Origin of the sequence: Aeromonas sp. 603404 (assembly GCF_049171775.1) — a bacterium.
GTDB classification, from domain to species: Bacteria; Pseudomonadota; Gammaproteobacteria; order Enterobacterales; family Aeromonadaceae; genus Aeromonas; species Aeromonas veronii_A.
On record NZ_JAAKPE010000009.1, the window covers coordinates 1 to 55976 of the forward strand.

56 protein-coding genes and 2 tRNA genes (1 of these 58 running past the window's edge) are annotated in these 55976 nt (G+C 58.5%); 21 read left to right on the forward strand and 37 right to left on the reverse strand.

The features are described from left to right. From G5306_RS12860 to ruvA, 15 genes are all read right to left on the reverse strand, one after another. Positions 1-72, reverse strand: a tRNA-Val gene (locus G5306_RS12860). A 31-nt stretch (positions 73-103) separates the two neighbouring features. Then, a tRNA-Lys gene (locus G5306_RS12865) sits at positions 104-179 on the reverse strand. Between the two features lie 174 nt (positions 180-353). Next, positions 354-1154 (reverse strand): tol-pal system protein YbgF, encoded by an 801-nt coding sequence (ybgF, locus tag G5306_RS12870; protein WP_421276322.1) that lies wholly within the window; start codon positions 1152-1154, stop codon positions 354-356. A 158-nt stretch (positions 1155-1312) separates the two neighbouring features. After that, on the reverse strand, positions 1313-1837 hold the full coding sequence (gene pal, locus G5306_RS12875) for a peptidoglycan-associated lipoprotein Pal (protein WP_005313284.1): 525 nt from the start codon (positions 1835-1837) through the stop codon (positions 1313-1315). A gap of 49 nt (positions 1838-1886) precedes the next feature. Then, positions 1887-3212: a Tol-Pal system beta propeller repeat protein TolB gene (gene tolB, locus G5306_RS12880; RefSeq protein ID WP_216952059.1), complete on the reverse strand. Its 1326-nt coding sequence runs from the start codon at positions 3210-3212 to the stop codon at positions 1887-1889. A gap of 95 nt (positions 3213-3307) precedes the next feature. Then, on the reverse strand, positions 3308-4438 hold the full coding sequence (tolA, locus tag G5306_RS12885; protein WP_216979490.1) for a cell envelope integrity protein TolA: 1131 nt from the start codon (positions 4436-4438) through the stop codon (positions 3308-3310). A gap of 5 nt (positions 4439-4443) precedes the next feature. Then, positions 4444-4890 (reverse strand): protein TolR, encoded by a 447-nt coding sequence (gene tolR, locus G5306_RS12890; RefSeq protein ID WP_005335733.1) that lies wholly within the window; start codon positions 4888-4890, stop codon positions 4444-4446. Then, positions 4890-5567 carry a protein TolQ gene (gene tolQ / locus G5306_RS12895; protein ID WP_216954450.1) on the reverse strand — a complete coding sequence of 226 codons (678 nt, stop codon included), beginning with the start codon at positions 5565-5567 and terminating at the stop codon, positions 4890-4892. Before tolQ ends, tolR begins: the two co-directional genes overlap by 1 nt. A 1-nt stretch (position 5568) precedes the next feature. After that, on the reverse strand, positions 5569-5976 hold the full coding sequence (gene ybgC, locus G5306_RS12900) for a tol-pal system-associated acyl-CoA thioesterase (protein ID WP_005343212.1): 408 nt from the start codon (positions 5974-5976) through the stop codon (positions 5569-5571). Positions 5977-6081: 105 nt separating this feature from the next. Continuing rightward, on the reverse strand, positions 6082-6393 hold the full coding sequence (locus G5306_RS12905; protein WP_041202810.1) for a cyd operon YbgE family protein: 312 nt from the start codon (positions 6391-6393) through the stop codon (positions 6082-6084). Further along, on the reverse strand, positions 6380-6496 hold the full coding sequence (cydX, locus tag G5306_RS12910) for a cytochrome bd-I oxidase subunit CydX (RefSeq protein ID WP_005304933.1): 117 nt from the start codon (positions 6494-6496) through the stop codon (positions 6380-6382). Before cydX ends, G5306_RS12905 begins: the two co-directional genes overlap by 14 nt. A 14-nt stretch (positions 6497-6510) precedes the next feature. Beyond that, positions 6511-7647 carry a cytochrome d ubiquinol oxidase subunit II gene (cydB, locus tag G5306_RS12915; RefSeq protein ID WP_005335741.1) on the reverse strand — a complete coding sequence of 379 codons (1137 nt, stop codon included), beginning with the start codon at positions 7645-7647 and terminating at the stop codon, positions 6511-6513. 11 nt (positions 7648-7658) lie between these two features. Further along, the gene (locus G5306_RS12920; protein ID WP_005335743.1) at positions 7659-9215 is read right to left on the reverse strand and encodes a cytochrome ubiquinol oxidase subunit I; all 1557 of its coding nucleotides are present in this window, start codon (positions 9213-9215) and stop codon (positions 7659-7661) included. Between the two features lie 936 nt (positions 9216-10151). Continuing rightward, positions 10152-11162: a Holliday junction branch migration DNA helicase RuvB gene (gene ruvB, locus G5306_RS12925; RefSeq protein WP_005335744.1), complete on the reverse strand. Its 1011-nt coding sequence runs from the start codon at positions 11160-11162 to the stop codon at positions 10152-10154. 8 nt (positions 11163-11170) lie between these two features. Further along, on the reverse strand, positions 11171-11785 hold the full coding sequence (gene ruvA, locus G5306_RS12930; protein ID WP_421312956.1) for a Holliday junction branch migration protein RuvA: 615 nt from the start codon (positions 11783-11785) through the stop codon (positions 11171-11173). 261 nt (positions 11786-12046) lie between these two features. On the opposite strand from ruvA, the gene G5306_RS12935 reads away from it, so the two are divergent. Continuing rightward, positions 12047-14056, forward strand: coding sequence for a methyl-accepting chemotaxis protein (locus G5306_RS12935; protein WP_421312957.1), 2010 nt, complete (start codon positions 12047-12049; stop codon positions 14054-14056). 82 nt (positions 14057-14138) lie between these two features. Here the strand turns inward: G5306_RS12935 and lysE are convergent, their stop codons facing one another. Both lysE and G5306_RS12945 read right to left on the reverse strand, forming a co-directional pair. Beyond that, positions 14139-14750: an L-lysine exporter gene (lysE, locus tag G5306_RS12940; RefSeq protein ID WP_421209378.1), complete on the reverse strand. Its 612-nt coding sequence runs from the start codon at positions 14748-14750 to the stop codon at positions 14139-14141. Positions 14751-14944: 194 nt separating this feature from the next. Further along, positions 14945-15727, reverse strand: a complete 783-nt coding sequence (locus G5306_RS12945) for a LuxR family transcriptional regulator (protein ID WP_216952064.1) — start codon at positions 15725-15727, stop codon at positions 14945-14947. Between the two features lie 62 nt (positions 15728-15789). On the opposite strand from G5306_RS12945, the gene G5306_RS12950 reads away from it, so the two are divergent. The 6 genes from G5306_RS12950 to G5306_RS12975 all read left to right on the forward strand — a co-directional run bounded on the left by G5306_RS12950 (position 15790) and on the right by G5306_RS12975 (position 23300). Next, positions 15790-16440, forward strand: coding sequence for an acyl-homoserine-lactone synthase (locus tag G5306_RS12950; protein ID WP_266135413.1), 651 nt, complete (start codon positions 15790-15792; stop codon positions 16438-16440). Positions 16441-16639: 199 nt separating this feature from the next. Then, positions 16640-17539 carry a LysR family transcriptional regulator ArgP gene (locus G5306_RS12955; protein WP_266135412.1) on the forward strand — a complete coding sequence of 300 codons (900 nt, stop codon included), beginning with the start codon at positions 16640-16642 and terminating at the stop codon, positions 17537-17539. Between the two features lie 86 nt (positions 17540-17625). Then, complete coding sequence (locus G5306_RS12960) at positions 17626-19641, forward strand: exoribonuclease II (RefSeq protein WP_421312958.1); 2016 nt, start codon at positions 17626-17628, stop codon at positions 19639-19641. Positions 19642-19894: 253 nt separating this feature from the next. Next, positions 19895-21535 (forward strand): GGDEF domain-containing protein, encoded by a 1641-nt coding sequence (locus G5306_RS12965; RefSeq protein WP_421312959.1) that lies wholly within the window; start codon positions 19895-19897, stop codon positions 21533-21535. Between the two features lie 4 nt (positions 21536-21539). Beyond that, positions 21540-22643 carry an EAL and HDOD domain-containing protein gene (locus G5306_RS12970; protein WP_216952069.1) on the forward strand — a complete coding sequence of 368 codons (1104 nt, stop codon included), beginning with the start codon at positions 21540-21542 and terminating at the stop codon, positions 22641-22643. Positions 22644-22709: 66 nt separating this feature from the next. Then, positions 22710-23300, forward strand: coding sequence for an HAD family hydrolase (locus tag G5306_RS12975; RefSeq protein ID WP_201998107.1), 591 nt, complete (start codon positions 22710-22712; stop codon positions 23298-23300). A gap of 132 nt (positions 23301-23432) precedes the next feature. On the opposite strand, the gene hfq is transcribed toward G5306_RS12975, so the two are convergent. Then, on the reverse strand, positions 23433-23792 hold the full coding sequence (hfq, locus tag G5306_RS12980) for an RNA chaperone Hfq (RefSeq protein WP_005335772.1): 360 nt from the start codon (positions 23790-23792) through the stop codon (positions 23433-23435). Between the two features lie 176 nt (positions 23793-23968). On the opposite strand from hfq, the gene G5306_RS12985 reads away from it, so the two are divergent. From G5306_RS12985 to G5306_RS12995, 3 genes are read left to right on the forward strand one after another with little or no spacing between them, the layout of a single operon-like run. Beyond that, positions 23969-25240: a paraquat-inducible protein A gene (locus tag G5306_RS12985; protein WP_106844099.1), complete on the forward strand. Its 1272-nt coding sequence runs from the start codon at positions 23969-23971 to the stop codon at positions 25238-25240. Continuing rightward, positions 25233-26882 carry an intermembrane transport protein PqiB gene (gene pqiB / locus G5306_RS12990; protein ID WP_005335774.1) on the forward strand — a complete coding sequence of 550 codons (1650 nt, stop codon included), beginning with the start codon at positions 25233-25235 and terminating at the stop codon, positions 26880-26882. Before G5306_RS12985 ends, pqiB begins: the two co-directional genes overlap by 8 nt. Beyond that, the gene (locus G5306_RS12995) at positions 26879-27445 is read left to right on the forward strand and encodes a PqiC family protein (protein WP_042052434.1); all 567 of its coding nucleotides are present in this window, start codon (positions 26879-26881) and stop codon (positions 27443-27445) included. Before pqiB ends, G5306_RS12995 begins: the two co-directional genes overlap by 4 nt. Before the next feature lie 79 nt (positions 27446-27524). Here the strand turns inward: G5306_RS12995 and rlmD are convergent, their stop codons facing one another. Further along, complete coding sequence (gene rlmD, locus G5306_RS13000; protein ID WP_421312960.1) at positions 27525-28877, reverse strand: 23S rRNA (uracil(1939)-C(5))-methyltransferase RlmD; 1353 nt, start codon at positions 28875-28877, stop codon at positions 27525-27527. Between the two features lie 274 nt (positions 28878-29151). Here rlmD and G5306_RS13005 point away from each other — a divergent pair, with 274 nt between their 5' ends. Next, complete coding sequence (locus G5306_RS13005) at positions 29152-30876, forward strand: proline--tRNA ligase (RefSeq protein WP_075116001.1); 1725 nt, start codon at positions 29152-29154, stop codon at positions 30874-30876. A 90-nt stretch (positions 30877-30966) separates the two neighbouring features. Here the strand turns inward: G5306_RS13005 and G5306_RS13010 are convergent, their stop codons facing one another. The 3 genes from G5306_RS13010 to G5306_RS13020 form a co-directional block, all read right to left on the reverse strand. Further along, a complete protein-coding gene (locus tag G5306_RS13010) occupies positions 30967-31647 on the reverse strand; it encodes an SDR family oxidoreductase (protein ID WP_042052437.1) in 681 nt (226 codons plus the stop codon). Between the two features lie 31 nt (positions 31648-31678). Then, positions 31679-32311, reverse strand: a complete 633-nt coding sequence (locus G5306_RS13015) for a TIGR04219 family outer membrane beta-barrel protein (protein WP_058059690.1) — start codon at positions 32309-32311, stop codon at positions 31679-31681. Between the two features lie 95 nt (positions 32312-32406). Then, positions 32407-32856, reverse strand: coding sequence for a copper chaperone PCu(A)C (locus tag G5306_RS13020; RefSeq protein ID WP_058059691.1), 450 nt, complete (start codon positions 32854-32856; stop codon positions 32407-32409). A gap of 90 nt (positions 32857-32946) precedes the next feature. Here G5306_RS13020 and G5306_RS13025 point away from each other — a divergent pair, with 90 nt between their 5' ends. Further along, positions 32947-33696: an enoyl-CoA hydratase-related protein gene (locus G5306_RS13025; RefSeq protein WP_058059692.1), complete on the forward strand. Its 750-nt coding sequence runs from the start codon at positions 32947-32949 to the stop codon at positions 33694-33696. Between the two features lie 18 nt (positions 33697-33714). On the opposite strand, the gene G5306_RS13030 is transcribed toward G5306_RS13025, so the two are convergent. Further along, positions 33715-34143, reverse strand: coding sequence for a DUF2753 family protein (locus G5306_RS13030; protein WP_005335785.1), 429 nt, complete (start codon positions 34141-34143; stop codon positions 33715-33717). 288 nt (positions 34144-34431) lie between these two features. Between G5306_RS13030 and G5306_RS13035 the strand changes: the two genes are divergently transcribed. Beyond that, on the forward strand, positions 34432-35091 hold the full coding sequence (locus G5306_RS13035) for a CatB-related O-acetyltransferase (protein ID WP_421312961.1): 660 nt from the start codon (positions 34432-34434) through the stop codon (positions 35089-35091). Positions 35092-35185: 94 nt separating this feature from the next. Here the strand turns inward: G5306_RS13035 and G5306_RS13040 are convergent, their stop codons facing one another. Continuing rightward, positions 35186-35893: a ParB-like protein gene (locus G5306_RS13040; protein ID WP_421312962.1), complete on the reverse strand. Its 708-nt coding sequence runs from the start codon at positions 35891-35893 to the stop codon at positions 35186-35188. 184 nt (positions 35894-36077) lie between these two features. Between G5306_RS13040 and G5306_RS13045 the strand changes: the two genes are divergently transcribed. Together G5306_RS13045 and G5306_RS13050 are read left to right on the forward strand one after the other, a co-directional pair. Continuing rightward, entirely contained in the window at positions 36078-37682 is a 1605-nt protein-coding gene (locus G5306_RS13045) for a peptide ABC transporter substrate-binding protein (RefSeq protein WP_421312963.1), read from the forward strand. Positions 37683-37800: 118 nt separating this feature from the next. Then, positions 37801-38115, forward strand: a complete 315-nt coding sequence (locus G5306_RS13050; protein WP_421206183.1) for a hypothetical protein — start codon at positions 37801-37803, stop codon at positions 38113-38115. Between the two features lie 69 nt (positions 38116-38184). On the opposite strand, the gene dusA is transcribed toward G5306_RS13050, so the two are convergent. Then, positions 38185-39171 (reverse strand): tRNA dihydrouridine(20/20a) synthase DusA, encoded by a 987-nt coding sequence (gene dusA, locus G5306_RS13055; protein WP_088868451.1) that lies wholly within the window; start codon positions 39169-39171, stop codon positions 38185-38187. A 137-nt stretch (positions 39172-39308) separates the two neighbouring features. Here dusA and zur point away from each other — a divergent pair, with 137 nt between their 5' ends. From zur to G5306_RS13070, 3 genes are read left to right on the forward strand one after another with little or no spacing between them, the layout of a single operon-like run. After that, the gene (gene zur / locus G5306_RS13060; protein WP_160882369.1) at positions 39309-39767 is read left to right on the forward strand and encodes a zinc uptake transcriptional repressor Zur; all 459 of its coding nucleotides are present in this window, start codon (positions 39309-39311) and stop codon (positions 39765-39767) included. Continuing rightward, positions 39757-40218, forward strand: a complete 462-nt coding sequence (locus tag G5306_RS13065; RefSeq protein ID WP_005343179.1) for a chemotaxis protein CheX — start codon at positions 39757-39759, stop codon at positions 40216-40218. The genes zur and G5306_RS13065 overlap by 11 nt, the downstream gene beginning before the upstream one ends. A 4-nt stretch (positions 40219-40222) precedes the next feature. Then, entirely contained in the window at positions 40223-40453 is a 231-nt protein-coding gene (locus G5306_RS13070; protein WP_160882368.1) for a hypothetical protein, read from the forward strand. Between the two features lie 73 nt (positions 40454-40526). On the opposite strand, the gene brnQ (G5306_RS13075) is transcribed toward G5306_RS13070, so the two are convergent. From brnQ (G5306_RS13075) to G5306_RS13085, 3 genes are all read right to left on the reverse strand, one after another. Continuing rightward, a complete protein-coding gene (brnQ, locus tag G5306_RS13075) occupies positions 40527-41804 on the reverse strand; it encodes a branched-chain amino acid transport system II carrier protein (protein WP_421312989.1) in 1278 nt (425 codons plus the stop codon). 429 nt (positions 41805-42233) lie between these two features. Next, positions 42234-43538 carry a branched-chain amino acid transport system II carrier protein gene (brnQ, locus tag G5306_RS13080; protein WP_421255235.1) on the reverse strand — a complete coding sequence of 435 codons (1305 nt, stop codon included), beginning with the start codon at positions 43536-43538 and terminating at the stop codon, positions 42234-42236. Positions 43539-43729: 191 nt separating this feature from the next. Further along, on the reverse strand, positions 43730-44440 hold the full coding sequence (locus G5306_RS13085) for a tRNA1(Val) (adenine(37)-N6)-methyltransferase (RefSeq protein WP_421312964.1): 711 nt from the start codon (positions 44438-44440) through the stop codon (positions 43730-43732). Positions 44441-44559: 119 nt separating this feature from the next. Between G5306_RS13085 and srmB the strand changes: the two genes are divergently transcribed. Then, the gene (gene srmB, locus G5306_RS13090) at positions 44560-45783 is read left to right on the forward strand and encodes an ATP-dependent RNA helicase SrmB (RefSeq protein WP_005335816.1); all 1224 of its coding nucleotides are present in this window, start codon (positions 44560-44562) and stop codon (positions 45781-45783) included. Positions 45784-45855: 72 nt separating this feature from the next. On the opposite strand, the gene G5306_RS13095 is transcribed toward srmB, so the two are convergent. Genes G5306_RS13095 through rnr form a run of 4 tightly spaced genes read right to left on the reverse strand, consistent with a single transcriptional unit; the run spans position 45856 to position 50088 of the window. Then, entirely contained in the window at positions 45856-46311 is a 456-nt protein-coding gene (locus G5306_RS13095) for a GNAT family N-acetyltransferase (RefSeq protein WP_421312965.1), read from the reverse strand. 56 nt (positions 46312-46367) lie between these two features. Next, positions 46368-46940: a Crp/Fnr family transcriptional regulator gene (locus tag G5306_RS13100; RefSeq protein WP_158110515.1), complete on the reverse strand. Its 573-nt coding sequence runs from the start codon at positions 46938-46940 to the stop codon at positions 46368-46370. A gap of 2 nt (positions 46941-46942) precedes the next feature. Beyond that, complete coding sequence (gene rlmB, locus G5306_RS13105) at positions 46943-47692, reverse strand: 23S rRNA (guanosine(2251)-2'-O)-methyltransferase RlmB (protein WP_005354834.1); 750 nt, start codon at positions 47690-47692, stop codon at positions 46943-46945. Next, positions 47689-50088 carry a ribonuclease R gene (gene rnr, locus G5306_RS13110; RefSeq protein ID WP_421312966.1) on the reverse strand — a complete coding sequence of 800 codons (2400 nt, stop codon included), beginning with the start codon at positions 50086-50088 and terminating at the stop codon, positions 47689-47691. Before rnr ends, rlmB begins: the two co-directional genes overlap by 4 nt. A gap of 134 nt (positions 50089-50222) precedes the next feature. Here rnr and G5306_RS13115 point away from each other — a divergent pair, with 134 nt between their 5' ends. Further along, on the forward strand, positions 50223-51245 hold the full coding sequence (locus G5306_RS13115) for a GGDEF domain-containing protein (RefSeq protein ID WP_019445736.1): 1023 nt from the start codon (positions 50223-50225) through the stop codon (positions 51243-51245). Between the two features lie 130 nt (positions 51246-51375). Here G5306_RS13115 and ompA read toward each other — a convergent pair whose 3' ends face one another. Further along, a complete protein-coding gene (gene ompA / locus G5306_RS13120) occupies positions 51376-52413 on the reverse strand; it encodes a porin OmpA (protein WP_244775855.1) in 1038 nt (345 codons plus the stop codon). A gap of 265 nt (positions 52414-52678) precedes the next feature. Then, positions 52679-53716, reverse strand: a complete 1038-nt coding sequence (locus G5306_RS13125) for an SGNH/GDSL hydrolase family protein (RefSeq protein WP_005363031.1) — start codon at positions 53714-53716, stop codon at positions 52679-52681. A 254-nt stretch (positions 53717-53970) separates the two neighbouring features. On the opposite strand from G5306_RS13125, the gene G5306_RS13130 reads away from it, so the two are divergent. Beyond that, entirely contained in the window at positions 53971-54357 is a 387-nt protein-coding gene (locus G5306_RS13130) for a YgiW/YdeI family stress tolerance OB fold protein (protein WP_005335826.1), read from the forward strand. A gap of 85 nt (positions 54358-54442) precedes the next feature. On the opposite strand, the gene mltC is transcribed toward G5306_RS13130, so the two are convergent. From mltC to mutY, 3 genes are all read right to left on the reverse strand, one after another. Then, positions 54443-55546 (reverse strand): membrane-bound lytic murein transglycosylase MltC, encoded by a 1104-nt coding sequence (gene mltC / locus G5306_RS13135; protein WP_042052484.1) that lies wholly within the window; start codon positions 55544-55546, stop codon positions 54443-54445. Positions 55547-55663: 117 nt separating this feature from the next. Then, positions 55664-55936: an oxidative damage protection protein gene (locus tag G5306_RS13140; protein ID WP_005335828.1), complete on the reverse strand. Its 273-nt coding sequence runs from the start codon at positions 55934-55936 to the stop codon at positions 55664-55666. Positions 55937-55944: 8 nt separating this feature from the next. Continuing rightward, positions 55945-55976 carry the 3' end of an A/G-specific adenine glycosylase gene (gene mutY, locus G5306_RS13145; protein ID WP_128815431.1) on the reverse strand. 1021 nt of this gene lie beyond the right edge of the window, so 32 of the gene's 1053 nt are visible here — the last part of the coding sequence; its start codon lies off the right edge, out of view; the stop codon is at positions 55945-55947.

Consider the following 55976-nt stretch of genomic DNA (forward strand, 5'->3'; position numbering starts at 1 on the left):
GGTCGTTACTGGGATCGAACCAGTGACCCCCTCCTTGTAAGGGAGGTGCTCTCCCAGCTGAGCTAAACGACCTGGGAATTCTGTCTCCACCTGGTGGAGAAAATGGTGGGTCGTGCTGGATTCGAACCAGCGACCAATTGATTAAAAGTCAACTGCTCTACCGACTGAGCTAACGACCCTCACCACGACCAGTTCCGACTGCATTACTGCTTCGGCTCTGACGGCGGCCTATATTACGGATTTAAATTTCCGGTGCAACAGAAAATTCGTAATTTAAATCCGTTTGCTCACTGTACGTACAAATGCAGGCTGTTTTTACAGTAGCGTTACGAAAACAGTGACATACAGCAATGTTACAGCTTGGCCAGACTCTGTTTGGCCAACTGGGCTGGCGAGGTGTTGGGATAGCCCTTGATCACCTGCTCATAGAAGGATTTGGCTTCCGCCTTCTTGCCATCCAGTTGCGCCAGCATACCCAGCTTCAGCAGCGCATCGGCTCGCTTGGGGGATTTGCTGTATTTGTTGGCCACGGTCGAAAACTGGGCCGAGGCTCCGGCTCTGTCACCCTTGTTGAACAGCAGCTGGCCGAGCCAGTAGTGTGCATTGGGAACATAGCCCGAATTGGGGTACTGCTTGATGAAGCCCTGGAAAGCCGGAATGGCTTTGTCGTAGTTCTTCTCTTTGAGCACCATGTTGACCGCTGCGTCGTAGGCCTGATTCTCATCCTGATTGGTTGAGTAATTGGCGGCAGCAGCCGGTGTGGCAGCTGCAGGGGCCGAGGCGGCCGGGGCAGCTTGCTGGCTGCTGGCAACCTTGTCGAGCTCCTGGTAGAGCTGACGCTGGCGCTCTTGCGACTGTTCCATCTGGTAGGTCTGCTGCTCCAGCTGACCACGCAGCTCGGAGACCTCCCCTTGCAGGGAGTCGACCTGTTGCTGCAATTCAGCTTGCAGTCGCAGACGGGCATTGAGGGTGCGCTCCAGCAGGGCAACCCGATCTTCCAGGCTACCGGTGGGCACGATGGCGCCGTTGTTGCCACTAAGGACAACCCCACCACCCGAATCACCGCCCAGATCGCTGACCGGTGCCGCAGCTTGCGCATTCAGAGCAACCAATACGGCCAGCGCAACGACAGCTTGCTTGTACACAGATTTCATTCGGATCAAACCTTAGCGTTTAGTACAGATAAAACGGCCAGCGCCATCGTCGCTCGCATATACAGATTTCATTCGGATCAAACCTTGGCGTTTAGTGCAAATAAAACGGCCATCGAAATGGCCGCTTGCATATAAACGAACTTCGTTCGGTTTAAACCTTAGTAAACCAGAACCGCGCGGCGGTTTTTGGCAAAGGCATCCTCGGTGTGGGACAGATCCAGCGGCTTCTCTTCGCCATAGCTGACGATGGAGAGCTGCTCGGCCTGCACACCCAGGGTTTGCAGATACTTGGCAACAGCCTTGGCACGACGTTCGCCCAGGGCGATGTTGTACTCCGGAGTACCGCGCTCATCGGCATGACCTTCGATCAGGACTTTCACGCTCGGGCGCTCGCGCAGGTAGCTGGCGTGGGCATCCAGCAGATCAGCGTACTGACCCTGGATATCGTAACCGTCGAACGGGAAGTAGATCACGTTGTCACGCTGCAGTGCTTCGAACTTCTGACGCATCTGCTCTTCCGGGGACAACATGCCGTTGGCGCCGCCGGTTTGTACACCGCCCATGCCGTCGGTCATACCTGATTCGGCGCCAGCGGCGTCGGAATCAGAAGAAGAACTACAAGCGGCCAGGGTGAACAGTGGCAGTGCGATGGCCAAACCCTTGAGCAGTTTATTGAGTTGCATGCTATTTCCTTAAACCTTTATAACAAAACAAAAAACAATTGGATTTTTATCAATTCAAGAAGGGCGACCAAGCTGGTGCACGAATTTCACCGCTACTGGTCGGAAGCACAGCCTTGAAGCGACCATCAGTCGACACCAACGCGAGACTCTTACGACCCTGATAGATGGTGGCATAAATGATCATGCTGCCATTGGGAGCCACACTTGGCGACTCATCCAGAGCACTCTGGGTAAGGACCAACAGGGCATTGTTTTCCATGTCCTGACGGGCAATACGATACTGTCCCTGAACACGGGTCACCATCACCATGATTTTGCCATCAGGAGTGATGGATGCACCCTGGTTGGATTCACCTTCCCAAGTCATCCGGCGAGTCATACCAGTCGCCAAATTTACGCTATAAATCTGGGGTTTGCCACCACGTTCAGAGGTGAACAACAAATTTTGCCCGTCCGGCATCCAGGAGGGCTCGGTGTCGATCACGCGGCTGGTAGTGACGCGGGTAAGCTGCTTGCTAGCCACATCAACCACATAGAGGTTGGGTGAACCATCTTTGGAGAGAACGATAGCCAGACGACGACCATCAGGAGACCACTCAGGGGCCCCGTTAATGCCACGGAAACTGGTGATCAGGCTGCGCTGCTGGGTGTAGATATCCTGCACATAGATTTCGGACTTCTGGTTCTCGAAGCTCACGTAGGCCAGCTTGCTGCCATCCGGTGACCAGGAGGGAGACATCAACGGCTCGCGAGAGCGCAGCAGAGTCTTCTCGTTGTAACCGTCGTAGTCAGAAATGCGCAGCTGGTACGGGAACTGGGTACCCTGCTGTACGGAGACGTAAGCCAGACGGGTCAGGAAGGCACCGCGCTCGCCAGTCAGACGCTCATAGACGATGTCGGAAATACGGTGGGCAAACTGGCGCATCTGGGCACCCGGGATGGTCGCCATACGGCTATCCAGGATGTAACCGTTCGCCTCGCCGCCTTGTGCCTTGGCCAGCTGACCCTTCAGCACATCGACCAGCTCGAAGTTGACCTTGTAGGTGCCGTCACCCACCGCCGAGATGGAACCGACGACTACGGCCTCAACCCCTTGAGCGGCCCAGGGTGCGAAGTTGATCTCGCTGCTGCTGCTCGGAGTCTGCGGCATCTGGCCACGGGCCAGCGGCTTGAATTTGCCACTGCGCATCAGGTCGTTGGAGACCACTTCCGCGATGTCCTGCGGCAACTGCCCGTTGCCTTCCCACTTGAAGGGGGCGACGGCGATGGGGCGTGCGCTATCAATACCGCCGGTGATGACGATGTCCAGGGCCGCCTGGGCACTCTGGCCCAGCAACAAACAGCCAACCAAAGCAAAAAATACTTTTCTGATCATGGCTTAAATACTCGGTTCCAATAAAGATGAGAGGTTAAATTCCTTTCTCGGCGAGAGGTTGCCAACCGGAGGCAAGCAACCTCGTTTTATCACGCTTAGATACTCGGTTCTAACTTCAGGTTAAATTCCTTCAACATCTCGAATGCCGCAGGATCCTTGGGCACTGGCAGTTGATTGGCTTTCAAGACAGCCGCCTTACCCGAACGACAGACCGCCGGGTCACCCTGGCCGTTATCTACCGATATGACAAAGCCACTGCTCGCAAGACGTACGCCGATAGTACATGTTTTGCCCCGCATGGTGGGATCCAAAATCATATACCGCTCAACAGTGGCCTTGATGAGCGCCGCATACTTGTCGACCTCACCTTGTGCCGCTGCAGAGGCAGCCTGGCTGCGGGCATTGGCTTCAGCCGCCAGCTGCTGCTGCATCATGGCTTCCATCTCTTTTTGCAGTCTGGCCTCCTCGGCCGCTTTGCGTTTGCGTTCTGCCGCGATCTTGGCCTGCTTCTCGGCTTCAGCCTTGGCTTTCTTCTCTGCGTCAGCTTTTGCCTTTTTGGCTGCCTCTTCCTTGGCCTTCTTCTCAGCCTCGGCTTTGGCTTTTTTCTCAGCCTCTGCCTTGGCTTTCTTCTCTGCCTCAGCCTTGGCCTTCTTGTCAGCTTCCGCTTTCTTGGCTTTGGCCTCCTCGGCTTTAGCCTTCTCTTCCGCCTGTTTTTTCTCGAGCTCTTTCTTTTTCTTCAGCGCCAGTGCCTTGGCCTCTTCAGCAGCCTTGCGCTCGGCTTCCGCCTTCTTGGCCTTCTGCTCTTCCAGCTTGCGGGCCTCCTCGGCTTTCTGCGCCTTCTCTTCCGCCCGCTTCTGCTCGGCAACTTTTTTCTGCTTCTCAGCCTCGGCCTTGCGGGTCGCCTCTTCTGCTTCTTTCCGCTTGGCCTCGGCAATACGCAGCCGTTCCTGCTGCTGGGCTAGTTCGCGTTTGGCAAGATCCGTATCTTCCTTATCCTTCTCTTTCTCTACCTTCTGCGGCTTGGGCTGAGCTTTCTGCTGCTGGATCTGCTTGGCCTGCTCGTTGAGGAAGTTCTCATCAAGCATGACGGCATTGACGATCTGCCCCTTCGATTCGGGTCGTTTCGGTTTGCTGAAATCGAGCCCGACAAACAGGATGATGCCGATGATCAGGTGCAGCAGAAACGACGCGATGAGATAACCGGAAATACCACGCTTCACATCCATCTCCGTTAGTTCACCGGATCTGTCATCAGGCCAACCTGAGGCACACCCGCATTCTTGAGGGCCACCATCAACAGGATCACCTCTTCGTAGCGCACGGCCTTGTCACCCGCGACCACCACGGGGGCATTCTGGTTGATCGCCAGATAGCCCATGGCTTTTTCGGTGATGTATTGCTGCATCGCCTCTGGCGTGCCACTTGGCACCGGCTCGTCATCGGCTTCGCCAGCCTTGATGACATACTCGCCTTCGGTATTGACGCTGACGATGAAGGGCGGCTTGGCATCTTCCGGCAACTGCTCGGACTCAGCCTGCGGCAGATCCACCTTGACCCCTTGCGTGATCACCGGCGTGACCGCCATAAAGATGATAAGCAGCACCAGCATGACGTCGATATAGGGAACCACGTTGATCTCGGCCACCTTCTTGCGCCGGATCCGCTGATAGGTTTGCATTACTGATCACCCTGCTGCTGAGCAATTTGACGGTTCAGAATGGTGGTGAACTCGTCCATGAAGTTGGCGTAGGCATTCTCCAGCCGCTCGACCTTGTTGGAGAAGCGGTTGTAGAAGATTACCGCCGGGATAGCGGCAAACAGACCCATGGCGGTCGCAATCAGCGCTTCCGCGATACCCGGTGCCACCATCTGCAGGGTGGCCTGCTGCACCTGACCCAGGGCGATAAAGGCGTTCATGATCCCCCATACGGTACCGAACAGACCGATGTAGGGGCTGATGGAGCCGATGGTCGCCAGCACCGGCAGGTTGGATTCCAGATCATCCACCGCACGGGAGAGGGAGACGCGCATGGCACGGTAGGTACCATCCATCACCGCATCCTGACCACGGGCCCCGGCCTTGAGCAGGCGGGCATACTCCTTGAAGCCGGAGTAGAAGATATCTTCCATGCCTTCGATATCATCGCGGCGGGAAGAGGACTCCTGATAGAGGCGATTGAGATCGACCCCTGACCAGAAGCGATCTTCAAACTGTTCCGATGCGAGATTGGCCGCCTTGATCGCCTTGGAACGCTGGATAATCAGCGCCCAGGAGACAATAGACATGCTCATCAGGGTGATCATGACCAGTTTTACCAACAGGCTGGCTTGCCAAAACAGGCCAATAAACGAAATTTCAGCGTGCACTTAACAGCACTCCCTTGATTTTTTCAGGTATAGCTACAGGTTTCATTTGCGGATGACTTACACAGGCTATCTGTACCAAAGCCTGGGTGACGAGTCGTCCATCAGCCGCCAGGATCTGCTGCGAAAAACGCAGGGATGCGCGTTTCACTTCAATCACTTGCGTTAATACATTCAATAGTTCATTAAAACGGGCCGCCGAGCGGAAATCGATCTCAGTTCGGCTCACCACGAAGGCATATCCCTCCTGCAGCCAGACGTCCTGTTCGACCCCTTTGGCACGAAGAAACTCGGTGCGAGCACGTTCCATAAACTTGAGATAATTGGCGTTGTAGACGATGCCCCCGGCATCGGTGTCTTCGTAGTAGACACGTACCGGAAACTCAAAGACTTCCCCCATAACAATCTGTGATCCATTCGACAGTCAGATGGGGGGCTATCATAGCGCAGGGCTGAATAGGAAAGAAGCAGGGGGAGACAGGGAAATCCTGCCTCCCCCCGTTTTTTATGAAAGGAAATATGAATGTGTCAGCCAGAGGCCATACAACAAACTGGGCCAGGCGAGCCAGGGGTTGAACAGCACACGTCCGGGCAGGCTTTTCAGATGAAAGCCAAGCCCGTTAAGTACGCCACAACAGACGGCCCACATCAGCCAGGGAGCAAGCCAGAGACCATGCTCGCTGGTGTTGGCCGCGATCAGATTGGGGGCCTGTAAAATAGCGACGGCCAACAAGGCCGCCGCGAGTAACATCAACCCCTGCCACGGCTGCCGCTCCAGTGGAGCGGCCAGCCTGGCGAGTCGATCACTTGTTTTCATCGATCTGACGATCCATGTTCTCGGTGTGTTCCAGCCACAGCGCATTGATAATGCCAAATGCACAGGCCAGCAACAGCCCCAGGATCCAGGTGAAATACCACATTGTCAGCGCACCTCTTAATAGAGAGATTGTTGGTTATCTTCGATGTGCTTGTTGGTTACCCGGCCAAACATCTTGATGTAAGTCCAGATGGTGTAACCCAGCACAATCGGTACGAAGATCGCTGCAGCCACAGTCATCACCTGCAAGGTGTTGAAAGAGGCGGTAGCATCCCACATGGTCAGGCTCAGTGACGGCTCAAGGCTTGAGGGCATCACGAACGGGAACATGGAGAAACCGGCAGTGAGGATGACCCCGGCAATCGCCAGCGAGGAGCTGGTAAACGCCAGCCAGCCGATGTTCATGCGGGCAAACAGCGCAGTCAGCAGGCTCATGGCCAGACCCAGTACAGGGGCAGCCACCATCCACGGATAGAGGGTGTAGTTGTTCATCCAGGCACCAGCCTGCAGGACAACTTCCTTGTTCATCGGGTTGGATACTGCGTCAGTCGCGGCAGCCTTGACGATGACATACCCTTCCATACCGCTTACCCACCAACCCGCGGCAGCAAACAGCACCAGGGTCAGCAGTGAGCAGATCATGGCGGCAGTACGGGAACGTGCCAGCACTTCCCCGTCGGTCTTCATCATCAACCAGGTTGCGCCCTGGGTGAGCAGCATGAACAGGCTCACCAGACCAGCCAGAATGCCGAACGGGTTAAGCAGGCCGAAGAAGTTGCCGTGATAGGTCAACATCATGAACTGGTTAAACTCGAACGGAACGCCTTGCAGCAGGTTGCCAAAGGCCACACCAAAGACGATGGGCGGTACGGCGCTACCGGCGAACAAGGCCCAGTCCCAGTTGCTGCGCCATTTTGCATCAGCACGCAGCGAGCGGTACTTGAAACCGACCGGACGCAGGAACAGCGCCATCAAGGTCAGGATCATGGCGATGTAGAAGCCGGAGAAGGTCGCGGCATACACCATCGGCCAGGCGGCGAACAAGGCGCCACCGGCAGTGACCAGCCAAACCTGGTTACCTTCCCAGTGCGGCCCCATGGTGTTGAGCATCACGCGGCGCTCGACATCTTTCTTGCCGACGAACGGGAGCAGTGCGCCTACCCCCATGTCGAAGCCGTCAGTGATGGCAAAACCGATCAGCAGTACGCCGACCAGAGCCCACCAGATGACACGCAGAGTTTCGTAATCAAACATGGTCGCTCTCCTTATGCCTTGATCTGTTCAAAGTGATACTTGCCAGTCTTCAGGCTGCTGGGGCCAAGACGGGCATACTTGAACATCAGGTACATCTCGATAACCAGAAGTACGGTATAGAACAGGCAGATACCGATCAGAGAGAACCAGATCTCGGCTGCAGGCAAATTGGATGCAGAGAGGGAAGTCGGCAACACCTCTGCAATGGTCCACGGTTGGCGACCATATTCAGCCACAAACCAGCCTGCTTCGATGGCGATCCACGGCAGCGGGATACCCCACAGCAGACCCTTGAGCAGCCACTTGCGCTTGCCGATCTGGTGGCGGGCACTGTCATAGAAGGCCATACCAATCAGCACCAGCATCAGCATGCCGACGGCAACCATGATACGGAAGGCGAAGAACAGCGGCAGAACCTGCGGGATGGAGTCATCCACTGCGGCCTTGATCTGCTCGTCGGTAGCATCGGTCACGTTGCTGGTGTAGCGCTTGAGCAGCAGACCGTAGCCCAGATCCTGCTTCACTTCGTCGAAGCGAGCGCGGGTCTCGTCAGACTTGTCACCGGATTGCAGCTTGGTCAGCAGGTCGTAAGCGGTCATACCGTTACGAACGCGCAGTTCGTGCTCGCTCTTCAGATCCTTCAGACCGGTTACCTGACCGTCCAGAGAACGGGTCGCGATAATGCCCAGCGCATAGGGGATCTTGATGGCGTAGTCGGTGCGCATCTCTTCCTGATTCGGAATACCGAACAGGGTAAAGGCGGCCGGAGCAGGTTCAGTTTCCCACTCAGCTTCGATAGCGGCCAGTTTCACCTTCTGCACTTCACCGGTCTCGTAACCGGATTCGTCACCGAGGATCAGCACGGACACGATGGAAGCCATACCGAACGCAGCGGCAATGGCGAAGGAGCGACGGGCAAACGCCACATCACGATTCTTCAGCAGGTAGTAGGAGGATATACCCAGCACAAACATGGCGCCACAGGTATAACCAGCCGCCACAGTGTGAACGAACTTGACCTGAGCAACCGGGTTGAGCACCACGTCAGCGAAGCTCATCATCTCCATCCGCATGGATTCGAAGTTGAACTCGGCACCGACCGGGTTCTGCATCCAGCCGTTGGCGACCAGGATCCAGAGGGCGGAGAGGTTGGTACCCAGCGCCATCAACCAGGTGGCAGCCAGATGCTGATGCTTGCTCAGACGATCCCAACCAAAGAAGAACATACCGACGAAGGTGGACTCCAGGAAGAAGGCCATCAGCCCTTCGATGGCCAACGGAGCCCCGAAGATATCGCCGACATAATGGGAGTAATACGCCCAGTTCGTCCCGAACTGGAACTCCATGGCCAGGCCTGTGGTGACCCCCAGGGCAAAGTTGATACCAAACAACTTACCCCAGAATTTGGTCATGTCCCGGTAGATGGTGTTGTTGGTCATCACATAGACGGATTCCATGATCGCCAGGAGAAAGGCCATTCCCAGCGTCAGGGGTACAAACAAAAAGTGATAAAGGGCCGTCGCAGCGAACTGGAACCGCGATAGGTCTACCACATGCTCAGCAATCATGATGTTTCCTCACCGATTATTGGCACGGCTATTTTAAGTTTTAAGGACAAAGCTTCCGTTGGGGGTTATCGAATGGGCCCCGTTGAGACGCATCACAACAAAACACTTTCAGTAACCACCAATATTAACAACAAGGCAACGCGAAAACACAAACAAAGCTAATGTTTAACAATTAAAAAACAATCAGCTTCAATTTATTCTCGCTCATTATGACCGGGTTTTTATATCACCTTTATTTGATTGAAATCAATGTAAAAGGACCCGTCATACATGGCTTTCAAAGCCATGTTTAATCTATTTCACGATTATTGAAGCGAGCCAGATCACAAAAGATGGCAATGCGTAAAATATTGATTTAAATCAATTTAAGAATTTAACATCCGGCCACCCCATTTAATTTGAAAAGTGTCGATGACGCGCCTTTTTCCATGTTATCCAGGTCAGGCGAACTGATTCGAAAACTCAATTTAAAACTACAAACAATGCATACTCATGCGAACCAATTTCATCAATCACTACATTAGATAAACTAATTTGAAGGTTGCAATTTTTCTTGTTTGCCCGGGCCGATACGAGCTCCTACAATGCGCCTCGCAGTGAGGGCATACCCTTGGATACAGGCCGGTTAATCCGGGTTCACGGTACGTATTCGACCATCAATTTGAACCTGTCTATTGGAATCGAAGATGAAAAAGTTTGTTGCTAAAACCATCCGTTACTACAAGCTTTCCTTTGTTCAGCTCTATCAACTGAACCGACTCTGAGAGCTCGCGACGGCTCACCTGTTTATTTTCCGGTCTGTGTCCAGACGCACTCACTGTCTGTGAACATCCATCCTGAATTGTCTTTGCCCACCGCATCAGCCGTGGGCTTTTTTTTTTGCCCGAATAACAAAAAACCGCCTTTGACGGCGGTTTTTTGTTCAAACGACTGTTTTTACTTCTCATCTGGTCGCTGAAGACCGAAATGAGCGTAGGCTCGTGTGGTCGCAATCCGTCCTCTGGGTGTACGTTGCAGATACCCTTGCTGGATCAGATAAGGCTCAAGCACATCTTCGATAGTATCTTTCTCTTCCCCGATCGCGGCGGCCAGATTATCGAGACCTACCGGGCCCCCCATAAACTTGTCTATCACAGCCAACAATAACTTGCGGTCCATGAAGTCAAAACCTTCGTTATCGACATCCAGCATGTCCATGGCGCGGGCTGCGATGGGGCCATCGATCCGGCCATCGGATTTGACCTGGGCGAAGTCACGCACTCGTCTTAACAAACGGTTAGCAATCCGCGGCGTACCACGAGAGCGACGAGCGACCTCAATGGCACCATCTTCCGTCATATCTAGCCCCAGACAACGGGCACTGCGGGAGACGATATCGGTCAGATCCTTGACGTTGTAGAACTCCAACCGCTGGACGATACCGAAGCGATCCCGCAGCGGGCTGGTGAGTGAACCAGCCCGGGTGGTGGCGCCAATCAGGGTAAAGGGAGGCAGATCCAGCTTGATGGAACGAGCCGCTGGCCCCTCCCCGATCATGATGTCGAGCTGGTAATCCTCCATCGCCGGATAGAGCACCTCCTCCACCACCGGGCTGAGGCGATGGATCTCGTCGATGAACAGCACATCGTTCGGTTCGAGGTTGGTGAGCAGCGCCGCCAGATCCCCCGCTTTCTCCAGCACCGGGCCGGAGGTGGTCTTGATATTGACCCCCATCTCGTTGGCGACGATGTTGGCGAGGGTGGTCTTGCCCAGACCCGGCGGACCGAAGATCAGCAGGTGATCGAGCGCTTCTCCCCGCTGACGGGCCGCTTCGATAAAGATCTCCATCTGTTCGCAGACGGTATCCTGACCGGTGTAGTCAGCCAGCTTCTTGGGGCGGATAGCCCGGTCAATAATGTCATCCTCACGGGCAGCACTGGCCGAAATGAGGCGGTCTGCTTCAATCATCAACTACCTCATACCAGGCTACGCAGGGATTCACGGATGATATCTTCCACCGACATCCCCTCTTTGGCGATCTTGCTGACAATCTGGCTCGCCTGCTGCGGCTTGTAACCGAGGGCCACCAGCGCACTGGCCGCCTCTTCGGTCACATCCGGTGCCCGCAATTCTGGCTCACTGGCTGGCAGGGTGACCATGGCCGGGGAGAAGAGGTCGTGACTGACCCAGCCCTTGAGGCGATCCTTCATCTCCACCACCAGACGCTCGGCGGTCTTCTTGCCGACCCCCGGCAGTTTGACCAGAGAGCTAATCTCTTCGCGCTCGACGCAGATGACAAACTGGCTGGCAGTCATGCCGGAGAGAATGGCCAGCGCCAGCTTGGGGCCGACCCCGTTGGTCTTGATCAGCTCGCGAAACAACGCACGCTCCTGCTTGTGGTTGAAACCGTAGAGTAGTTGGGCATCTTCCCGCACCACGAAGTGAGTGTGGATGGTCGCCTCCTTGCCGATCTCCGGCAAATCATAGAAGCAGCTCATCGGCATATGAACCTCGTAACCAACCCCGCCTACTTCCAGCAAGACCTCGGGGGGCTGCTTCTCAATGACAATGCCTCTCAAGCGACCAATCACGGCTCTCTCCTCACCAATACAGCTATTCGCAAATTGGCTCATAGCATAAAGAATAACTGGATAAGTATCCAGCATAGGGCAGCAACCCCCTGGTATCCGGAGAAGCTTTTTCGCAAATTGGCCACCATGCTTGATCTGGTTCAGCCTGCGTGTACGGGATGTTTCTGCACCGTACCGGACTCCGACTGGGCATGAGCCACTACACTAAATCCGTTCGGAACCGAAATTGATGCCAATGCAGATACCAAGGAAGGCCATCATATGAAAATTGTTTCCACCGCCAATCTGGGTCTTGCCATCTTGCTCGGCTGCACGCTGGGGATGGGGGTCGTGGGCTGGTATGGCAGCCAGCGGCTGGCCGGCCTGCTCACCTATGTGTTGGGAAGCGCCTGGCAGACCGCCGATGGCGCCATGGAAGGCTCCATCGAACTGGGCAATCAACAGTTACAGATTCAGAAGATGCAAAACGGCACCCCGCTCAATCGCACCGAGCTTGATGCCGCCAAGGCGGCGACCGATGATGCGCTGGCCCGGGTCAGCCAGGGTCAGCTCATTGATGGCGCAGTCCTGGCCACCATGGAGCAGCAGAAGCTGGCCTATCAACAACAACAAGAGAAGCTGTTGACGCTCTATCACGCCTATACCGAGGTTGATGAGGCGCTGCATCACAACGCCGAGCTGATGGCACGACTCTCGACCCAGCTGGAGGTGATTGGCGATGGGGCGGTAGAGGTGCTGACCCAGGCCCCCGACCAGACCATCAGCTGGAACAGTGGCCTCTCCACCCGCTGGGAAGCGGCCGACGGGGGAATGGAGTCCAATATCGGCTTTTTGCGCCAGCTCTATGCGCTGGAGAAGATGCGCAGACAAGGGGTAACGGAGGCGATCAAGGTCGAGCTGAAAGAGGCGACCGATTTCTATCACGAAGCGATCGACAGCATGCTCGGTACCGGGCTGTTCGATATCGAGGGAACCGGCGAATTTGCCGGCAAGCCGCTGGCGACACAGTATCGCGCCCTGTTGGCCCGACATCAGCAGCTGATGGGGCAGTGGATCGAGGCGCTCGGCAGCTATCAGGCCCAGCAGGCTCTCTATGAGGCCAGTGCCGACCAGCTACAGCAACAACTGGTTGCCATCGAGGCGAGCGGTGATGCCACCGTCGAGGATCAGGTAGTCCAGCTCAACGGCATCATCAGCCAAACCCGCACCCTGCTGCTGAGCGGCCTGTTGCTTAGCCTGATCATGGTCACCCTCTGCGGCTTCTGGCTGACCCGCAAGCTGGTCACCCCGCTGCTGCAAGTGGACAAACGGATGCAGGATATCGCCGCCGGCGAGGGGGATCTCAACGCCCGCATTAACCTGCAGCGGGATGACGAGATAGGCTCGCTGGCCAACAGCGTGGATCGCTTCATCGAGAAATTGCAGAAGATGATCAGCTCCACCATGGACAACAACCGGCACATCAGCGAACACGTTCACACCTCGGTCAACCGGGTGGAGGCGATCAGCCAGAGCAGCCGCCAGACAGCCGAACATGCGCTGGCCCTGCACCACGACAGTGAACAGATGGTGCAAGTCGCCACCGGTATCTCCGACAACTGCAGCATGGCGGCCCACAATGCCAACGAGGTGCGCCAGCTAACCACCGAAAGTAGCCAATATGTCGCCTCTGCCAGTGCGGGCATGCAGCGGGTGGTGCAGGAGGTGGGCGAGTGCGCCATCGCCATCAACGCCCTCAAGGAGCAGGCGGGCCAGATCGGCCAGATCATCTCCACCATCAGCGGAATCTCGGAGCAGACCAACCTGCTGGCCCTCAATGCGGCTATCGAAGCAGCCCGCGCGGGGGAGATGGGACGTGGCTTTGCTGTGGTCGCGGACGAGGTGCGCACCCTGGCCAATCGCACGGCAACATCAAGCGCCGAGATCAGCCAGGTGATCAGCAGCATCCAGCAGCAGACCGAGAGCGCCTACCTGATGATGCAGCGCAACCTCAAGACGGTGGAGTCCGGCATGCAGGACTCCGAGAACACCAAGCAGATCCTGTTCAAGGTGGAAGGCGCCATCGACCAGCTGGCCGACATGGTGCAGCAGGTGGCCGTAGCCACAGGTCAACTGTCACACACCCTGAGCCACTCCTCTGACAAGGTCTCCGGCATCAGTCTGCAAGCCAGAACCGGCGAACAGGAGGCGCAGGAGTGCCTGCAGCTCGCCTCCTCGCTCCATCAAGCCAGCCTGCTGCAACAGCGCCTGCTCTCCCAGTTCCGAGTCTGACCCCCTCCAATAGCGAAGATGCCACTCCCTGCGAGTGGCATCTTTTTGTTACCGGTCGCTCATTCCTGCCGCCTTAACTTCCTCAACTTCCTATGGCCAGTTGAATAGCCAGACTCAGCATGATGATGCCGACCAGCAGATCGATCCCCCGCTGCACCCCTCCTCGCGCTAGCCAGGGCGCCAATGCGGCCGCTCCCAGCGCAAGCGAGTAAAACCACACCAGCGAGGCCAGCATGGCCCCCGCAGCAAAGGCCGGACGCAGGGACTCGCTCACCTGACTGCCAAGGGAGCCGAGCAGCATCAGGGTATCGAGATAGACATGGGGATTGAGCAGGGTGACCCCTAGCGTCATGGCCAGTACGCTTCTGGCTCTCATCCGTTGCGAAGAGTCGGCCAGTCCGCCCTCCTGTCCATGCCAGGCGCTGCGCAGGGAGCGAACCCCAAACCAGCCGAGAAACAGCACGCCGCCCCAGGTAAGCAGCATCATGCCAATCGGGCTGGCAGCCAGCAGATTGGCTCCGCCAAATACCCCTATAGCGATCAGAATGAGGTCGCAGAAACTGCAGAGTGTGGCGCTCAGCAGATGGTGATTGCGATGGATGCCTCTGCTCAGCACAAAGGCATTCTGGGCGCCGATGGGGATGATCATGGCAAGACCTATGGTGAAGCCTTGCAGGGTCGTGGTCAGCAGCATGGAAAGTTCCGTTCGAAGTGATGAATGAACGGCACTATAGCGAGCCCTGTTCCCTCTTAGAAATTCATTGATTTACTGGTTCATTCATTTTGCTAATGATGAAGCTTTTCTATTCAATCCCTTGTCAATTACCGGATCTGACAATTGTGACCCTCATACAGCAGCAGGAGAATCTGTGGCATGTGAGACTCGGACTACTGCAACACTCGGGGAAAATTGGTGACCACCACCTGCTCCAGATTGGGCAACAGCAAGCCGGTCCCCACCCCCTTGGCAATGGCCTGGTAGCGGTTCATGGAGCCGGTTTTGCGGGTGACCTGATTGAGGTGGTAATTGACCGTGCGCTCCGTGATGCCGAGGATGCAGGCTATCTCGCAGGAGGTCTTTCCTTCGCTGGCCCAAAACAGACACTCGGTTTCGCGCTCGGTCAGGGGCTCTTTGCCCGCACTGTCCATCATGCTGAAACGCACCACCCGGATTGCGGCATCGAAGATGTAGTTCGACATCCATGAGAGGATCGGCGACGACTCCAGCAGCAGATCGCTCGAGGCCCGCTCGGACGTGATAAAGGAGAGGATCCCGTTCTCCCCGGCGGCACCGTGCAAGGGGAAGGAGATGCCGTTGCGCAGCCCGAACTCGGCTGCCAGCCCCATCACATCCATGCTTCCCTCTTGCAGAAAGCTTGCTCGCTCATCGAGGCGATTCCAGTAGATGGGCAGAGTCTGCTTGCGCGCCAGCTGGATCACCGGATCACATGCCAGCATGTTGTTTTCGGTGTAGGCCTGCACCCAGGAGTCAGGGCAGTGATTGAACAGCACCACCTTGGGTCTTTGCATCGACATCGGCAGGATCAGCGCGAAGCGGTAGTAGTCGTAGCCCATACCGAGCGTGAAGTGACCGATCAGCTCGGCCAGACGGTTGCCATCCGTCACCGAAGTGAAATGTTCGAGATACTCAAGCAGTTGGTCTCTTTTCATATGAAAGCCCCCTTGGCCAGACATGTGATTATAACGGCGAATAGCAAGACAGAGGGCCCATAATGTTGGTTTTCAAAGGAAAATTGAGAGAGCATCCACGAAATGAGGTAGAGGAGGAACTCTATCGCTTTCGAAATCGCGTCTTTTCCGACCGGCTCGGCTGGGATGTAGAGTCCCATCGGGGACTCGAGCGTGACAGCTTTGATACGCCAGACACCCATTGGGTGCTGATCGAGGATAAACAAGGGCTGTGCGGCTGTATTCGCCTGCTCAACTGTGCCGATGCCTATATGCTGCCCACCATCTTCCCCACCGCCCTTGCCGGTGAAAGTGCACCACGCACCCCCGATGTCTGGGAACTGACCCGTCTAGCCATCGATGCCAGCCGTGCTCCGCGGATGGTCAATGGCGTCAGCGAGCTCACCTGCGTTATCTTTCGCGAAGTCTATGCCTTCGCCCATGCTCACGGGATCCGGGAGCTGGTCGCTGTCGTCAGCCTGCCGGTAGAGCGCATCTTTCGTCGTCTCGGACTGCCCATCGAGCGGCTCGGTCACCGCCAGACGGTGGATCTGGGGGCCGTGCGCGGGGTGGGGATCCGCTTCCATCTGGATGAACGTTTCGCCCGTGCCGTTGGCCAACCTCTGCTGGGCCACTATCAAACCAGCCACATTCTACTGCAGCAACCATCAAGGGCGCTGACAGCGCAGTCATAAAAAATCCCGGGAAAACAGACCCGGGATAAACAGATCGCTATGAGCCCGCAGGCTAACCCACGGATCAGCGGGCAGTATCCTCCCTCAACAACCTGATCACTACTGTCAGAAATCACAGCATAACGTCCCTGTCACCACTCATTGTTGTCCCCTGCCGAGTGACGTAGAGTCAGCCCAGAAGCAACGCAAGGGAGGGAAGATGAAAGAGCTGGACTACAAACTGCTGCGGGCGTTGGATGCGGTACTGCAGGAACAGAACTTCGAGCGGGCGGCCAAGTCGCTCCATATCACCCAGTCGGCCATCTCCCAGCGGATCAAGCAGCTGGAGCAGCAGTTTGCCGAGCCGCTGCTCATCCGCAGCCAGCCGCTGCAAGCGACCCCGCTCGGCCAGAAGCTGCTGGCACACTATCGTCAGGTCCACCAGCTAGAGCTGGAACTGGCTGGTGAGCTGGCTCCCGCCACACCACAAGCACCCATCCGGATCAGTATCGCCGTCAATGCCGACAGCCTGGCCACTTGGTTTCTGCCCTCGATTACTCCCTTGCTTGAGCAGCATCCCATCGAACTCAACCTGCTGGTGGATGACGAGTGCCGCACCCTCGACAAGGTGCGCGAGGGGCAGGCCTTCGGCGCGGTCAGCCTGAGCCCCCAACCGCTGGCGGGTTGCTGTGTCGACGAGCTCGGTGAGATGAACTATCTGCTCACCGCCAGCCCGGCCTTCGTGGCTCGCCATTTTCCTCGCGGTCTGACCCGGGAAGCACTGGCCAAGGCACCGGCAGTAGCGTTCGATCAGCGAGATGACATGCATGTAAGCTTTATGAGGGAGCAGTTCGGGCTGGAGCCTGGCGGCTACCCCTGCCATACGGTTCATTCGTCGGAGGCCTTTGTCGCCATGGCCGAACAGGGAGTGGCCTACTGTCTTATCCCGGAATTACAGATCAGGAGACAACTGGAGAGTGGCTCACTGGTCAACCTCAGCCCAGAGCGCATCCTGACGGAGCGACTCTACTGGCACCGTTGGGTACTGGAAAAAGGGGTACACAAACAGCTCTCTTTACGGCTCATCGACTATGCCCGCAGCTCTCTGAAACCACGCTAATCAGGCCATTCACCTTGGCTTTGCAGGGCTAAAAACGTATAGTGCTGGGCGTTTCTTCATCAGGTCTCCACTCAGGTTCCCCATTTATGTTCCAAGACAATCCGCTGCTGGCCCAGCTCAAGCAACAAATCCGCGAAAACATCCCGAAGAAAGAGGGTGTGATCCGTGCCTCCGATCGGGGCTTCGGCTTTCTGGAGGTGGATGAGAAGACCAGCTATTTCGTGCCGCCTCCTTACATGAAGAAGGTGATGCACGGTGACCGGGTGAGCGCCCTGATCCGCACCGAAAAAGAGAAGGAAGTGGCCGAGCCGGATGCCCTGCTGGAGCAGTCCATCACCCGCTTCGTGGCCCGGGTCAAGATGTTCCGCGACCGTCTCAACGTGGTGGCTGACCACCCGCTGATCAAGGATGCCATCAAGGCCCGCGTCAAGAAGGGTCTGGATGAGAAAGAGTTCAAGGAAGGGGACTGGGTGGTCGCGATCCTCAAGCGCCATGCGCTGGTCGACGGCAACTTCTCCGCCGAGATCACCCAGAAGATTGCCGCCCAGGAAGATCACAATGTGCCCTGGTGGGTGGTGCTGGCGCGCCACAACCTGGCCCAGGTCGAGCCGGCTGACTTGCCGGAGTGGAAGGTGATCGAAGAAGAGGAGCTGCCCCGTCGCGATCTGACCGCAGTCCCCTTCTTCACCATCGACGGTGCCAAGACCAAGGATATGGACGATGCGCTGGCCATCACCAAGCTGGACAACGGCTGGGAGCTGCTGGTTGCCATCGCTGACCCGACCGCCTATGTGGCCGAAGGGAGCGAGCTGGACAAAGAGGCCGCTCAGCGCGCCTTCACCGTCTACATGCCAGGCCGCAACGTGCCGATGATCCCGCGCACCCTCTCCGACGAGCTCTGCTCCCTGAAAGAGGGCGCAGAGCGCAACACCCTGTGTGCCCGTCTGCTCATCGCCGAAGATGGTCTGCTACTGGAGGAGACTGAGTTCTTCGCCGCCCGCATCTGCTCCCACGCCCGTCTCAACTATGACGACGTCTCCGACTGGGCGGAGCACGGCAAAGAGCTGGCCATCGACGCAGGTGTGCTGGCCCAGCTGCCGCTGATGAAGGCGATGACCGAAGCGCGCATCAAGTGGCGCACCGAGCATGCGCTGGTATTCCCGGATCGTCCCGACTACGACTTCGAGCTGGGCGAGAATGGCGAAGTGCTGGCTATCCACGTCGAGCCGCGCCGCATCGCCAACCGCATGGTAGAAGAGTCGATGATCGCCGCCAACATCTGCGCCGGTCGCGTGCTGGGCAAGAGCGTCGGTTACGGCATCTTCAACGTTCACACCGGCTTTGACGAAGAGTCCCTCGACGGCGCCATCGACCTGCTGAAGAGTGCCGAAGCCCCGTTCGAGCGCGACGAGATCGCCAGCCTCTCCGGCTTCTGCGCCCTGCGCCGCTGGATCGACAACCTCGACACCCGCTGGCTGGATGGCAAGATCCGCCGCTTCCAGAGCTATGCGCTGATGTCCTCCGAACCGGGCGCCCACTACGGTCTGGGGCTGGATGCCTACGCCACTTGGACGTCACCTATTCGAAAATACGGCGATATGGTCAACCATCGTCTGCTCAAAGCGGTCATCGCGGGCAAAACCCCGGGTGAGCGCCCGAGCACCGAGCTCACCGAGCATCTGACCGCCTGCCGCCGCCTGCACCGCATGGTGGAGCGTGACATCGGCGACTGGCTCTATGTTCGCTACCTGAAAGCCGCCGCTGGCACCGATCAGGTATTCAACGCCGAGATCATCGACGTGATGCGTGCCGGTCTCAAGCTGCGTCTGCAGGAGAATGGCGCCGTGGTCTTCATGCCTGCCCGTCATATCCTCGACAACAAGGATCGCCTGGAGTGCAACTGGGACAACGGCCGCGTCTATCTGGACAAGACTGAGGTGGTCTACGAGCTCGGCCAGATCATCGAGGTCAAGCTGACCGAAGCGGTGGAAGAGACCCGCTCCCTTATCGCCAAACCGGCTGTGGATCTGGTGCCGGGCCCGGCACCGGAAGCCCCGGTCGCCGAGAGCACACCTGCGGACGTAGCCCCCAAGGCTGAGTAAGCCGCACAGAGTCATCTAATCTGCCCGAGAGCCCGCCATTGCGCGGGCTCTTTTTTTCCCCGCATCTGCCATACACGCTGCCACAAGTGGTGCCACTACGCACAGTTTTCGCTACAGTTGGCAGTAAAAGCAGTGAATGTTTCCACGCATAACGTGGAATGCAACCAATATGTGCGACACCTCTCCTTTCTGACATATTAATCAAAGAGAAATATGTTTATACTCGCTTGGGTACAATCCAAGGGATATTGGTATGCAGGAATGGGACCCGGAACACTTCACCAACTTCGCTCAGTTATGCGAAGTGAGCCTCGCCACCATCCGTGAAAAAACCGATGCCGAACGCCTCTACCTCTGGCTGAAAGCCCCCGAACCGCAGCTCTACAGCTTTCAGCTCGATAAGGGGCTGACTACGCTTGATCTCGCCCATCTCGGTCAACTGACCCTGCCCCACCATCTGCTCGACAAGGCGATGGGCAAGGGGCAACTGGTGATCGAGCAGATCTACCAGCCGCCGGACTCTGGTGAGAATATCGAACCAGCCCAGCAACGGCTACGCGCCTGCTTCCCCCTCAAACGCCATATGAGCCTGGAAGGGGTCATCTATCTGGAGACCCACCGCCGTATCGACCGCCTCTCTGCACGCCAGCGTCAGGGGATCCAGCTGCAGATCCACTATCTGACCGCCGAATTGAGCAACCACCTGCTATCCAGCCAGGTCAATCAGGAGCGGGATCAGCGGCTCCATACCCAGACCGATCTGGTGCAGAGTCAGGCGCTGCAGGGCTCTTTTCTCACCATGTTGCAGGCGTTGCACATGGTCAGCGTCACCCTCTCCCGCAGCCGCAGCGAGAACGATCTGCTGTGGGACGCCGTGCTTCTGGCCCGCAAGGAACTGCAGTTCGATCGGGTCGCCATCTTCCTGATCGAACCCGATGGCAAGACCATGCGCGGCACCTGGGGCACCAGCGAAGAGGGAGAGCTGGTAGACGAACATGACTTTGTCAGCCCCATTCCGGAGCACCCCACGGTGCAGGAGGCGCTCAGGCGCAAGGACTACGTACTGGTGCTGGAAGATACCCCCCTCTACTACGAGAAACAGCAGGTAGGTCGTGGCTGGAACGCCATGGTCTCGCTGTGGGATGGCACCACTCCCATCGGCTGGATCGCCGCCGACAACCTGCTCTGTCACCGACCACTCAAGGCTTATCAGAGCGAGATTTTCAAACAGTACGCCGCCATCCTGTCACAGTTACTGATCCGCCAGCGCACCCAGGAGCAGTTGGAAACCCTCAACCGCCAGCTGGAGGAGCTGGTTGCCGAACGCACGATACAACTGGCCGAAACCAATCGGGCGCTGGAGGAGGCCAATCACCGCCTCTCCCTGCTCTCGCTGGAAGATCCTCTGACTGGTATCGCCAATCGGCGCCAGTGGGACATCACCATGCAACGGGAATGGGAGTGGGCACGGCGCACCAAAAATCCGCTGGCGGTATTGATGATCGATGTCGACGACTTCAAGGCCTATAACGATCACTTCGGTCATACCAAGGGGGATGAGTGCCTGCAGCAGGTAGCCCGAGTACTGCGGGAGGCCGAGCGACGCTCTACCAATCTGGTGGCTCGTTATGGCGGAGAAGAGTTCGTCATCCTGCTCTGCGCCCCCCAACCCGGTGAAGCCGAACAACTGGCCGAGAGGATCCATGATGGCCTAACCCGATTAAAACTGCCCCATCCCGCCTCGCGGGTTGCTGATTTCATTACGGTTAGCATAGGCTTTAGCTATCTGGTTCCCTCCCTGAACGAGGCATGGCAGAGTCTGACCGAACAGGCCGATCAGGCGCTCTACCACGCCAAGTCTCAAGGACGGGCGCGCACTCTGGCCTATCGGTGATCCCATGCTGTTGCGTCGTTATCCCATCTTTAATCGCCGCCTGGCCCTGGTGGCCTACGGCATCGATTATCTGCTCGGCTCACCGGACGAGTGGCCCTCGCTGGCACAACATTGCCGCCTGCTGGCACAAGGGCGCCAATATCTGGTGCCCTTCACTCACGAACAGCTCGATGAACAGCGCCCCCTGCTGTTTGATCAGGATGCGATCCCGCTGGTCGAAGCCTCCAGCGAACGGCTACCAGCTTCCTTTCCGGTGCTGGAACAGTGGCGAGACAGTCGACGCCGGCTTGCCGTACACGGGGTCAGCCGTGAGCCACGCTGGCTCGGTGCCAGCCGTCTGCTGGTATTCTGGATGGGCGAAGAGGGGATCTGCCAGCCCACCGAACACAAGCGGATGGCCCTCGATATCGAAACCTGGGAAGACTTTCTCCCGCTGCGAGAGGCCGGAGTCGACTTCTTTGCCGGTGGTTTTCTCGCCCGCCCCGAGCTGGTCAATCAGCGTGCCACCCAGCCCGACATGGCACTTGTGCAGCAGATCCTCCAGCTCATCTGCCACGAGGAGTTCTCCTTTGCCCAGGTGGCCCGCCTGCTGGAGCAGGATGCCTTGCTCCCGGGCCAGCTACTCACCTATGTCAACGCCCCCGGCTTCGATCATGCCGCCCCCATCACCTCGGTTTCCCGCGCCCTCTCCTATCTGGGAGAGCAGGAGATCCGCAAGTTTGTGCTGATCAACGGCCTAGCTAGGGTAAGCCAGCATATGCCGGAGGCCTCTACCCGGATGGCCATCGCTCGCGGTCGCTTCTGTGAACTTATCGCCCTCACCGCCCTAGACAAACGCGAAGCAAGCTGGGCTTTTCTGGTAGGGCTGGTACTCGATGGTTCCCTGCTATCGGAGTCGCTGAAGGCCCACCTGCCCAACAACGTAAAACGAGCCATCGAGCGGCACGAAGGGCCGTTGTTCCACCTGTTCCAGCTGGTCAGGACCTACGAACAGGGCAACTGGGCCCTGCTGGAGCAGCTGGCACCGAAATACCAGCTCGACCCGACCAGACTCACCCCCGTCTATTTTCAGGCGCAAATGTGGGGGCAAGCGTTTCTCACCTGCTAGGTGATGGCGAGGCGGGGAGCCACTGGCTAGAATGGGCTCCCTTTTTTCAGAGACAGACCCCGCACCATGACTCTTTCCGGATTCCAAGGCCTGGTCTTTGACCTTGATGGCACCCTGGTCGACTCCATGCCGCTGCACCTCGCCGCCTGGGAGCACACCGCCCGCGAGTTTGGCTTTCACTTCGATGCCGACTGGTTCTATGAGCTGGGTGGCATGCCGAGCCGCAAGATCGCCCTGCTGGTCGCACAGGAGCAGCAGATCCCCCTCGATCCGCTCGAAGTCACCCGCTGCAAGACCGCCCACTATGTGGCCAACCTGCACAAGGCGACCGTGTTTCCGGCCATGCAGGCGCTGGTCGAGCGCTATCATGGCGTCATCCCGATGGGGATCGGCACCGGCTCGCCTCGTGTCAACGCCGAAGCGGTGCTGCGCAACACCGGGCTGGATCGCTACTTCTCAGTGGTAGTCACCGCAGACGATGTGGAGCTGCACAAGCCCAATCCGGACACCTTCCTGCTGGTCGCCAGCAAGTTGGGGGTCGCGCCATCAGGCTGTCTGGTGTTTGAAGATACCGGTATCGGGGTACAGGCCGGAGAGGCGGCGGGTATGCAGACCTGCATGGTCAAAGAGGGTCAACCGGTCGGCATAACCGCGTAGTGCGTAAAAAAATATCGCCCTGCAAGGGGCGATAACCGGAACCGGCTCTCATACGGGACATGAATGAAAATGAGAGCAGGTTCCGTCAGCCGCTGACGCAGGGCGCGTCAACGGGGAGTGCGGGGCAGACGATTACTCGTTGTTGCCGCCGCCCTGATTGTCGTCATAACGACCCGGCGCACCATGGGGGCGCGGCGCCATGGAGACACGCGGCTTGCGAGCACGCTGGATGTTCACCTGCGGACGGCCGGTGTGCATGGCGATGGTGGAGATCTTGGCCTTGTAGACCAGCTGCTGGTTGCCGTGTGCATCGGTCAGCAGCACGCTGTACTGGTCAAACCCGCTGATGGTGCCTTCGAGCTTGATGCCGCTCACCAGAAAGATAGCGACCTGACTGCGGTTCTTGCGCAACCAGTTGAGGGCAGAATCTTGCCCGTTCCCGAGGGAGAAGGCTTGCTCAATCGTGGAGTAGCTTGGGGATTCAGTTGTCATAAATTATTGTCCCGCGGAAAAAAAGTGGCGTTTGATTGTGCTAAATGGGCACTGGCTTGTCAAAGTCATTCTCACTCCCGCCAGCAATAGCGGCCTCCGGGGGCTGGTCGCTGACCAGCACAACTGCGATAATCGCCAGCTCTGGCTCCACCATGGGCCTTATCTGGGGTTTTATCTTGCATCCGGTTTCACACCAACACCACACCACCTATGTCCATGATGCCACTGCCTGCGAAGAGTGTGACCTGCTGATACCGGCCACACCGCTCGAGGTGGGACAGGCCAGCTGCTGCCCCCGTTGCGGACACACCCTGAGTCGCCACCTGCCACAGCAGGAGTTGCGGCCGATCTCCTACGGGTTCGCGGCACTCATCATGTTCGTGCTCGCCAATGCCTTTACCTTTATGTCCTTCTCGGCCAAAGGGGTGGGCCAGGAGATGACCTTTTTGCAGAGCATCACCACCCTGGTGGATGAGGGCTATCTGTTTCTCGGCGCGGTACTGAGCCTGACCCTGATCGGCCTGCCGCTGGTCTATATGGGCTCCATCATGCTGGTGCTGTGGCGGATCGATAAAGATCTGCACAGCAATGCCCTGCGCTCCCTCGGCCGTCTGCTCTGCCGGATCAAACCCTGGCTGATGGTGGATGTCTTTCTGGTGGGGGTGCTCATCTCGCTGGTCAAGCTGATGGGAATGGCCGACATCAAGATGGGGCTGTCATTCTGGGCTTTCGTCGGCTACACCGTACTGCTTATCAAGATGATCTCCTCACTGGATCAGATGTGGCTGTGGCAGCGGCTGTTCGGCCCGACCGAGGCACGGGAGATCGACCCGGAAGCGGGCGCGCTGGAATCAGGTCTGGTGGGCTGCCATATCTGTGGCGCTCTGAGCGAGGTGGGCAGCCACAGCTGCTCCCGCTGCGGCGGCAAGCTGCATGCGCGCAAGCCAGGCGGCCTGAACCGCACCTGGGCGCTGCTGTTTACCTCCGCCATTCTCTACATTCCGGCCAACGTCTATCCCATCATGGATACGGTGTTTCTCGGTGATGACAGCCCCTCCACCATCCTCGGCGGTGTGGTGCTGCTCTGGGCCATGGGCTCCTACCCCATAGCGGCGGTGATCTTTTTCGCCAGCGTGGTGGTGCCGCTGGTGAAAATACTGGCGCTATTCTGGCTTTGCTATATGGTGCAGCGCGGCAATGTCACCTCCCCCCTCGGCAAGCTCAAACTCTATCGCATGACCGAATTTGTCGGACGCTGGTCGATGATCGACGTCTTCGTGGTGGCCATTCTGGCGGGCCTGATCCGGCTCGACAATCTGATGACCATCTATCCCGGCCCTGCGGCCGTCGCATTTGCAGGTGTGGTGCTGATCACCATGGTCGCCGCCATGAGTTTCGACTCCCGCCTGATCTGGGATTTACAACAAGGAGAACGCGAACGTGAGTGAGCGTAAAAAAAGGTGGAAACCGGGCTCTGACTTTCTGAGCTCTGCCGCCGCAATCTGGATGGTGCCCCTGCTGGCACTGTTCATCGGTCTCTGGATGCTGTTCCAGCACTGGTACTCCCAGGGCCCCAGTTTCACCCTGACAGTCGCCACTGCCGAGGGCATAGTCGCTGGCAAGACGGTGATCCGCTCCCGCGAAGTGGACGTCGGCCGCATCGAGGCCGTCGAGCTGAGCGATGACTACAGCCATGCCGTGCTGAAAGGACGGCTGACCAATGCCGCCTCCGGCATGTTGCGCGGTGACAGCCAGTTCTGGGTGGTCAAGCCCAGAGTGGGCCGTGAAGGGGTATCGGGTCTGAGCACCCTGCTCTCCGGCGCCTATATCGAGCTCGCCCCCGGCAAGAAAGGTCGGGCGCGGGACGAGTACGCCATGCTCGACAAACCGCCGCTCGCCTCCCTCGATGCCAAGGGGCTGCGTCTCACCCTCAGCAGTCGCGACACTCGCGCGCTGGGAGAAGGCTCCCCCATCAACTATCAGGGCTTCACCATAGGTCAGGTGGAAGAGGCGAAGTTCCTGCCGGAAAAGAGCGAGATGCAGTATCAAATCTTCATCCACGCTCCTTATGACATTCTGGTGAGCAGCAACTCCCGCTTCTGGATGACCCCGGGCTTCGAGGTCTCCATGAGCAGCGAGGGGATGAAGGTGAAGATGGATTCGCTGGAGAGCCTGATCGATGGCGGCATCACCATGGGTCTGCCACCCGGCTGGGCGCCTGGCGAACCGGTCAAACAGATGGAAGGGTTCACCCTGTTCCAGGATGAGGCGAGCGTGCTGGCCGGTAGTCTGGATCAGTTCATCGACTACGTCTTCCTGTTCGATGACAACGTGGGTGGCCTGCACCCGGGCGCGGCGGTGCAGTATCGCGGCATTCGGGTCGGTACCGTCATCTCCGCCCCCTACCTCATCGAGGACAAGGGCGTGCAAATCTTCAAGAGCCGCCAGATCCCGGTGCTGGCTCGCATCGAGGTGCAGCGCCTCTCCCACCGCTATGCCAAGGCGGAGAAAGATCAATGGCGCGCCCTGTTCGGCAAGCAGTTCAAGGAGGGGTTGCGTGCCAGCCTCAAGACCTCGAGCCTGCTGACCGGCGGCAAGATCATCGATCTCAACTTCTATCCGGACGCGCCACGTTTCGAGCAGGCCAAGCTGGCCGGTTATCAGGTCTTCCCCACCGTGCAGGGCGGGCTGGATCAGATCGAGCGCAAGGTGAACCTCATCCTAGACAAGTTTGTCGACATGGACATGGCGACCACCCTGACCAAGGTTAACGGGTCACTCACCACCCTGGATGGCACCCTGAAGAACATCAGTGCAGTCAGCGCCAACCTGAACAAGCTCACTGCCAAGGATTCCACCCAGCAGCTGCCGGCCTCGCTCAACGAGAGCCTCAAGCAGTTGCAGGAGACCTTGCAGGCCTATGATGCCCAGTCGCAGACCAATCAGGACCTGCGTCAGTCGGTGCAGACCCTCAATCAGTTGATGCGCGAACTGCAGCCGCTGGTGCACTCCCTCAACGAGCAGCCCAGCTCGCTGATCTTCGATCGCGCGCATCCATCGGACCCTGAGCCCAAGCGAGGCAAACAATGAAAAAAGAGATCCTGACGCTGGCCCTGTTGGGCCTGCTGGCGGGCTGCAGCAGCCAGCCAAGCCTGCACTACTACTCGCTCGATGCCGACAACCAGCAACCCGTGACGGCCCCGGCCCAACCGCAGCACCAGCTGGTGCTGCGCCCGGTGGCGCTGGCCAGCCAGCTCGACCGGATCAGTCTGGTCTATCAGCTGGAAGGGCAAGAGCTCCACTTCACCGAGTACCATCGCTGGGCCGGTGCGCTGGACGATCAGCTCAACCAGCTCACCCTCAATGGCCTCTCCACCCGCCTGCCGGGCTGGGTGGTACGGCAGGATGGCGCCCGCAAGGGGCCGGTGCTGACCATTCTGGTGGAGCGCTTTCAGGGCCGTCATGACGGCAGCGCCGTGCTGAGCGGCCGCTGGCGCCTGCTGGCGGAAGATGGCACCGTGCTGCGCGATGCTCCCTTCCGTCAGGAGCGGGTGCTGCCGGCCGATGGCTACAACGCACTGGTGAACGAGCTGGGTCAGGGCTGGCAACAGCTGCTCGACCAGATCGCCGCCGAGGTGCGCAAGCAAGGTTGAGCACATCAACCTGCGAGTATCAGATAGAAAAAAACGACGCCAGCTGGCGTCGTTTTTTATGGGCAAGATTCGGGGCGACTTATGCCTGGGCGGGCAAGCTCAGACGAGCCACTGCTTCCACATGCATGGAGTGCGGGAACATATCGACCGGCTGCACTTCGTCCAGCACGAAGCCCTGCTTGACCAGCCAGGCAAGGTCGCGGGCCAAAGTCTGCGGGTTGCAGGAGACATAGACCAGACGGCGGGGCGCCATGGCGACCAGGGTCTGCAGCACCGCCTTGTCACAGCCTTTGCGGGGCGGGTCCATCACCACCACATCAGCGGTCACACCCTGGGCGTGCAGTTCGGGCATCAGCTGCTCCGCCTTGCCGACGTGGAATTCGGTGTGCTCGATGCCGTTGAGGGCGGCGTTGCGACGGGCATCGCTGATAGCGCTCTCCACCGACTCGATCCCCACCACCTTGGCGGCCTTGCCAGCCAGGAACAGGGAGATGGTGCCGATACCGCAATAGATGTCGAACACCGTCTCGTTGCCGGTCAGCTCGGCATACTCGAGGGCGCTGGAGTAGAGCACATCGGTCTGGGTCGGGTTGTTCTGGAAAAAGGAGAGCGGCGAGATCTCGAACTCGAGTTCGTGGATCTTGTCGCGGATCACCCCTTCGCCGAGCAGCACCCGGTTGGTGGCGCCCAGAATGCGGTTGGTGCGCTCATCGTTGATGTTCTGCACCAGGGTAGTGACCGGCAGATCGCTCAGGGCTGCCAGCAGCTCGGCTTCGAACGGTAACTCCTCGCCCAAAGTGACCAGCACCACCATCAGCTCACCGCTCTTGAAGCCCTTGCGGGTCATCAGGTTGCGCACGCAGCCGCTGTGGTTTACTTCGTCATAGGCGGCGATGTCATGCGCGCGCATCCAGTTGCGCACCCGGGCGTTGAGCTCGACATGCAGCGGATCCTGCACCGCACAATCATCGGCGGTGATGAGATCGTGAGAGTGCTTGCGATAAAAACCGATCTCGGCACCGGCGTCACAGCCACGCACCGCATATTGCGCCTTGTTGCGATAGGCGAACGGGCTTTCCATGCCAAGGATATCCTTGACCGGGGTGTCACCCAGCCCGGCCTGCTCCAGTGCGCTCTGCACCAGTGCCTGCTTGAGCTTGAGCTGAGCCGGATAGGCCAGCGGGCGTACCTGACAGCCACCGCACTCGGTGTTGGGGCAGAAATCGGCAACCCGATCTGCTGAAGGTTGGAGCAGCTCGGCAACCTTGCCGTGCAGATAGTTCGGCTTGACCTCGGTCAGCTCCACCAGCGCCTGCTCACCGGGCAGCAGACCTTCGACAAACAGGGGGCGATCGAACAGGCGTCCTTTGCCATCTCCTTTGTCGGTCAGTTCCAGGATCTCGATCTGGTGTTGATGTCCCACTAACGGCATGAGCGGCTCCAAAAGTACTAAAAATGGGGGGTGATGAACGCGGCAGAGCCATGCCCATCGAGAAAAGGTGGCAGAGTTTAGCGGAGATCCGGCCAAATTGCAGGCATAAAAAGCCTGCTTGTTGCAATGGTCATTGCCCCTGGCCATCTGCCGGGCGTGGCCACCTTTCGGGTTGCGGCAAATTTAGCCCTTGGGCCGCAACGCCCAGCCTGTTAAAATTCCGCCCTTGAAATTATCCTGGGCCCCGCGCCCGTTCTAGCTAAGGTCTACCGCGATGCGTACCAGCCAATATCTGCTTTCCACTCTCAAGGAAACCCCCTCCGACGCTGAAGTTGTCAGCCACCAGCTGATGCTGCGCGCCGGGATGATCCGTAAACTGGCCTCCGGCATGTATGCCTGGTTGCCAACCGGTCTGCGGGTACTGAAGAAAATCGAGAACATTGTTCGCGAAGAGATGAACAATGCTGGTGCCGTCGAAGTCTCCATGCCGGTGGTGCAGCCTGCCGAGCTGTGGCAGGAGTCTGGCCGCTGGGATGATTACGGTCCCGAGCTGTGCCGTCTGACCGACCGTCACAACCGTCCCTTCGTGCTGGGCCCGACCCACGAAGAGGTGATCACTGCGCTGGTACGTTACGAAGTGAACAGCTACAAGCAGCTGCCGCTCAACCTCTACCAGATCCAGACCAAGTTCCGCGACGAAGTGCGCCCCCGTTTCGGCGTGATGCGCGGCCGCGAATTCCTGATGAAGGATGCCTACTCCTTCCACATCGACAAGGAATCTCTGGTCGATACCTACGAGAAGATGCACGCCGCCTACTGCAAGGCGTTCACCCGCATGGGTCTGAACTTCCGTCCAGTGCAGGCGGATACCGGCTCCATCGGGGGTACCGGTTCCCACGAATTCCAGGTGCTGGCAGAGAGCGGTGAAGACTTGATCGCCTTCTCCGATAGCTCCGATTACGCCGCCAACATCGAGATGGCCGAAGCACTGGCACCGGCTGGTGAGCGCGCTGCCGCCACCGCAGCCCTGACCAAGGTTGCCACCCCGAACGTCCACACCATCGACGAAGTGGCTGCCTTCCTGAACGTGGCTCCGACCGCCATCGCCAAGACCCTGCTGGTACTGGCAGAGGAAGATGAGCACGGCAAGCAGGCCGTCATCGCGCTGGTACTGCGTGGCGACCACGAGCTGAACGAGATCAAGGCCGAGAAACTGGCTGGCGTAGCCAACCCGCTGACCTTCGCCAACGACGAGCAGATTAAAGCTGCCGCCGGTTGCGATGCAGGTTCCATCGGCCCGGTCGGCTTTGCCGGTCGCATCATCGTCGATCGCAGCGCCGCCCATCTGGCGGACTTCGTCTGCGGCGCCAACGAAACCGGCTTCCACCTGACCGGTGCCAACTGGGATCGCGACATCGCTTCTTACGAAGTTGCCGACCTGCGCAACGTGGTGGAAGGCGACCCGAGCCCGTGCGGCCAGGGCAAGCTGCTGCTCAAGCGCGGTATCGAAGTGGGCCACATCTTCCAGCTGGGTACCAAGTACTCCGAAGCGATGAAGGCGAGCGTGCTGAACGAAGCTGGCAAGTCCGTCACCATGGAGATGGGTTGCTACGGTATCGGGGTTTCCCGTCTGGTGGCTGCCGCCATCGAGCAGAACAACGACCAGTACGGCATCATCTGGCCGGACGCCATCGCCCCGTTCGAAGTGGCCATCGTGCCGATGAACATGCACAAGTCCGAGCGCGTGGCCGAGCAGGCACAACAGTTCTACGCCGAGCTGAAAGCCGCTGGTGTGGACGTGCTGTTCGACGACCGTAAAGAGCGCCCGGGCGTGATGTTCGCCGACATGGAGCTGCTGGGCATCCCGCACGCCATCGTCATCGGCGATCGCGGTCTGGACAACGGCGTGGTGGAGTACAAGTGCCGCCGCACCGGCGAGAAGCAGGAAGTGGCCATCAGCGACATCATCGCCATGCTCAAGGCCAAGCTGGGCCGTTAATTCCGCCCTCTTCCCGATATAAAAAAGCGCGCCATTTGGCGCGCTTTTTGTTTCTGTGTGCTGACGACGGCAACCGGATGAAGGGTTGCCTCAGGGATTGCGACCGATAAAGAGATCGGTCACGTGGCAGCTGCTTCTGGCTTCCAGTGCGTCGAGCATATAGGCCGCCGCATCTTCCGGAGTCATGAAGCCACTCGGGTCCACGTGATCCGAGTTGTCCCAGAATTCGCTGCGGATCCCGCTCGGGTAGAGGTTGACCAGCCGCAGTGGCGAGCCTTTCAGCTCGGCGCGCAAGGATTCGAGAAAGCCGCGCATCCCCCATTTGGAGGCGCAGTAGAGGCTCTCGTTAGCCTTGCCCACCTGCGCGGCGGAGGAGAGCACATTGGCCAGTACTCCGCCTTTCTCCCCGATAAGCCGCACCGTCTGCTGGGCCACCAGAATGGTGGAGATGAGATTGCTCTCCACCACCCGGCGGATCTGCTCGGCGGTGTAAACACCGACCGGGCCAAACTCGCCCACCCCGGCGCAGTGGATCACCATGTCGGGCTGCCCGCCCCACTCCACCGCAGCGGCGAAGGCAACGTCGACCTCTTCATGGTGCGCCAGATCGGCCGCGATGCCGATCACCGCGCTGCCGAGCAGCTGTTCCTGCTCCTGCAGTCGCTGATAACGGCGCCCCATCATGGAGACCTGATGGCCCCGCTCAACCAGTCCGATGGTCAGCGCCCGGCCGAGACCAGAACCGGCACCTGTCACTATGATGTGGCCCATTATCGCTCCTCGTCGTCAGTTGACGGTCAGATTAGAAAGTGAATTCGCCGCCCATGAACCAGCCATCGATACGCTGGTCAACGTTGTCGAAGTCGACCTTGGCTTCACGCCAGCCGGCACGCAGCTTGATCGGCATGGAGGAGAACTTGTAGGAACCGCCCAGACGGTAGTCATAGTTGTCCGCATCGTGAGTGCGCAGATCACCGAAGAAGGCGATGCCGGTGCCCGGGATCTTCACTTCGCTGCCGGCATAAGCCATCAGGGTATCTTCGTTATAGCCCTTGCGACCGACATAGACCTGCTCGCCATCGTAGTGACGACCGGTCATACCCAGATCGATCTTGAACAGATCGTTGTTGAACAGACGGTAGTAGAGGCTCAGATCGTAGGCGGTCAGGTCGTTCTTGAAGTTGCCGCCGGAGGTGCTGAAATCGGAGACTTCAAACTTGGCGTTCGGCAGGAGGATGATGCCGTGCTCCAGTTGCAGATAGCCGTTCCAGTTGTAGCTGTCGTCATAGCTGCCATCGGCACTGGTGCCATAAGCCTGACCACTGCCCTTGGCTGCCCATACGTCGGCACCGGCGGCAAAACGCCAGTCGTCAGCGGCCATGGCACTCTGGCTGCACAGAGCCAGCACAAAACCGGCAATCAGCGTCTTTTTCATTACGTCACTTCCTCTTGCATACATGGAAAAGAGCACTATTTTACTCGGTGCAGCCAAAATACCCAGCGTCAATCCTGAACAAACGACGACAAATGTCAGTGCTTCATATGCTTCATCTCTGCCATCGGCTCAATCGGCTTCACCGGCAGTGACAGCTCCAGCTTCTGACCATCGTCCATGGTGAGGGTGAGCGGGAAAGGAGTCTGCTCGGAGAGCGTACCCACCTCGAACAGCATGATGTGCAGGCTGCCCGGTTTCAGCACCGCCTCGCCCTTGGCCGGGATCTCGATATTCTCGACCTGACGCATCTTCATCACACCATTTTCGTGCAGATGAGTGTGCAGCTCGGCACGCCCGGCCGCAGCAGAAGCCGCTGCCACCAGCTTGACCGGCTGGTCGGCGTCATTCTTGAGCACCATAAAGGCGGCAGTGTTGGGGGAGCCCGGCGGCAGCAGCCGCACATAGCCGTCGACAGCCTCGACCTTGGCCAGTGCAGGCGCCGTCATACCCAGAACCAGCAGAGAATAAAACGCACGTTTAAACATGGTTGAAATCCTTTTATGATGTTGTTAAACGGCGCCAAGGTTACCCCAGCAGCAACCTTTTTTGCACCTTTCAATAACAAGGATTTAGACATGGCCCCCATTCTCATTGCCGAGCAGCAGGATGGCTTGCTCACCCTGACCCTCAACCGCCCCGACAAGCGCAACGCCCTCAATACCGAGATCTATAAGCAACTGGTGGCAGCGCTGCGAGAGGCGGCAGCCGATGAGGAGGTGCATGTCCTGTTGTTGCAGGGGCAGCAGGATTGCTTTACCGCGGGCAATGATCTGGCCGACTTTATGGGCAAGAGCTCGCTGGAGCCCGACGACCCCATCCTGCAGTTCCTCCACACCCTTGCCGACTTCCCCAAACCCGTGATCGCCGCTGTTGCAGGTCCTGCAGTAGGGATTGGCACCACCATTCTGCTGCACTGCGATCTGGTCTATCTGGCGGATAACGCCCGCTTGCAGCTTCCCTTTGTCGAGTTGGGACTGGTGCCGGAGTTCGCCTCCAGCCTGCTGCTGCCGCGTCTGGTGGGGCACCTCAAGGCGGCCGAGCTGTTGCTGCTGGCCGAGGCGATGGATGCCGAGGAGGCGCAGCGACTCGGGCTCGCCAACAAGGTGGTGGCGGCCGATGGAGTACTCTCCTTTGCCCGCGAGCAGGGACTGAAGCTGGCGGCCAAACCGCCCAGAGCGCTGCAAAAGAGCAAAACACTGCTGAAACAGGAGCTCAAACAAGCAGTGCACTTTGTCATCGATTTGGAGGCGCGCGCCTTCGCCCAGGCACTGCAAGGGGAAGAGGCGCAACAGCGCATCGCCCAGAAACTCAAACGGCGGGGCTGAGCTGCCGCTCAACGCCGGTCAGTTGAGACGAAAACGGCCGATCAGCTCGCAACCCTGCACCTTGTCCTGCAGCTGGATCAGCCGGGCAATTTCCGGATTGGGGTGGCGCTTGAGAAAGGCGAGCAGGGCACCACGACAGCAACCCAACTCGCTGATCAGTGCCTCGCACTCCCGATTGGGGCACTGCGGCACCAGCGCAGTCACCAGCTCGGAGGCAAGTTTCAGGTAGCGCAGCTCGTAAGTCGGCTCATCCATCGCCCGCCAGAAGTCGGCCAACCGGTGACAGGTGGCGACTCGCATGGTGGCCAGCTCGGTCAACTCCACCTGGGTCATCTCGTAAACATCCCCCAGCGCCTGCTGATAAAAGCAGATCGCCGCCCCTAGCGAACCGGCCTGCCAGGCACGCTCCGCCTCCAGCATGTATCGTTGCCAACTTTGCGGTGTCATCTCGCTCTCCCGAATCCGTCATGGTGGGAGTGTTATCATGGCTAATTGAGAATAAATATCAACCAGAGGGTTAGTGCAGGATCTCTGCGCAACCTTGGCAAACCCGGCGCCCGACCTTATGATCGCGCCCTTCCCTCTTAGTTCTTTGGAGCACACCACAATGCGACCACGCCTCCCGCAGATGCTGGGCTGCTCCCTGCTCTGCGTGCCCCGCATGCTGGTCTGGATCTATTAGCTGCGCTCAAGCGAACGCAACCCATCCGATCCATTCAGCAAAGGAGTACCAATATGAACCCCTGCCAACACTGGTCGCAGGTCGAATACCTGCACCTGACGGTGACCAACCCCAATATCTGCCTCAAAGGGCAGCACAGTTACTACTCGGGTGCCTGGGATGGCCCCTTCGAAGAGGTGGCGGTGCGCTACCTCCATGGCGATCCCTTCAGCCGCAGCCCGGAAACCGGCTGGGAGCCGCTCTGGCATATCGACCGGCTCCATATCGGCGACTATGTGCAAATTGCCGCTGGGGTAAAGATCATCATGGGCGGCAACCACACCCACAACACGGCCTTCATCAGCACCTATCCGTTCGCCGATCTGGCGGCGCTCAAGGGCAGCTACCGCCCCGCTGGCGATACCCGCATCGACAACGATGTCTGGATCGGCATGGAGGCGATGATCATGCCCGGCGTCACCATCGGCGACGGCGCCATCATCGCCGCCCGTTCGCTGGTCAATCAGGATGTACCACCCTATGCCATGGTGGCGGGCACCCCGGCCAGGGTGGTGCGAATGCGCTTTGGCGAGGAGGAAATTGCCCGGCTACAGGCCCTCGCTTGGTGGGATTGGCGGGATCAACAGGTCAACGATCTGCTAGCGCTGATCCAGCAAGGTGACGTCGCCCTGCTTGAACAGGCGGCTGCCCACTGGGCGGTGCGCCATGAGTGACCACCGCTAACCAGTAGCTGACAGCATAAGGGCGACCCTGGGGTCGCCCTCTTTTATCTCCGGCATGCTCTGGATGCCGTCATCGCACATCCACTCACTGCGCGCTTTTGGACTGGTTGAGGCTGCACTGCTTGCCGGGATAACCGGGCAAGTCACTGGCATCGCTGCCGCAGGCGAGCCGTTTGGCCTGTTGCAGGCGGGCGGTCAGATTGGAGTTATCGACAGGCATCCACTGCATCTGCTTGCCGAGCCAGCTGGCCCAGGCAAACTCGACGAAATAGACCTGTTTGTCCTTGCGAAAGTAGCCCGCATCCTGCAGCAGTCCGGCCAGGGTGCGATAGGGGTAATCAGGCAGCTTGTCGATACTGGTCGGCAACTGCTCCGGGGTCAGCGGCTGCCCCTTCTCATCCTTGAGCCAGGCCCAGTGGTTGTTCTGCATCTGGCTCCAGAAGTTGGCTTTGTCCTGCAGACGGCCAATCACCTTGACCCGCGCATCCTTGACGCCCTGCTGCCACAACGCCTTGGTGAGATGGTGTCTGTCCACCAGCCAGTAGCTGCCATCCGGTGCAATCACTACAGGGATCTCTTTCTTTTTCATCAACTTGTCGAGCTGCTTTGCACTCATGCCCGCCAATGTGGCCTGGGTCTCATCAACCTGGATCTGGCCGACGCCCCCCTGAGTCGGGTGCAAGGCATCGATGCCGATCTCGCACCAGTTGCCCACTGCCGTGTCGCTCTGGCACGGGGCCAACGCCCAGGTACCCTGGCTCAACACACAGGCCAGCACTAACCATGCTTTCATCGTATGACACTCCTCACCACATTGAACTGCACAGACGCCGGGAACGCTCTGCTACCCCGATTGGGAGTGAGAGTCGAATGCTGGCGGTCAGACCAGCAAACGGGATATCATGATTTCCCATCTGTCGGCGATATTTTCTCGCCGAGTTTTCTCCCCGCTTCACACTATTTGAAGGATCCGACCCATGAAAGGATGGACCCCCTTGCTGGCCCTGCTGGGCTGTGCTGCTGTCCAGGCTGCCGATATTCCCGCCGGAACACAACTCGCCGCCGAGCAGATTGTCGTTCGCCACCTCAAGGATGAACCTGCCAGCCTGAGCCCGCTCAAGCTGGTCGGCCTGCCGGAGTTGCAGGTACTGCGGGATCTGTTCGAGGGGCTGCTGACCCAGGGGCCGGATGGCAAACCGGTTGCCGGGGTGGCAGCCAGCTGGGAGAACAAGGGCAACCAGTTCTTTACCTTCCATCTGCGCCCGGATGCGCGCTGGTCCAACGGCGATCCGGTCAAGGCCGGCGACTTCGTCTACGGCTGGCGCAAGCTGGTCGACCCGAAAGAGGCGGCCACCTTCGCTTGGTTTGCCCAACTGGCCCGTTTCGACAAGGTGGACGAGATAGTCGCTGGCAAATTGCCTGCCAGCGAGCTGGGGGTCAAGGCCCTCGATGACCACACCCTGCAGGTGACCCTCTCCCAGCCGGTGCCCTACTTCCTGAACCTGCTGAGCCACCCCAGCCTGTCGCCGCTCCATCAGGCCAGCATCGAGCAGTACGGCAACCAGTGGACTCAGCCCGGCAAACTGGTGGGCAACGGTGCCTTTGTGCTGAACAACCGGGTGGTCAACGAGAAGCTGGAGCTGACCCCCAACCCTCAGTACTGGGATCGGGCCCATACCGTATTGACCAAGGTGATCTTCATGCCTATCAATCAGGAGAGCGCGGCCACCAACCGCTATCTGGCGGGCGATCTGCATATCACCGAATCCTTCCCCAAGGATCAGTACGACAAGCTGAAGCTACAGATCCCGAATGAGGTCTACACCCCGGATCAGCTCGGTACCTACTACTACGCTTTCAATACCCGTGAGGCGCCACTGAACGATGTGCGGGTGCGCAAGGCGCTCTCCTACACCATCGACCGCGCCCTGATCGCCGACAAAGTGCTCGGTACCGGCGAGAAACCGGCTTATCACTTCACTCCGGATGTGACCGCCAGCTTTACCCCAACCGCCAACCTGCTCTCCACCAGCAGCCAGCCGGAGCTGGACAGCAAGGCCAAGGCCCTGCTCAAGGAAGCCGGTTACGGCCCGGACAAGCCGCTCAAGCTGACCCTGCTCTACAACACCGCGGAAATTCACAAGAAGATGGCACTGGCGATTGCCAGCATGTGGAAGCAGAAGCTGGGCGCCGAGGTCGAGCTGACCAATCAGGAGTGGAAAACCTATCTCGACAGCCGCCAGAGCGGTCAGTTCGAGGTGATCCGCTCATCCTGGGTCGCCGATTACAACGACCCGTCAGCGTTCCTCGGCCTGTGGGGCTCCCGTCACAGCGGCAATATGGCAGGCTTTGCCAATGCCCGTTATGACCAGCTGCTGGTAGAGGCGGCCAGCACTCAGGATGCCGCCAGCCGCAGCAAGCTGTTTGGCGAGGCGGAAGCGATCCTGCTGGATCAGGCCCCCATCGCCCCCATCTACCAGTACACCAATGCCCGCCTCATCAAGCCATGGCTCAAGGGCTACCCCATCAACAACCCGGAAGATGTGGCCTACAGCCGCCAACTCTACCTCGTCAAACACTGAGACCGGCCACAACGATGCGAGGCCCTGCGGGGCCTCGCTATTGATACTGTTCACATCCCGATTTCCAGCCTAAAATGCCGCCCCTTCTGTTCAATTAATCTTCAATACCCAGTCAGACATGCGTTATTTGATACTGCTCTCGTTGTTGTGGACCCTGCCTGCGCAGGCCAGTAGCGAATCCCAATGCCAGCAAGAGTTTGTCGGCTGGATGCTGCATCAGCAGCAACAGTTCAGCGATCGCAAGTCTGACAAGATGGAGCGGCGCCGGGCCGAACGGGCCATCGATCTTGCCCGGCAGGAGTACGACAAGCAGGCCAGCTTCTGCAAGACCATGCAGCTTGTTCGTGAATACAAAGATGGCGATCCACGTTTTACTCCGCGCCCCGGAGAGATACACGACTACAGTACGGCTTCTGACAACACATCAGGGTGACCCTGACCAGAAAAACCAAAAGCGCGTCGATTGACGCGCTTTTTGTGGTTCTTGCCCTGACAAAGCGGCTTATTCGGCCGTCTCGCTGCTGGCAAACTCCGGCACCTTGGCCATGGCATCCAGCACCACCTGAATACCGGCGCCCGGTTTGCAGGCGTTCTCGCTCAGGTGACGGCGCCAGGCGCGAGCCCCCTGCATGTTCTGGAACAGCCCCAGCATGTGGCGGGTCATATGGGAGAGGTAGTTGCCCTTGGCCAGCTCCTGCTCGATATAGGGCAGCATCATCCGCACCACCTCGTGGCGGCTCGGCACGGCGTTGTTCTGGCCGAACACCAGATTGTCCACCTGCGCCAGAATGTAGGGGTTCTGATATGCTTCACGCCCCATCATGACGCCATCGACGTGTTGCAGGTGCTCGAGAGCCTGCTCCATGGAGGTGACGCCGCCGTTGAGGGCAATGGTCAGCTCCGGGTAATCCTGCTTGACCCGATAGACGCGGGGATAATCGAGGGGCGGGATCTCGCGGTTCTCCTTGGGGCTCAGGCCGCTCAGCCACGCCTTGCGGGCATGGACGATAAAGGTATCGCAACCGGCATCGCGCACCTGTTCGATAAAGGTCTGCAGAAATTCGTAGGAGTCCTGATCGTCGATGCCGATACGGGTCTTCACCGTCACCGGAATATCGACCACATCGCGCATTGCCTTGACGCAGTCCGCCACCAGCGCTGGTTCGCCCATCAGGCAGGCGCCAAAGCGACCGTTTTGCACCCGATCGGAGGGGCAGCCGACGTTGATGTTCACCTCGTCATAGCCGCGCTCCTCGGCCAGCTTGGCACAGCGCGCCAGATCGGCCGGATTGCTGCCCCCCAGCTGCAGGGAGATGGGATGCTCCTGCTCGCTGTAACCCAGATAATCCCCCTTGCCGTGGATGATGGCACCGGTGGTCACCATTTCGGTATAGAGCAAGGTCTGGCGACTCATCAGTCGATGAAAGTAACGGCAATGCCGATCAGTCCAGTCCAGCATGGGGGCGATGGAAAAACGCTGCGCCTGCATAAAAATCATCCGGGTTGGCTAAAGAAAGGGGCGGATTTTATCACAACGTGAAGCAGCCCCAGAAAATGAATTTTGTCGCCGCGCCATGCGAGGCCCTGTGATAGTATCCGGCTAATAGAAAGGGTATCTGCGCGATCATGAATCAAGACCAACTTTTACAACGAGCCGAGCGACTCTGTATACAGCGAGGGATCCGCTTCACCCCGACCCGACGTCAGGTATTTCGCCTGCTGGCGGCACACGGCAACGCCATCAGCGCCTATGATTTGTTGGCCCAGCTGCAACAAACCGAAGCCAATGCCAAGCCGCCAACCGTCTATCGGGCACTCGATTTTTTGCTCGAACAGGGCTTTGCTCACAAAGTGGAATCGCTCAACGCGTTTATCTTCTGCTGCCACTTCGATCACGCTCACCCGATGCAGCTGCTGATCTGCGACGAGTGCGGGGATGTGGTCGAACTTCACGATAGTGCAATAGATAGCGCGTTTTCCGAGCAGGCCCACTTGCATGGCTTTACGATTACCAATAAGACAATAGAGGCACATGGCCAATGTGCTCGCTGTACGCCCACTGTAGGAAGTCATCATGAAGGCTGATTTTGTAAATCCGTTCCTGCTATCTCTGCTCAATGTGCTCTCGACCATGGCACAGCTGGAACTAAAACCGGGCAAACCGAAACGCAAGATGGATGAGCTGGCGCGCGGCGACGTCTCCGGTCTGATCGGCATGGTCGGCCCGCAGACCCGCGGCTCCCTCTCCATCAGCTTCGAGAAGGGGCTGGCGCTGGAGATCATGCGTCGCATGCTGGGGGAAGCTCCCGCCTCCATCAATGAAGAGGTGACCGACATGGTCGGTGAAATCACCAACATGGTGACCGGCGGTGCCAAGCGGATGCTGGGCGAGAAGGGCTACGAGTTTGACATGGCGACCCCCATCATCGTCTCCGGCCCCAACCACACCATCACCCACAGGGCCGATGGCACCAAGATAATGATGCCATTCGAATCCGATTTCGGTCGCGCCACTATCGAAATTTGCTTCGAGTAATCCTATGTGGAAAGCATTGAAATGGATTTTCATCTGCTGGGCACTACTGTTGATCCTGTCGGACATTCAGATCAGCACCTCCCTCTACAAGTACGAAGATAACCGGGTTCTCATCAACTTCCCGCGCTGGGAAACCAAACAGCCCTGGGGCACCTTCGAGTGGCATGCCGGACGGGTAGAAACCCACTGGTATGGTCTGGATGGCAAACCCAAGCCGGCAGGCCCGCAAATCTGATCCGGTAACGGATCCGGCAGAAACAAAAGAGGCCAGCAGATGCTGGCCTCTTTGCTATCTCGTTGATCCTGAATCAAGCCGCTTCGGCAGCCAGCTTACCGCTTGGTCGCATCAAGATGCCGACGATGCAGGCCAGCAGAGTTGGCAGCAGCCAGGCAAGTCCCTTGTCAAACAGCGGCAGGAAGGCAAAGCCGTCCATCGCCATACCAGCAGCGCCCAGTCCGTCCAGACAGCCAAACAGGAAGGCGACCAGCAGCACGCCACGAAACGCCAGCCGTGGCTGGGCAAACCACCCTTTGAGGAAGGTCACCAGCACCAGTGCAATGGCAACCGGGTAGATGGCTACCAGCACCGGGATGGAGAGACTGATAAGCTCACTCAGCCCCACATTGGCCACCAGCGCGCAGAGTGCCCCCAGCAGCATCACCCACTTGTGGTAAGCCCAGCCAGTCAAACCTTGGAAATAATCGGCTCCGGCACAGAGTAGGCCTACTGCACTGGTAAAACAGGCCAGAGTGATGATGGCCGCCAAAATAAGCTGCCCAGGCTGACCAAACAGGCTCAGGACGTAGGCATTGACGATGGCACCGCCGTTGCTGATGTCGCTCGCTACTCCGCCGGCACTGTTGCCAAGCTGGAAAAGAGAGAGATAGACCGCCGACAACCCGACCGCCGAGATCAGGCCCGCAATGGTGAGGTATTTGAACTGGCTGCGATAGTCCTCGATCCCTTTCTGGCGCAGCAACCCGATGATCAGTGCGCCAAACATCAGGGATGCCAGGGTATCCATGGTGTTATACCCCTCCAGCATCCCCTTGGTGAGCGGAGCGCTGATGTAGTCACCGCTGGCATCGGGCATGGTACCCTGTGGCGCGATAAAGACCCCGACCGCCAGAATGAGCAGCATCGCCATCAGGGCGGGAGTCAGGTACTTGCCAACCGCATCGAGCAGTTTGCCCCGATCGAGCGCCACCATGATCACCAGCGCAAAGAAACTCAGGGTGTAGATCAGCAGTCCCGCATGACCGGCATCGCCGAGCCAGGGCTTGAGCCCCATCTCGTAGGCGACCAGACCGGTGCGGGGAATGGCAAAGGCGGGTCCCATGATGATATAGATGGCGATGGCCAGCGCCGTCGCCGCCCCGGCGGGCAGATAGCGGGTCATTCCGGTCCAGCCACTCGCGCGGCCCCCCGAACTCCCCTTGGCAACCGCAATCAGGGTGATTAACGGCAGCCCCACCGCCGTCAGTAGAAAACCGCACATGGCGGCCAGCAGATGCTCACCAGCCATAAAACCGGCAAGCGGCGGAAAAATGATATTGCCAGCCCCTAGATAGAAGGCAAACGTCATAAACCCCAGTCCGAATACGTCGGACAACTTCAATGATTTCGTCAAACCCAACCTCATCTGCCTTATCAGCTTGTTATTGATTGCACCCACTGCCTGGCAGATAACCGGTAACAATGTCTCTTGCTTCTCTCTCGTACGGATACCGGACAAGAATTGCGCATTCAGCATAAAGAAAAGGAATCAAACCTCAATCGCAAATTAATATATTGAAACAATTTAAACAAACAGAATTAATCACCAACAAATTTGCCCCTCTCAAAATGATGCAAAGAGAGATTGAGCAAAGAGGCGAGAACAGGCAGCAAAAGCGCGGAACAGGCAAGCGTCACCGGCAGTGACCATCACAACCCGGCAAAACACAATGCAGAGTGACGGAAAGCAAAAGAGCCTGCACGGGGCAGGCTCTTGGCAATATCACATCGGGCGTGATCAGGCAGCTTCGGCAGCCATCTGTGTCGGACGCACCATCACGCCAACTACGCAGGCCAGCAGGGTCGGCATCAGCCAGGCGAGGCCCTTGTCGAACAGCGGCAGGAAGGCAAACGCATCCATCTTCATGCCGGCAGCACCCAGACCATCCAGGCACCCGAACAGGAAGGCAACCATCAACACGCCACGGAACACCAGACGGGGACGGCCGAAGTAACCCTTCAGGAAGGTAACCAGCACCAGCGCCACGGCAACCGGATAGATGGCAACCAGCACCGGAATGGAGAGGCTGATCAGCTGGCTCAGGCCCACGTTGGCCACCACGGCACAGATAACGCCCAGCAACACCACCAGCTTCTTGTAAGCCATGCCGGTCAGATTGTGGAAGAAATCGGAACAGGCAGAGATCAGGCCCACGGCAGTGGTGAAGCAAGCCAGAGTGATGATGGCCGCCAGAATGAACTGACCCGGCTGACCAAACAGGCTCAGTACGTAGGCGTTGACGATGGCGCCACCGTTGCTGACATCGGTCGCCACACCGGCCGCAGTGTTGCCCAGCTGGAACAGGGATACGTACACCACGCTCAGACCAACGGCAGAGATGAGGCCGGCAATGGCCAGATACTTGAACTGGCTCTTGTAATCGTTGATGCCTTTCTGGCGAAGCAGATCGACGATCAGGGCGCCAAACATCAGGGACGCCAAGGTGTCCATGGTGTTGTAGCCTTCCAGGATCCCTTTCACGAAGGGGCTGTTCTGATAGTCACCGGACGCATCAGGCATAGAGCCTTGCGGTGCTACGAATACACCGATCGCCAGAGTCAGCAGCAGCAGCATCAGTACCGGAGTCAGGTATTTGCCGATGGCGTCCATCAGCTTGCCCTGGTTCATGGAGACCAGAATGGCCACACCAAAGAAGATCACGGTATAGGCCGCCAGACCCGCTTGCCCCATATCACCGATGAACGGCTTGAGGCCCATCTCGTAGGCAACCAGACCGGTACGGGGCGCGGCAAAGGCCGGGCCGATGATGATGTAGATGGCAACGGCCAGCGCAGTCGCGACACCGGCAGGCAGCAGTTTGGTCATGCCAGCCCAGCCGTTACCGGCTTTCGCCACGGCCAGAATGGTCACCAGAGGCAGGCCCACGGCAGTGACCAGGAAACCAAACATCGCCAGGGAGAGGTGCTCACCAGCCATGTAACCGGCCAACGGCGGGAAAATGATGTTACCGGCGCCCAAGTAGAAGGCGAAGGTCATAAACCCTAATCCGAGTACATCGGACAATGTGAGTGATTTCGTCAAGTTCAACCTCGTCTGTCTTGTAAATTATTGCTTGTTATAGTTTTTATCGGTCGCTGACCGGGTGTGTTCAGGGGGTATAAAAAAAGAGCCCCGCATGTTTTTTCATCGCAACCAGTGGTTTTAGCTGGTCTGGAGCGGGCGCTCGATCTGGAACCAGCATAATGGCGTGAAAAAATAGTTCAAGACGAAATTTACATCTTCAAATAGAAGGGGTTGGTCAGTTGGATATATCTGTCGGAATAGGCCCCATCAGCAGAATGGATCACAATTTCACCCCTCTCACACCTGTTTAATCCTCTGCCAAGTAGCAATAAAACACGATTTGCCTCTTTACCATCTCTGGTGATAACAGCTGTATAACAAATGCCATGCAGATCATAATTCGCCGAAATGCATAAAATTTCATCGGCCATCGCCGTCGGCAGCACCAGCGCCACCTGCCCGTTCGGGCTCAGCAAACGATCGCAGGCTGCCAGTAATGCGGGGCTGTCGAGGGCGCCGGTATGGCGGGCCAACGCCCGCGCCGGATCGCTAAATGACTGGCCTGCCACGAAATAGGGAGGGTTGGAGACGATAAGATCGTAAGGGGTGGCCTGATAATCCTGAATGGCACTCTCTATGACGGTCACCCGATCGGCCCAGGGAGAGGACGCCGCATTCTCCCGCGCCTGGCTGGCCGCATTAATATCCAGCTCGACCGCATCAAGACGGCAGTCAGATCTGCTGCGCTGGGCCAGCATCAGGGCGATCAGGCCGCTGCCGGTGCCGATATCGAGCACTCGACGCGCCTGTTCGACCGGCGCCCAGGCACCGAGCAAAATGCCATCAGTGCCTACCTTCATGGCGCAGCGATCGTGATTGATATGGAACTGTTTGAAGGTAAAGCCGCGACTACGTCCCATCTGGCCCCCGTCATCTGCAAAAATGGTGGGCGATTATAGCGGCTAAGACACACTCACCAATAGGAGCCGACGAGATAATCGCCTATAATCTGCCGTTTCCTTAATGACCGAGTATTGCCATGAGCCAGTCCTTTGATGATTTCGACCTGCACCCAGCCCTCAACCGGGCCTTGGCCGAGATGGGATTCACCCGCCCCACCACCATCCAGCAGATGGTGCTGGAGCCAGCCCTGGACGGCCGCGATATTCTGGCATCCGCACCGACCGGTACCGGCAAGACAGCCTCTTTCCTGCTGCCGGCACTCCAGCACCTGCTGGATTTCCCGCGCCGCAAGCCGGGCCCCTGCCGCATGCTGATCCTGACCCCGACCCGCGAGCTGGCGCTGCAGGTGACCGCCCACGCCAAGGCGCTGGCTGCTCACACCAACCTCAGCATCGAGACCATCATCGGCGGCGTCAGCCATGAAGAGCAGCTGCCTGCCCTGACCAAGACTACCGACATCGTGGTGGCCACCCCGGGCCGTCTGCTCGAGTACATAGAGAAAGAGGAGTTCGAGAGCCACGACATCGAAGTGCTGGTGCTGGATGAAGCGGACCGCATGCTGGACATGGGCTTTATCAAGGATGTGAACCGCATCGTGGAAGAGGCGCGCTACCGCAAGCACACCATGCTGTTCTCCGCCACCCTGGAAGGGGCTGGCCTTGAGAAGTTCGCCAACGAGATCCTCAAGGATCCTGTGGAGCTGCACGCCGAGCCGCCCCGCAGCGAACGTCGCCCCATTACCCAGTGGATCCATCTGGCCGATGACGCCGCCCACAAGCTGGCGCTGCTGACCCATATCCTGAAAGATCCGGAAACCCAGAAAGCCATCATCTTCGTCAAGACCCGCGAGCGTCTGGCGGAGCTCTCCGGCCAGCTACAGGCGGCAGGCATCTCCTGCGCCTGGATCCGTGGCGAGATGGAGCAGAGCAAGCGTATCGAGTCGATCCGCAAGTTCCACGAAGGGGAAGTGCCCTTCCTGATCGCCACCGACGTCGCCGCCCGCGGCATCGACCTACCGAACGTCAGCCATGTCATCAACTACGACATGCCCTACGGCGCCGACGTTTACGTCCACCGGATCGGTCGTACCGGCCGCGCCGGCAACCGTGGCTGCGCCATCAGCCTGGTGGAAGCCCACGACATGGCGATGGTCGCCAAGATCGAACGCTACACCGAAGAGCGCCTCAAGCGCCGGGTGATCGACGAGCTGCGCCCGAAACACAAAGAAGCGCGGGTACCGGTGAAGAAGAAAAAGCCGGTCGACAAGAAGAAGTCCGCCAAGAAGAAAAAGAAGAAGTGATCGCCTAGCGATAAAGAGAAGGGCCATCCCACGGGATGGCCCTTCTGCATTCTGAATCACTCTGACGAGTGGTTATGCCACCACTCTGCGCATCCCCATATGGGGGATATCGTCTTCGAGATAGCCTTCCCCTTCCGCCACAAAACCGTGTTGGCCGTAGAAGCCTTGCAGATGAGCCTGAGCACCAAGCCAGATGCTGTGGGTCGGCCAGTGTGCCTCGCACGCTTTGACCGCCTCGCCGATCAGCTTATGACCGAGACCACCGCCACGCGCCTTGGGTGAGGTCACCACCCGACCAATGGCGGCACCGCTCTCATCGCCGATGCCGGGCGCCATGATCCGCGCGTAAGCAGCAAGCTGGTCGCCCTGATAGCCGAGCAGGTGCCAGACCCCCTCGCGGCGATCGAGCCCGTCCAGATCCTGAAAGGGGCAGGTCTGCTCCACCACGAACACCTCGGCCCGCAGCGCCAGCAACTCATACAACTCGTCAGTGGTCAGTTCAGACCAGGGTTTCAGGATCCAGTTCATCGGCAACTCCTTATCAGTTCGGCCTGCCAGCATAATCGTGGCGCCAGCGCCCTGCATTAACCTTTGTTAAGTTCTTTCAGCCGTTTGCGAATGCGGCTCAGACTGATGGGAGTGATACCGAGATAGGCGGCGATCTGGTGATCCGGCACTCTGGCATCAAGCGCGGGAAAGCTGTCCAGAAAGTGCTGATAGCGCGCCTGCGGGCTGCCGGTCAGCAGCAACTGCTCCTTCTCCTCCTTGATGCGCAGCTGCACCTCCAACAGGTGCTGATACCAGCGCGGCCAGCCAGGCAGCTGGCGCAGGTCGGCCAGACTGAACAGCTGCAGACGGCAGGGCTCCAGTGCCTCCACGCTGTAGCGGGCCGGCTCACCACTGAGCAGGTGGTGGAAGTCGAGAAACTCGTCCCCCTCCCAATAGAACTCCTTGGTGTACTCGCGGCCATCCTCCAGCACCAGCTTGGCCCGCAGCAGCCCCTGCTCCACCCTGACCAGCAGATCCGGGCTGTCACCGGCGTGCCAGAGGCAGCTTTTCGGGCTGAGGGTCAGCGGGCGGGCAAAAGAGAGGAGGCGCGCGGCCTCCTCTTTATCTGCGACCTGCGCCCAATCAAAGGGGGGTCTGTCAGTCAGCATGATTAACCGCGACGCTGACGCACGGCTTCAAACAGGCAAACGCCGGTTGCCACCGAGACGTTGAGGCTGGATACCGCCCCTGCCATCGGGATGCTCACCAGCTCGTCGCAATGTTCGCGGGTCAGGCGACGCATACCTTTACCTTCGGCACCCATCACCAGCGCCATCGGGCCGGTCAGTTTGGCCTGATAGAGGTCGTGATCGGCCTCGCCAGCGGTACCGACGATCCAGACGCCACGCTCCTGCAATTCGCGCAGGGTGCGGGCCAGGTTGGTGACCTGAATAAGCGGCACCACTTCGGCTGCGCCACAGGCAACCTTGCGCACGATCGGAGTCAGGCCGGTGGCCTTGTCGCGCGGCACTATCACGGCATGAGCCCCGGCGGCATCGGCGCTGCGCAGGCAGGCGCCGAGGTTGTGCGGGTCAGTAACGCCATCCAGCACCAGCAGGAAGGGCTGGCTCTGTTGTGCCGCCAACTCGTCCAGCAGGCTGGCCAGATCGTGCTCGGCGAGCTTCGGCGCCTCTTTCACGCGGGCCATGATGCCCTGGTGATTGTTGCCTTCCGCTTTGTCATCAAGGGTCTTGCGGTTCACGCTCTGCACCTTGAGGCCGAGGGATTCCAGCTCGGTCAGCAGGGGCTGCAGCCGGTCGTCATCCCGCCCTTTCAGCGCCCATACCTCGATGAAACGCTCCGGGGTGCGCTCCAGCAGCGCGGTAACAGCGTGAATGCCGTAGATCAGCTCAGTACTCATTTGGTGCTCTTGGCCTTATCGCGAGCTTTTTTGCCCGGTCGTCTGTTGCTGGGTTTGGCACGGCCACCCTTGGCGGGTTTGCCGCTCTCCTTGCCATCTTTCTCTTTGCGCTTTTCGTGGCGCTCGGCACTCTTGGCCTTCTCCTTCTTGATCTCGGCCATCTTGCGAACTGCCTGCTTGGCGTTCTTGCCGGTGATCTTGAGGGGCTCTTCCACCATCACGAAGTCGATCTTGCGATCATCCAGATTGACGCCCATCACCTTAACCCGCACCTTGTCGCCCAGACGGTAGCGACGGCGGAAGTTCTCGCCAATCAGCTGCATGTGCAGGGGATCAAACTGGTAGTAGTCGTTGGTGAGGGTGCTGACGTGCACCAGACCGTCGATATGGATCTCTGCCAGACGGACAAAGAAACCAAAGCCGGTGACGCTGGCGATAACGCCGTCAAACTCGTCACCCACGTGATCCAGCATGTACTCGCACTTGAGCCAGTCGGCCACGTCGCGGGTCGCATCGTCGGCACGGCGCTCGGTCATGGAGCAGTGCTCGCCCATCGGGTCCACTTCTTCCAGCTGGTAGTGATAACCACCGCTCGGGGTCCACTTGTGGCGCAGGTTGCCCTGTTGCTCCTTGGCGGTCTGATACTTGATCGCCCGGTGCAGGATCAGGTCGGGATAGCGACGGATTGGCGAAGTGAAGTGCGCATAGGACTTCAACGCCAGACCGAAGTGACCGATGTTGTCGGCCTGATAGATGGCCTGACGCATGGAGCGCAGCAGCATGGTGGAGAGCAGCTCCGCATCCGGTCGCCCTTCAAACTTGGCTGCCAGCTCGGCGAAATCTTTCGGCTCGGGCTCGAGGCCGCCTTTGAGCTCCAGACCCAGTTCGGCCAGGAAGTCGCGGAAACCGGTCAGACGCTCTTCGCCCGGACGATCGTGTACTCGGAACAGGGCAAAGGCTTCGTTCTTCTCGATGTAACGGGCAGCAGCCACGTTCGCCTGGATCATGCACTCTTCGATGATCTTGTGGGCGTCGTTGCGCACCAGCGGCACGATGCGGTCGATCTTGCGCTGGGCGTTGAAGATGAAGCGGGTCTCCTCGCTCTCGAACTCCACCGCACCGCGCTGATGGCGGGCATGCTTGAGCGCCTTGTAGAGGTTGTTCAGCTCCTCGATATGGCCCACCAGCGGATCATACTGCTGGCGCAGCTTGGGATCGCCATCGAGGATCGCGGCAACCTTGGTGTAGGTCAGACGGGCGTGAGAGTTCATTACCGCTTCGTAGAACTTGTAGCCGGACATGCGGCCAGCGGCGGAGATGGTCATCTCGCACACCATGCAGAGACGGTCAACTTGCGGGTTGAGCGAGCAGAGGCCGTTGGAGAGCACCTCAGGCAGCATGGGCACTACGAACTCGGGGAAGTAGACGGAGTTGCCACGCTGATACGCTTCGGCATCCAGCGCCGTGCCGGGCTTCACGTAAGCGGAGACGTCAGCAATGGCAACCCACAGGCGCCAGCCACCACCGCGTTTGGCTTCACAGAAGACGGCGTCATCGAAGTCGCGGGCATCTTCGCCGTCGATGGTGACCAGCGGCAGGGCGCGCAGGTCGATGCGGCCCTCTTTGGCTTTCTCCGGCACCTGCTCGCCGAGACCGGCAACCTCTTTGGTCACCTCTTCCGGCCAGGTGTGCGGGATACCGTGGGTACGCAGGGCAATTTCGATCTCCATGCCCGGCGCCATGTTCTCGCCCAGCACTTCCAGTACGGTGCCGACGGCATTGATGCGGGAGGTGGCGCGCTGATTGATCCGCACAACCACGACCTGGCTCTGACGAGCCCCTTTGTTTTCCCCTTCCGGGATGATGATGTCCTGGCCGATACGGCTGTCATCCGGCACCACGAAACCAACGCCATTCTCGACGAAGTAACGGCCGACAATGTCTGCCTCACGAGACTTGAGCAGGCGCACCAGACGAGCTTCCTGACGACCCTTACGGTCGATCTCGGTCGGCTGCACCAGCACGTAATCGCCATGCATCAGGCGTTGCATCTCTCGGTTGTTCAGATACAGATCCGGACCACCACCTTCCGGACGCAGAAAACCGAAGCCATCCTTGTGGCCGATTACATAACCTTTGACCAGATTCAGGCGATCCGGCAGGGCATAACATTGGTTGCGAGTGAATACCAGTTGTCCATCACGCTCCATGGCGCGCAGACGACGACGCAAGGCTTCCAACGGCTCTTCATCTTTCAGCTTGAGGACCTTGGCCAACTCTTCACGGGACATGGGCTTTTCATGGCCCTTGATGAGTTCCAGGATCAACTCGCGACTGGCGATGGGGTTATCGTATTTTTCGGCCTCGCGTTCGAGGAAAGGATCTTTTTGAGACATAAGCAGGCCTTAGGGTAGGTGGTAACGGTGCCATTATATCGGAGGGGGGGGCGAATGGCATCCATCGGCTGCCTTTTGGCCAATCTCTCTGTCATACTATCTTCAGTTCGCTGGCATGATGAGACACAGAACTCATGAGTAAGGACACATTTGCCCAATCCGCCGCCTATCTCAAACAGGCGGTGCCCTTGATGATCAAGTACCAGATCCCCACGACGCCGGACAATTACCACCTGTGGTACAACTATGTCTCGGCCAGCATGCCCGAGCTCAACCAGGCGATTGATCAGGCAGTAAAAATGCAGGGAACCTGCTCACTCACCACCTGCGAGCGGCTCTATCACCAGTATCTGGCCGCTCAGGATGAGAAGCAGATGGAGGCGATGAAACTGAGCCTCGCCGCCATGGCCAATGAGCTCGGCCACTCCATGCAGGACGCCATCTCCGATACCGGCATGTTTCAGGAGATGCTCGACAAGAGTTTTGACAAGCTCAGCCGCATTGATGACGAGGGCTTCAGCCTGGAAGACACCATGGGGATCCTGCGGGAGCTGGTGCGCGAATCGCGGGATGTGCGCATGTCCACCATGCACTTTCGCAACCAGCTCAGCAATGCGGAGAAAGAGATCAAGGAACTGCGGGCCGCGCTCAACGAGACGCGCAAGCTGGCCAACGAGGATGCCCTCACCAACCTGCTCAACCGCCGCGCTTTCGATCTGGAGCTGGAGGGGTTGATCCGCAGCCAGCACCCCTTCTCGCTGATCCTCGCCGATATCGATCGATTCAAGAACTTCAACGACGAGTACGGTCACCTGCTCGGCGATCAGGTGCTGCGCGCCTTCAGCAAACGGCTGCGCGATGCCTGCAAGGAGGGGGTCACCGCCTATCGGCTGGGTGGGGAGGAGTTCGCCATGCTGGTCCCCCATCGCTCGCTGGCGTTGGCCAGACAGATGGCGGAGAGCATGCGCCGTGCCATCGAGCGGATGTCGATTCTGGATCGCAAATCGGGCCGCCGCATCGACCACATCACTGCCTCGTTTGGCGTGGGTGAGTTCAACGGTCAGGAGAGCGCAGACTGTCTGGTCGAACGTACCGACAAGCTGCTCTACAAGGCCAAGGAGCTGGGGCGCAACCGGGTGATGCCACTCCCTTCCTGATTTGTCCCCTGCCCGACCGCAATGCCAATGTAAAAAGCCAGTCAGATCAACTGACTGGCTTTTTGGTCTCTCTTGCTCCGACAGGGGCTGTTCCTTCCAGCCCCAGTGGAGATCTGCTCAGTGTAAAGGATTACTCCTGCACCTCGCTGACACCTTCGACTTTCACATCAACACGGCGATCCGGAGCCAGGCAGACGATCAGCTCACGCTTGGACTTGCTGACGCAGCTGTCGCCGGTAACCGGTGAGGATTTACCACGCCCTTCCACATTGATCTTGGCGGCCGGGATCCCTTTACCAACCAGATAGTTGGCAACGGTCTGGGCACGCTGTTCGGAGAGCTTCTGGTTGTAGGCATCGGAACCAATACGGTCGGTGTGACCAATTACGGTTGCTACGCCATCCTTGGGTCGCGCCTCTTCAATCTGGCTATAGAGGCTATCCAGTGCCTGACTGGCCTCTGGCTTGAGAGTCGCCTTGTTGAAGTCAAACAGCACATCGGAGCTCAGGGTGAACTGCTTCTCAACCATCACAGGTGCAGGAGCAGGTTCCGGAGCCGGGGCGGGCGCCACAGGGGCAACCTGACCAAAGCGATAAACCGCTGCCAGTGAGAGCAGGCCGTTATCCATTCTCAGACCGGTATCATCGCGGCTGCCATACGGGGTGGAGTACTGATACTCCAGGCGAGCTGCCCAGTCGAGGTTGAATGCATACTCGGCACCCAGTGCTCCGACCATGACAAAGCGGCTGTCATCCTTGTAGACATCGCTCTTGGTATCAGCCCAGCCATAACCGCCACCGACACGACCATACAGATCCAGATTATCGGTAACCGGGAAGCCCAGTTTCAGGGTCAGTTGAGCCAGCTGTGCTTTTACTTCATCACTGAAAGCGCCTGCCGCCGTAGTGGCATCGTATTTGTAATTGCCCAGGTAGTCGTAACCCAGCTCCAGCCCCAGATTCTTGTTGATCTGATAACCGCCAAACACGCCTGCCCCCAAAGCATCGTTGGTCTCATTGCCAAGGGTCAGGGCATTGCTTTCATCAATGCCGTAGAAGTTTGACCAACCCAGTTTGGCACCGCCATACCAGGTGTTGTCTTGACCGGCAGCCTGGGCATTGGCCGCCAGCAAGCCGGTAACCAGCAAGGTAATCAATGATTTTTTCATGTTTGAGCCTCTGCAACTTTATGTAGGAGGAGGTTGATTGATATCACCTCGTCTTATAGGTGCAACCACCCAAAAGCGATCGCAGCATATCAACGTTAGCCTATTTTCAAGTCACTGATATCAATTAACAAAAAACACTCTAACGCAACCACGTTACAAAAACAGCAACAAACGTTTGTTATTTGAACTGAATGTGACGCAAAAAGACGCACAGATGAGGGCTGAAAGGGAAAAAAGGCCAGCAACATGCTGGCCCGAAGCGATATCAGTGACGAACAAACTCGTAGTGCTGATCGATAAAGTCAGCAACACGCTGGCTCAGTACCTTGTGCACCGTCCTGGTCGGATGCACCTGATCCCAGAACATATGCTCATCGCAGTTAAGAGTCGCAGCTCGCCCTTTTGCCTGCCCGCTCACCACCGCCTGCGCCAGGATCGGGTTACCGGCAATAGCCACTCTTTCGGAGACACTTAAAGCCGGGGTCGCAGCCACCTCGGCGGCGCTGCCGGAGAATGGCTTCCACGTATAGCCGCCACCGTAGCAAGCGTGTTCTGTGTCACTCAGCCCGAACAGCTGGGGATCGCGCATCATCTCGTCAAACTGCTTGTCCACTTCGAACAGCTTCACGATGCCAAGGGGAGCCAGCTCTCGAGTGAGGTTCTGCAACTTCTGGTTGTGGTAACTGGCCACATGGCGCACCTTCTCCACCACCTTCATGCTGCGAGCTGACGGGGTCTGCCCCAGATCAGGAATGTTGAACAGCAGGATCTGCTGCGCGCCGTTGAGCACCAACCGGTTGGATGCCAGCCGGATGGTATCGATCACCCGATCCGCATCCCGCTCGGTGTTCCAGCCATAGGCCAGATAGTCGTTGGCACCGACCCAGATCACCACCAGATCATCGGGGCGGAACTTGTCCTTTTTCAGGAACTGATCGATCTCGTAATCGAGGTTGTTGATCACCTGATATTTGGGATCCCAGGACCAGAAACCGAGCCAGCCGTTCAGGGCGCCCAGATGGTTATAGGCCACCGCGGTTGCACCGCCTTCCGCCTCGTTGGCCACGACCAGACCGGGGAAGCGCTCGTCACCCAACTGCTCCAACCACACCGGGCCGTTGCTGAAGCGCCCGTTGAAGTAGGGTGGGCTGGAGGGGAGATACCCCCGCATCTTTTTGTACATCTTGCCGGTGTCGGAGAGGCTGTCACCAAACATCACAACCCGGGAAAAAGGTTGGCGTCCCTCTGCCGCTTGCGCGGTCAATGCCATTAACCCCAATAAACAAACAAGCCATTTTTTCATATTGTTATGCTCTTCGATTAAGCAGGTGAGACCTGCGGACTTCTCCTCGAGTGGCGACAGGCATGGGAAGAGTCTGCTGCCACTGACTTCTGGTGAAGGCGACAGATTACAGTTCCAGATGAAATCACACATGTTCCGCCACCGATGAAATCGCTTGCGCTCACAAAACAGACAATCACACCAGCCTATTTCTTTCACGCTTGTTTCACGCCCCCCCCGGCACAATGCCCCCATACCAACGACAGGAGTATGAAATGAACAAGGCAAGCGCAAGCGTAATCGGACTGTTGACCCTGATGTCTGTCTCCTCTTTTGCCATGGCGGCCTATACCGGCCCGCAAGAGCAGAACAAGGTTTCCGTTGCTCAACTGAAAGATCTGGCCGATGACAGCTGGGCCACCCTGGAAGGGAAACTGGTCAAGCACCTGGGCGGCGAGAACTATCTGTTCCGCGATGCCAGCGGTGAAGTGGAGGTCGAAGTGGATCAGGATGTGTGGCGTGGCACCGAAGTGGGCCCGGATGATCAGATCCGCATCCGTGGTGAAGTGGACCACAGCTGGAACAAAACCGAAGTGGAAGTGAAAACCCTGGAGAAAGTGGGCGCGGCCCCGCAGACCAAGGGCGGCTTTATCGCCAAATAAGGCCACTTCAACGACGAACTGGCCAGACGTTAAAAGGGCGCTTGATATCAAGCGCCCTTTTGCATGGTTAACCCAGCGTCACCGCTTAACCGGCCCGACTGGCAAAGGCTCTCTTGAACCCCTTCTCGGCCTGATTGACCTTGTAGAGGTAACGGCGCGCCTCCTCTTTGGGATGCTGCTCGGTCAACACCTGATAGACCGCCTCGGGGGAGAGCCTGTTGATCCGGCCCGGCGCCGCCTTGCGATCGCTGGAGAAGGTATTGAGCACCCCGCCAGCGCCACCGTTATAGGCGGAGATCACCGCATAACGACGGGAGCGCGGATCCTCGATATCCGCCAGATAGACGGTCTGCAACAGGTGCAGATAGGCGGTACCAACATCGATGTTGTAGGCCGGGTTGAACAGCTCCTCCCGGGTCGGCTGGCCGTTCTTGCCCTTGACCCGCACATAGACGTCACGACCGGCGGTAGCCGGGATCACCTGCATCAGGCCATAAGCGTTGGCATGGCTCACCGCATAGGGGTTGAAGCTGCTCTCGGTCTTGATCACCGCATAGATCAGGCTCTCCGGCACGCCGTATTTGCGCGACGCTTCCCGGATGATCCCCGCATACTTGTAGCCCCGTCGATCTTCATGGTTGGCCACCATGGGAATATCGACGAAGAAGATGGTGCGAATCCCCAGAGTGCGCTTCTTCATCGCCGTGTTGAGCAGGTAATCGGCATAACGCTCGGCGCGCCAGGAGGCGCGGATTGGCTGGCGCTGGTTGTCCAGCACCTGACCGTAGAGGAAAGGCTCGCCGCCGGTCAGAATTTCCCGATCGGAGTAAAGATCCACTTCGGCCGGATCGTCCGGGGTCAGCAGGGTCTCGATGATGGCGCGACGCAGGTGAGCGCGGGGATCTATGCCAGATACCGTCTCCACCATGATGTGACCGCTGGAGAAGTCGATGTGGGCCCGGCTCTTGTACTGATCCGTGTATTTGACGTAGTCAAACTTGCCCGCAAACAGCGCCTCCCGCCCCCATATCTCGTTCACGTTATGGGAGAGCGCGCTGATCATGTGTTCAAAACCGCGGATGTCCTTGCCGTTGACCAGATCGTCATCCTCACTCCCGCTGGGCTTGGGGGAAGATGAGCAGGCAGAGAGAAACAGCAGGGTGCACAGCAGCCAAAAAATTCGGCCCATAGGATCCTCAAACCGGGCAGCAGAGCTGCCCATCATTCATTTGCTGCGACTTCAGGAGCGGTCACGCCAGTGTGGCGCCATTCCCGCACCTGTTCACACGTACAACAGCCGGAGAGCTTACTGGGCAGGCGGGGTGTAACCTTCGATCTGCACTTCACCTGCATCAAACAGGTAGCTGACCATCTCTTTTTCCAGCAGTTGGCGATGCTCAAGATTCATCATGTTGAGCTTTTTCTCGTTGATCAGCATCACCTGCTTCTTCTGCCACTCGGCCCAGGCTTCCTTGCTGATGTTGTCAAAAATCCGCTTGCCGAGCTCACCGGGATAGAGTTGGAAATCCAGACCCGGGCCCTCTTTTTTCAGGCGTTGGCAAAATACAGTACGGCTCATGTTGACCTCTATGGTTGTAACTCTGGATAGGCGAGCAGAC

What these genes read in the sequence shown, in the direction of transcription:
- G5306_RS12975 (WP_201998107.1), top strand. Translation starts at nt 22,710, where the DNA reads ATGACTCTTTCCGGATTCCAAGGCCTGGTCTTTGACCTTGATGGCACC.
- ybgC (WP_005343212.1), bottom strand. Translation starts at nt 5,976, where the DNA reads ATGGGGGAAGTCTTTGAGTTTCCGGTACGTGTCTACTACGAAGACACC.
- G5306_RS12950 (WP_266135413.1), top strand. Translation starts at nt 15,790, where the DNA reads ATGTTGGTTTTCAAAGGAAAATTGAGAGAGCATCCACGAAATGAGGTA.
- G5306_RS13140 (WP_005335828.1), bottom strand. Translation starts at nt 55,936, where the DNA reads ATGAGCCGTACTGTATTTTGCCAACGCCTGAAAAAAGAGGGCCCGGGT.
- G5306_RS13015 (WP_058059690.1), bottom strand. Translation starts at nt 32,311, where the DNA reads ATGAAAAAGACGCTGATTGCCGGTTTTGTGCTGGCTCTGTGCAGCCAG.
- G5306_RS12945 (WP_216952064.1), bottom strand. Translation starts at nt 15,727, where the DNA reads ATGAAAAGAGACCAACTGCTTGAGTATCTCGAACATTTCACTTCGGTG.
- G5306_RS13030 (WP_005335785.1), bottom strand. Translation starts at nt 34,143, where the DNA reads ATGACACCGCAAAGTTGGCAACGATACATGCTGGAGGCGGAGCGTGCC.
- G5306_RS13045 (WP_421312963.1), top strand. Translation starts at nt 36,078, where the DNA reads ATGAAAGGATGGACCCCCTTGCTGGCCCTGCTGGGCTGTGCTGCTGTC.
- ybgF (WP_421276322.1), bottom strand. Translation starts at nt 1,154, where the DNA reads ATGAAATCTGTGTACAAGCAAGCTGTCGTTGCGCTGGCCGTATTGGTT.
- G5306_RS13040 (WP_421312962.1), bottom strand. Translation starts at nt 35,893, where the DNA reads ATGAAAGCATGGTTAGTGCTGGCCTGTGTGTTGAGCCAGGGTACCTGG.
- srmB (WP_005335816.1), top strand. Translation starts at nt 44,560, where the DNA reads ATGAGCCAGTCCTTTGATGATTTCGACCTGCACCCAGCCCTCAACCGG.
- G5306_RS13115 (WP_019445736.1), top strand. Translation starts at nt 50,223, where the DNA reads ATGAGTAAGGACACATTTGCCCAATCCGCCGCCTATCTCAAACAGGCG.
- G5306_RS13050 (WP_421206183.1), top strand. Translation starts at nt 37,801, where the DNA reads ATGCGTTATTTGATACTGCTCTCGTTGTTGTGGACCCTGCCTGCGCAG.
- G5306_RS13025 (WP_058059692.1), top strand. Translation starts at nt 32,947, where the DNA reads ATGGCCCCCATTCTCATTGCCGAGCAGCAGGATGGCTTGCTCACCCTG.
- brnQ (WP_421312989.1), bottom strand. Translation starts at nt 41,804, where the DNA reads ATGACGTTTGCCTTCTATCTAGGGGCTGGCAATATCATTTTTCCGCCG.
- G5306_RS13065 (WP_005343179.1), top strand. Translation starts at nt 39,757, where the DNA reads ATGAAGGCTGATTTTGTAAATCCGTTCCTGCTATCTCTGCTCAATGTG.
- G5306_RS12955 (WP_266135412.1), top strand. Translation starts at nt 16,640, where the DNA reads ATGAAAGAGCTGGACTACAAACTGCTGCGGGCGTTGGATGCGGTACTG.
- zur (WP_160882369.1), top strand. Translation starts at nt 39,309, where the DNA reads ATGAATCAAGACCAACTTTTACAACGAGCCGAGCGACTCTGTATACAG.
- hfq (WP_005335772.1), bottom strand. Translation starts at nt 23,792, where the DNA reads ATGACAACTGAATCCCCAAGCTACTCCACGATTGAGCAAGCCTTCTCC.
- G5306_RS12920 (WP_005335743.1), bottom strand. Translation starts at nt 9,215, where the DNA reads ATGATTGCTGAGCATGTGGTAGACCTATCGCGGTTCCAGTTCGCTGCG.
- G5306_RS13010 (WP_042052437.1), bottom strand. Translation starts at nt 31,647, where the DNA reads ATGGGCCACATCATAGTGACAGGTGCCGGTTCTGGTCTCGGCCGGGCG.
- G5306_RS13095 (WP_421312965.1), bottom strand. Translation starts at nt 46,311, where the DNA reads ATGAACTGGATCCTGAAACCCTGGTCTGAACTGACCACTGACGAGTTG.
- ruvB (WP_005335744.1), bottom strand. Translation starts at nt 11,162, where the DNA reads ATGATTGAAGCAGACCGCCTCATTTCGGCCAGTGCTGCCCGTGAGGAT.
- ompA (WP_244775855.1), bottom strand. Translation starts at nt 52,413, where the DNA reads ATGAAAAAATCATTGATTACCTTGCTGGTTACCGGCTTGCTGGCGGCC.
- G5306_RS12970 (WP_216952069.1), top strand. Translation starts at nt 21,540, where the DNA reads ATGCTGTTGCGTCGTTATCCCATCTTTAATCGCCGCCTGGCCCTGGTG.
- G5306_RS12905 (WP_041202810.1), bottom strand. Translation starts at nt 6,393, where the DNA reads ATGAAAACAAGTGATCGACTCGCCAGGCTGGCCGCTCCACTGGAGCGG.
- rnr (WP_421312966.1), bottom strand. Translation starts at nt 50,088, where the DNA reads ATGTCTCAAAAAGATCCTTTCCTCGAACGCGAGGCCGAAAAATACGAT.
- G5306_RS13125 (WP_005363031.1), bottom strand. Translation starts at nt 53,716, where the DNA reads ATGAAAAAATGGCTTGTTTGTTTATTGGGGTTAATGGCATTGACCGCG.
- tolA (WP_216979490.1), bottom strand. Translation starts at nt 4,438, where the DNA reads ATGGATGTGAAGCGTGGTATTTCCGGTTATCTCATCGCGTCGTTTCTG.
- tolR (WP_005335733.1), bottom strand. Translation starts at nt 4,890, where the DNA reads ATGCAAACCTATCAGCGGATCCGGCGCAAGAAGGTGGCCGAGATCAAC.
- G5306_RS13130 (WP_005335826.1), top strand. Translation starts at nt 53,971, where the DNA reads ATGAACAAGGCAAGCGCAAGCGTAATCGGACTGTTGACCCTGATGTCT.
- rlmD (WP_421312960.1), bottom strand. Translation starts at nt 28,877, where the DNA reads ATGCCGTTAGTGGGACATCAACACCAGATCGAGATCCTGGAACTGACC.
- G5306_RS13070 (WP_160882368.1), top strand. Translation starts at nt 40,223, where the DNA reads ATGTGGAAAGCATTGAAATGGATTTTCATCTGCTGGGCACTACTGTTG.
- cydB (WP_005335741.1), bottom strand. Translation starts at nt 7,647, where the DNA reads ATGTTTGATTACGAAACTCTGCGTGTCATCTGGTGGGCTCTGGTCGGC.
- G5306_RS12965 (WP_421312959.1), top strand. Translation starts at nt 19,895, where the DNA reads ATGCAGGAATGGGACCCGGAACACTTCACCAACTTCGCTCAGTTATGC.
- pal (WP_005313284.1), bottom strand. Translation starts at nt 1,837, where the DNA reads ATGCAACTCAATAAACTGCTCAAGGGTTTGGCCATCGCACTGCCACTG.
- G5306_RS13005 (WP_075116001.1), top strand. Translation starts at nt 29,152, where the DNA reads ATGCGTACCAGCCAATATCTGCTTTCCACTCTCAAGGAAACCCCCTCC.
- G5306_RS13100 (WP_158110515.1), bottom strand. Translation starts at nt 46,940, where the DNA reads ATGCTGACTGACAGACCCCCCTTTGATTGGGCGCAGGTCGCAGATAAA.
- lysE (WP_421209378.1), bottom strand. Translation starts at nt 14,750, where the DNA reads ATGCTGCTGACCACGACCCTGCAAGGCTTCACCATAGGTCTTGCCATG.
- G5306_RS12935 (WP_421312957.1), top strand. Translation starts at nt 12,047, where the DNA reads ATGAAAATTGTTTCCACCGCCAATCTGGGTCTTGCCATCTTGCTCGGC.
- tolB (WP_216952059.1), bottom strand. Translation starts at nt 3,212, where the DNA reads ATGATCAGAAAAGTATTTTTTGCTTTGGTTGGCTGTTTGTTGCTGGGC.
- mltC (WP_042052484.1), bottom strand. Translation starts at nt 55,546, where the DNA reads ATGGGCCGAATTTTTTGGCTGCTGTGCACCCTGCTGTTTCTCTCTGCC.
- rlmB (WP_005354834.1), bottom strand. Translation starts at nt 47,692, where the DNA reads ATGAGTACTGAGCTGATCTACGGCATTCACGCTGTTACCGCGCTGCTG.
- dusA (WP_088868451.1), bottom strand. Translation starts at nt 39,171, where the DNA reads ATGCAGGCGCAGCGTTTTTCCATCGCCCCCATGCTGGACTGGACTGAT.
- G5306_RS13020 (WP_058059691.1), bottom strand. Translation starts at nt 32,856, where the DNA reads ATGTTTAAACGTGCGTTTTATTCTCTGCTGGTTCTGGGTATGACGGCG.
- G5306_RS13035 (WP_421312961.1), top strand. Translation starts at nt 34,432, where the DNA reads ATGAACCCCTGCCAACACTGGTCGCAGGTCGAATACCTGCACCTGACG.
- G5306_RS12995 (WP_042052434.1), top strand. Translation starts at nt 26,879, where the DNA reads ATGAAAAAAGAGATCCTGACGCTGGCCCTGTTGGGCCTGCTGGCGGGC.
- G5306_RS13085 (WP_421312964.1), bottom strand. Translation starts at nt 44,440, where the DNA reads ATGGGACGTAGTCGCGGCTTTACCTTCAAACAGTTCCATATCAATCAC.
- cydX (WP_005304933.1), bottom strand. Translation starts at nt 6,496, where the DNA reads ATGTGGTATTTCACCTGGATCCTGGGGCTGTTGCTGGCCTGTGCATTT.
- G5306_RS12960 (WP_421312958.1), top strand. Translation starts at nt 17,626, where the DNA reads ATGTTCCAAGACAATCCGCTGCTGGCCCAGCTCAAGCAACAAATCCGC.